The sequence below is a fragment of the Pseudoalteromonas sp. JC28 genome, from assembly GCF_013319255.1.
Classification (GTDB): domain Bacteria; phylum Pseudomonadota; class Gammaproteobacteria; order Enterobacterales; family Alteromonadaceae; genus Pseudoalteromonas.
In genome coordinates, this window is the sequence record NZ_QOKX01000004.1 from 233,187 (window position 1) to 290,857 (window position 57,671).

49 protein-coding genes, 5 tRNA genes, 1 other RNA gene and 1 pseudogene (2 of these 56 cut by a window edge) are annotated in these 57,671 nt (G+C 41.8%); 36 read left to right on the forward strand and 20 right to left on the reverse strand.

The features are described from left to right. Together hppD and DS891_RS10860 are read right to left on the reverse strand one after the other, a co-directional pair. Nucleotides 1–67 carry the 5' end (the start) of a 4-hydroxyphenylpyruvate dioxygenase gene (gene hppD / locus DS891_RS10855; protein ID WP_010606040.1) on the reverse strand. Its footprint begins 980 nt before the window's first position, so 67 of the gene's 1,047 nt are visible here — the first part of the coding sequence; the start codon lies at nt 65–67; its stop codon lies off the left edge, out of view. Nucleotides 68–486: 419 nt separating this feature from the next. Further along, nucleotides 487–1,923, reverse strand: a complete 1,437-nt coding sequence (locus DS891_RS10860) for a peptide MFS transporter (RefSeq protein WP_095726716.1) — start codon at nt 1,921–1,923, stop codon at nt 487–489. A gap of 372 nt (nt 1,924–2,295) precedes the next feature. Here DS891_RS10860 and DS891_RS10865 point away from each other — a divergent pair, with 372 nt between their 5' ends. Next, complete coding sequence (locus DS891_RS10865; RefSeq protein WP_029215839.1) at nt 2,296–2,556, forward strand: hypothetical protein; 261 nt, start codon at nt 2,296–2,298, stop codon at nt 2,554–2,556. Here DS891_RS10865 and DS891_RS10870 read toward each other — a convergent pair. Further along, nucleotides 2,525–5,407 (reverse strand): ATP-binding protein, encoded by a 2,883-nt coding sequence (locus DS891_RS10870; protein WP_174169800.1) that lies wholly within the window; start codon nt 5,405–5,407, stop codon nt 2,525–2,527. The genes DS891_RS10865 and DS891_RS10870 overlap by 32 nt on opposite strands. Nucleotides 5,408–6,281: 874 nt before the next feature. Between DS891_RS10870 and DS891_RS10875 the strand changes: the two genes are divergently transcribed. From DS891_RS10875 to DS891_RS10905, 7 genes are all read left to right on the forward strand, one after another. Next, nucleotides 6,282–6,357, forward strand: a tRNA-Phe gene (locus DS891_RS10875). A gap of 63 nt (nt 6,358–6,420) precedes the next feature. Then, a tRNA-Thr gene (locus DS891_RS10880) sits at nt 6,421–6,496 on the forward strand. 80 nt (nt 6,497–6,576) lie between these two features. Beyond that, nucleotides 6,577–6,652 (forward strand) — tRNA-Phe (locus tag DS891_RS10885). Between the two features lie 12 nt (nt 6,653–6,664). Next, nucleotides 6,665–6,740: transfer RNA gene (locus tag DS891_RS10890), tRNA-Thr, on the forward strand. 71 nt (nt 6,741–6,811) lie between these two features. Further along, nucleotides 6,812–6,887: transfer RNA gene (locus DS891_RS10895), tRNA-Phe, on the forward strand. 281 nt (nt 6,888–7,168) lie between these two features. Continuing rightward, the gene (locus DS891_RS10900) at nt 7,169–7,966 is read left to right on the forward strand and encodes a helix-turn-helix domain-containing protein (protein ID WP_174169801.1); all 798 of its coding nucleotides are present in this window, start codon (nt 7,169–7,171) and stop codon (nt 7,964–7,966) included. 369 nt (nt 7,967–8,335) lie between these two features. Next, nucleotides 8,336–8,569, forward strand: a complete 234-nt coding sequence (locus DS891_RS10905; RefSeq protein ID WP_174169802.1) for a hypothetical protein — start codon at nt 8,336–8,338, stop codon at nt 8,567–8,569. Between the two features lie 66 nt (nt 8,570–8,635). Here the strand turns inward: DS891_RS10905 and DS891_RS10910 are convergent, their stop codons facing one another. After that, the gene (locus DS891_RS10910; RefSeq protein ID WP_174169803.1) at nt 8,636–9,331 is read right to left on the reverse strand and encodes an NYN domain-containing protein; all 696 of its coding nucleotides are present in this window, start codon (nt 9,329–9,331) and stop codon (nt 8,636–8,638) included. 679 nt (nt 9,332–10,010) lie between these two features. Between DS891_RS10910 and DS891_RS10915 the strand changes: the two genes are divergently transcribed. Then, nucleotides 10,011–10,268: a hypothetical protein gene (locus tag DS891_RS10915; protein WP_174169804.1), complete on the forward strand. Its 258-nt coding sequence runs from the start codon at nt 10,011–10,013 to the stop codon at nt 10,266–10,268. Nucleotides 10,269–10,661: 393 nt separating this feature from the next. Here the strand turns inward: DS891_RS10915 and DS891_RS10920 are convergent, their stop codons facing one another. Further along, on the reverse strand, nt 10,662–10,952 hold the full coding sequence (locus DS891_RS10920) for a hypothetical protein (protein ID WP_174169805.1): 291 nt from the start codon (nt 10,950–10,952) through the stop codon (nt 10,662–10,664). Nucleotides 10,953–10,955: 3 nt separating this feature from the next. Further along, on the reverse strand, nt 10,956–11,921 hold the full coding sequence (locus tag DS891_RS10925) for an integrase domain-containing protein (RefSeq protein ID WP_174169806.1): 966 nt from the start codon (nt 11,919–11,921) through the stop codon (nt 10,956–10,958). An 889-nt stretch (nt 11,922–12,810) separates the two neighbouring features. On the opposite strand from DS891_RS10925, the gene DS891_RS10930 reads away from it, so the two are divergent. From DS891_RS10930 to DS891_RS24830, 11 genes and pseudogenes are all read left to right on the forward strand, one after another. Beyond that, complete coding sequence (locus DS891_RS10930; RefSeq protein ID WP_174169807.1) at nt 12,811–15,288, forward strand: P-loop NTPase fold protein; 2,478 nt, start codon at nt 12,811–12,813, stop codon at nt 15,286–15,288. A 208-nt stretch (nt 15,289–15,496) separates the two neighbouring features. Then, nucleotides 15,497–15,733 carry a DUF4224 domain-containing protein gene (locus DS891_RS10935; protein ID WP_302480147.1) on the forward strand — a complete coding sequence of 79 codons (237 nt, stop codon included), beginning with the start codon at nt 15,497–15,499 and terminating at the stop codon, nt 15,731–15,733. A 5-nt stretch (nt 15,734–15,738) separates the two neighbouring features. Further along, nucleotides 15,739–15,999, forward strand: a complete 261-nt coding sequence (locus DS891_RS10940; protein ID WP_174169809.1) for a hypothetical protein — start codon at nt 15,739–15,741, stop codon at nt 15,997–15,999. A gap of 49 nt (nt 16,000–16,048) precedes the next feature. Beyond that, nucleotides 16,049–17,128, forward strand: a pseudogene (locus DS891_RS10945) (IS3 family transposase). Nucleotides 17,129–17,223: 95 nt separating this feature from the next. Next, nucleotides 17,224–18,012: a tyrosine-type recombinase/integrase gene (locus DS891_RS10950; RefSeq protein ID WP_174169810.1), complete on the forward strand. Its 789-nt coding sequence runs from the start codon at nt 17,224–17,226 to the stop codon at nt 18,010–18,012. A gap of 396 nt (nt 18,013–18,408) precedes the next feature. Beyond that, on the forward strand, nt 18,409–19,095 hold the full coding sequence (locus DS891_RS10955) for a response regulator transcription factor (protein WP_174169811.1): 687 nt from the start codon (nt 18,409–18,411) through the stop codon (nt 19,093–19,095). Then, nucleotides 19,092–20,429, forward strand: coding sequence for a histidine kinase sensor domain-containing protein (locus DS891_RS10960; protein WP_174169812.1), 1,338 nt, complete (start codon nt 19,092–19,094; stop codon nt 20,427–20,429). Before DS891_RS10955 ends, DS891_RS10960 begins: the two co-directional genes overlap by 4 nt. An 89-nt stretch (nt 20,430–20,518) precedes the next feature. Further along, nucleotides 20,519–22,669, forward strand: a complete 2,151-nt coding sequence (locus DS891_RS10965; protein ID WP_174169813.1) for a TonB-dependent receptor — start codon at nt 20,519–20,521, stop codon at nt 22,667–22,669. A gap of 59 nt (nt 22,670–22,728) precedes the next feature. Beyond that, on the forward strand, nt 22,729–23,019 hold the full coding sequence (locus DS891_RS10970) for a DUF3649 domain-containing protein (protein ID WP_174169814.1): 291 nt from the start codon (nt 22,729–22,731) through the stop codon (nt 23,017–23,019). A gap of 2 nt (nt 23,020–23,021) precedes the next feature. After that, nucleotides 23,022–24,575 (forward strand): PepSY domain-containing protein, encoded by a 1,554-nt coding sequence (locus DS891_RS10975; protein WP_254605829.1) that lies wholly within the window; start codon nt 23,022–23,024, stop codon nt 24,573–24,575. Continuing rightward, a complete protein-coding gene (locus DS891_RS24830) occupies nt 24,575–24,877 on the forward strand; it encodes a DUF3325 domain-containing protein (protein ID WP_102057402.1) in 303 nt (100 codons plus the stop codon). The genes DS891_RS10975 and DS891_RS24830 overlap by 1 nt, the downstream gene beginning before the upstream one ends. Nucleotides 24,878–24,913: 36 nt before the next feature. Here DS891_RS24830 and DS891_RS10985 read toward each other — a convergent pair whose 3' ends face one another. Both DS891_RS10985 and cysZ read right to left on the reverse strand, forming a co-directional pair. After that, nucleotides 24,914–26,113: a glycerophosphodiester phosphodiesterase family protein gene (locus DS891_RS10985; protein ID WP_254605839.1), complete on the reverse strand. Its 1,200-nt coding sequence runs from the start codon at nt 26,111–26,113 to the stop codon at nt 24,914–24,916. A gap of 98 nt (nt 26,114–26,211) precedes the next feature. Further along, entirely contained in the window at nt 26,212–26,937 is a 726-nt protein-coding gene (gene cysZ, locus DS891_RS10990; RefSeq protein ID WP_010606045.1) for a sulfate transporter CysZ, read from the reverse strand. A gap of 418 nt (nt 26,938–27,355) precedes the next feature. On the opposite strand from cysZ, the gene DS891_RS10995 reads away from it, so the two are divergent. After that, nucleotides 27,356–27,631, forward strand: a complete 276-nt coding sequence (locus DS891_RS10995; RefSeq protein ID WP_010606046.1) for a hypothetical protein — start codon at nt 27,356–27,358, stop codon at nt 27,629–27,631. 47 nt (nt 27,632–27,678) lie between these two features. Beyond that, the gene (locus DS891_RS11000; RefSeq protein WP_010606047.1) at nt 27,679–28,272 is read left to right on the forward strand and encodes a CBS domain-containing protein; all 594 of its coding nucleotides are present in this window, start codon (nt 27,679–27,681) and stop codon (nt 28,270–28,272) included. A 103-nt stretch (nt 28,273–28,375) separates the two neighbouring features. On the opposite strand, the gene trmL is transcribed toward DS891_RS11000, so the two are convergent. Beyond that, entirely contained in the window at nt 28,376–28,840 is a 465-nt protein-coding gene (trmL, locus tag DS891_RS11005) for a tRNA (uridine(34)/cytosine(34)/5-carboxymethylaminomethyluridine(34)-2'-O)-methyltransferase TrmL (RefSeq protein WP_010606048.1), read from the reverse strand. Between the two features lie 323 nt (nt 28,841–29,163). On the opposite strand from trmL, the gene DS891_RS11010 reads away from it, so the two are divergent. After that, nucleotides 29,164–30,009, forward strand: a complete 846-nt coding sequence (locus DS891_RS11010) for a cation diffusion facilitator family transporter (RefSeq protein ID WP_174169892.1) — start codon at nt 29,164–29,166, stop codon at nt 30,007–30,009. On the opposite strand, the gene DS891_RS11015 is transcribed toward DS891_RS11010, so the two are convergent. The 3 genes from DS891_RS11015 to DS891_RS11025 are packed head-to-tail and all read right to left on the reverse strand — an operon-like array spanning nt 29,961 to nt 32,977. Beyond that, nucleotides 29,961–30,923: an alpha/beta fold hydrolase gene (locus DS891_RS11015; RefSeq protein WP_010606050.1), complete on the reverse strand. Its 963-nt coding sequence runs from the start codon at nt 30,921–30,923 to the stop codon at nt 29,961–29,963. The two genes, DS891_RS11010 and DS891_RS11015, sit on opposite strands and share 49 nt — an antisense overlap. Before the next feature lie 2 nt (nt 30,924–30,925). Further along, the gene (locus tag DS891_RS11020; protein WP_174169816.1) at nt 30,926–32,287 is read right to left on the reverse strand and encodes an ATP-binding protein; all 1,362 of its coding nucleotides are present in this window, start codon (nt 32,285–32,287) and stop codon (nt 30,926–30,928) included. Between the two features lie 3 nt (nt 32,288–32,290). After that, complete coding sequence (locus tag DS891_RS11025; protein ID WP_174169817.1) at nt 32,291–32,977, reverse strand: response regulator; 687 nt, start codon at nt 32,975–32,977, stop codon at nt 32,291–32,293. Nucleotides 32,978–33,184: 207 nt separating this feature from the next. On the opposite strand from DS891_RS11025, the gene DS891_RS11030 reads away from it, so the two are divergent. Beyond that, on the forward strand, nt 33,185–33,646 hold the full coding sequence (locus DS891_RS11030) for a Spy/CpxP family protein refolding chaperone (protein WP_102057397.1): 462 nt from the start codon (nt 33,185–33,187) through the stop codon (nt 33,644–33,646). Nucleotides 33,647–34,012: 366 nt separating this feature from the next. Then, a complete protein-coding gene (locus tag DS891_RS11035; RefSeq protein ID WP_010606054.1) occupies nt 34,013–34,321 on the forward strand; it encodes a helix-turn-helix transcriptional regulator in 309 nt (102 codons plus the stop codon). A gap of 78 nt (nt 34,322–34,399) precedes the next feature. Here DS891_RS11035 and yacG read toward each other — a convergent pair whose 3' ends face one another. Next, nucleotides 34,400–34,642, reverse strand: a complete 243-nt coding sequence (gene yacG, locus DS891_RS11040) for a DNA gyrase inhibitor YacG (RefSeq protein ID WP_174169818.1) — start codon at nt 34,640–34,642, stop codon at nt 34,400–34,402. A 153-nt stretch (nt 34,643–34,795) separates the two neighbouring features. On the opposite strand from yacG, the gene DS891_RS24835 reads away from it, so the two are divergent. Beyond that, nucleotides 34,796–37,126, forward strand: coding sequence for an ATP-binding protein (locus DS891_RS24835; protein WP_102057396.1), 2,331 nt, complete (start codon nt 34,796–34,798; stop codon nt 37,124–37,126). Between the two features lie 78 nt (nt 37,127–37,204). Further along, nucleotides 37,205–37,654, forward strand: coding sequence for a response regulator (locus DS891_RS11050; protein WP_010372351.1), 450 nt, complete (start codon nt 37,205–37,207; stop codon nt 37,652–37,654). A gap of 46 nt (nt 37,655–37,700) precedes the next feature. Here the strand turns inward: DS891_RS11050 and DS891_RS11055 are convergent, their stop codons facing one another. The 4 genes from DS891_RS11055 to rapA form a co-directional block, all read right to left on the reverse strand. Then, nucleotides 37,701–39,059 carry an L-cystine transporter gene (locus DS891_RS11055; protein WP_102057395.1) on the reverse strand — a complete coding sequence of 453 codons (1,359 nt, stop codon included), beginning with the start codon at nt 39,057–39,059 and terminating at the stop codon, nt 37,701–37,703. Between the two features lie 416 nt (nt 39,060–39,475). Next, nucleotides 39,476–39,658: non-coding RNA, 6S RNA (gene ssrS, locus DS891_RS11060), on the reverse strand. A 197-nt stretch (nt 39,659–39,855) separates the two neighbouring features. Further along, the gene (rluA, locus tag DS891_RS11065; protein WP_174169819.1) at nt 39,856–40,509 is read right to left on the reverse strand and encodes a bifunctional tRNA pseudouridine(32) synthase/23S rRNA pseudouridine(746) synthase RluA; all 654 of its coding nucleotides are present in this window, start codon (nt 40,507–40,509) and stop codon (nt 39,856–39,858) included. Between the two features lie 103 nt (nt 40,510–40,612). Further along, nucleotides 40,613–43,510, reverse strand: coding sequence for an RNA polymerase-associated protein RapA (rapA, locus tag DS891_RS11070; protein WP_174169820.1), 2,898 nt, complete (start codon nt 43,508–43,510; stop codon nt 40,613–40,615). Here rapA and DS891_RS11075 point away from each other — a divergent pair. The 4 genes from DS891_RS11075 (at nt 43,509) to DS891_RS11090 (ending at nt 49,881) form a co-directional block, all read left to right on the forward strand. Next, nucleotides 43,509–43,646, forward strand: a complete 138-nt coding sequence (locus tag DS891_RS11075) for a hypothetical protein (protein WP_227386905.1) — start codon at nt 43,509–43,511, stop codon at nt 43,644–43,646. The genes rapA and DS891_RS11075 overlap by 2 nt on opposite strands. A 158-nt stretch (nt 43,647–43,804) precedes the next feature. Further along, nucleotides 43,805–45,205 (forward strand): PhoH family protein, encoded by a 1,401-nt coding sequence (locus DS891_RS11080; protein ID WP_174169821.1) that lies wholly within the window; start codon nt 43,805–43,807, stop codon nt 45,203–45,205. Nucleotides 45,206–45,327: 122 nt separating this feature from the next. Beyond that, nucleotides 45,328–48,969 (forward strand): response regulator, encoded by a 3,642-nt coding sequence (locus tag DS891_RS11085; protein ID WP_368032193.1) that lies wholly within the window; start codon nt 45,328–45,330, stop codon nt 48,967–48,969. A gap of 9 nt (nt 48,970–48,978) precedes the next feature. Then, on the forward strand, nt 48,979–49,881 hold the full coding sequence (locus DS891_RS11090) for a diguanylate cyclase (RefSeq protein ID WP_174169823.1): 903 nt from the start codon (nt 48,979–48,981) through the stop codon (nt 49,879–49,881). Between the two features lie 68 nt (nt 49,882–49,949). Here DS891_RS11090 and DS891_RS11095 read toward each other — a convergent pair whose 3' ends face one another. Continuing rightward, complete coding sequence (locus tag DS891_RS11095) at nt 49,950–50,330, reverse strand: DUF3192 domain-containing protein (RefSeq protein ID WP_010606064.1); 381 nt, start codon at nt 50,328–50,330, stop codon at nt 49,950–49,952. Nucleotides 50,331–50,528: 198 nt separating this feature from the next. Then, complete coding sequence (locus DS891_RS11100; protein WP_174169824.1) at nt 50,529–51,476, reverse strand: D-2-hydroxyacid dehydrogenase; 948 nt, start codon at nt 51,474–51,476, stop codon at nt 50,529–50,531. A gap of 91 nt (nt 51,477–51,567) precedes the next feature. Here DS891_RS11100 and zntR point away from each other — a divergent pair, with 91 nt between their 5' ends. From zntR to DS891_RS11115, 3 genes are all read left to right on the forward strand, one after another. Beyond that, entirely contained in the window at nt 51,568–51,975 is a 408-nt protein-coding gene (gene zntR, locus DS891_RS11105) for a Zn(2+)-responsive transcriptional regulator (RefSeq protein ID WP_174169825.1), read from the forward strand. Further along, a complete protein-coding gene (locus DS891_RS11110; RefSeq protein WP_174169826.1) occupies nt 51,968–53,242 on the forward strand; it encodes an SO_0444 family Cu/Zn efflux transporter in 1,275 nt (424 codons plus the stop codon). The genes zntR and DS891_RS11110 overlap by 8 nt, the downstream gene beginning before the upstream one ends. A 167-nt stretch (nt 53,243–53,409) precedes the next feature. Beyond that, complete coding sequence (locus DS891_RS11115) at nt 53,410–54,504, forward strand: 1-acyl-sn-glycerol-3-phosphate acyltransferase (protein ID WP_039493796.1); 1,095 nt, start codon at nt 53,410–53,412, stop codon at nt 54,502–54,504. Between the two features lie 51 nt (nt 54,505–54,555). On the opposite strand, the gene DS891_RS11120 is transcribed toward DS891_RS11115, so the two are convergent. Next, on the reverse strand, nt 54,556–55,098 hold the full coding sequence (locus tag DS891_RS11120) for a GNAT family N-acetyltransferase (protein ID WP_174169827.1): 543 nt from the start codon (nt 55,096–55,098) through the stop codon (nt 54,556–54,558). A gap of 137 nt (nt 55,099–55,235) precedes the next feature. Between DS891_RS11120 and DS891_RS11125 the strand changes: the two genes are divergently transcribed. Both DS891_RS11125 and DS891_RS11130 read left to right on the forward strand, forming a co-directional pair. Beyond that, nucleotides 55,236–55,901: a tRNA-uridine aminocarboxypropyltransferase gene (locus DS891_RS11125; protein WP_174169828.1), complete on the forward strand. Its 666-nt coding sequence runs from the start codon at nt 55,236–55,238 to the stop codon at nt 55,899–55,901. A 1,045-nt stretch (nt 55,902–56,946) separates the two neighbouring features. After that, nucleotides 56,947–57,671: the 5' portion of a Fe(3+) ABC transporter substrate-binding protein gene (locus DS891_RS11130; RefSeq protein ID WP_227387669.1), read on the forward strand. It continues 229 nt past the right edge of the window; only the first 725 of its 954 coding nucleotides appear in the window; it begins with the start codon at nt 56,947–56,949; the stop codon falls past the right edge of the window.

Genomic DNA, 57,671 nt, shown 5'->3' on the forward strand with positions numbered 1-57,671 from the left:
CGTCTGGTGTTGCATATTCTGTAAACTCGATGCCGACTAGGCCTAGTGGATTATTTACTTCACTCATTGTTTTACTCCCGTATTAAGCACTGGGTGACTTGTTAGTATTTATGACTGGATGATTAATCAAATTACTGCAAAGGGGAAGCTAGAGGCAGTAAATAGCAGTATGAGACTTTGTAAATTTAGTTGCACAATTGCCATGTAAAAGACACAAAATTGACACAGGCGTGACGATAATTATTTTTGCTTGAATTTTGACTAAAAACAGCAAGGAGTTTTGTGGGGTATTTTGTAACTTTGTTTTTGTATTATTTTGATTTTATTTGCTTTTTATGTTTTTGATTGGTGAGTTATATGAGAGGGAGGATTTTTATCACACGACTAAATTGAGAGGGGAAATGATGCTAAGTGTATTCAAGGCTTTACATTTGGCTGTTGTGGGAGAGGTAAACCACGCTAAATCAGCGTGGTTTACGGCAAATATTATTGCTTCTCAGCGGATACTTCTAGTTCTTCCGCTAGGTAATGCTCTTGCGTATGAGGCTCGTGCTTGCCCTCAGCGCCGTGCATCCAATCTACAAGCTTGTTGCTTAATAGATACATTAACACAGCAGACAGCAAGGCTACGCCGCCTAAACCAATGAAGATGCTCATCGCATTTTCCATTGCTTCTTGGCCTTCACCGATGAAAGAGCCAACAAGACCTGCAAGCTTGTTTGCAACAGCCGTACATAGGAACCAAATACCCATTAGCAGTGATGCTAAACGTAGCGGTGCCAGTTTACTTACCATAGAAAGACCGATTGGTGATAAACATAGTTCACCAAGTGTGTGGAACATGTAGAACAACACTAACCAAATCATGCTGATCTGAAGTGTGCCACCCGCTTCACCACCTTCTGTTGCAAGCGCAAGCATCATGGTTAAGAAACCAAGTGCTAAGAACACCAGACCAATTGCGAATTTCACTGGAGAGTTCGGTTCTTTGTTATCTAGCTTTAACCAGATCATCGCTACTAATGGCGCAAATACAATGATGAAGATAGAGTTAAGCGACTGGAACCAAGAAGCCGGGATCTCAAAGCCCATAAACATACGGTTGGTATAGTCGTTTGCGAATAGGTTCATCAGACCACCAGCCTGCTCGAAACCCATCCAGAAGATAATTGAGAAAACACTCATGGTGAAAATAACACGGATACGATCTTTTTCTTTCTTCGTAAGCGGTTCTTTAGTCTGTGAGTCAGACATCTGTTGAGAAAGTTTAGCCGAAGGTACTTTACCGATATCGCCAAGGTATTTCTGGCTTAAGATAAGCTGCATAACCACAGAAATGATCATACCAACACCGGCTGCGATAAAGCCTGCCTGCCAGTTAACGACTGCTGCTACATAACCCGCAACAAGTGGACCTAATGCACCGCCTAAGTTGATACCCATATAGAAGATAGTAAATGCACCGTCACGGCGCTTATCACCTTCTTGATATAGATCACCAACCATTGTTGAGATGTTTGGCTTGAATAAGCCATTACCTAAACACAGCAGTGCTAAACCAAGGTAGAAGACATTTACTTCTTGTCCTGCCACAACGCTGTGAGGAATACCCATAATAAAATGGCCTGTAGCCATTAAAATACCACCAATAATGATGGCTTTGCGCTGACCTAATACGTTATCTGCAAGCCAACCACCAAACAGTGGGGTGAGATAAACGGCCATCGTAAATGTGCCGTAAAGGCTTAGTGCGTCGGCATTGCTCCAACCGAAGCCACCATTTTGAACTTGTGCTACAAGATAAAGAACTAAGATGGCACGCATACCGTAGTAGCCAAAGCGCTCCCACATTTCGGTACCAAATAATAAGAAGAGGCCTTTAGGGTGACCCAGAAATTCTCCGGCCTTCGGAACTGAATTCATATGTACTTCCTAATCTAATCAATGTGTTGTATCTGGCCATTTTTATAAAGGATGCGTTATTGCATCTAATGTTTTTCAATCAACACTGAATAATGAGCCATGTACTTAACATGCAACGTTTGAAGCGATGCGCGGTAAATAGAACACTTTTCAATGCAGATTGGCATTGCTCATCTGAGTCACCGAGTAAAAATCTTAATCAGATATTTGCTTGTATGAACTCAGGCATGCCTGTACTTTTTTTGAACGGGTGACCAGTACCTATTTCAACTAGCGTTTGTTGTATGTAACGACTAACTAATTTAAAAAAGTGCGTCAGTATACTCAGTGAGAATTAATAGGGGAAGTGTTTGGAGTCAGAAAGCGCATAAAATGCGGTCAGTGATTCAGGGAAGGATCATTCTTTTAGGTGGCGGTTATATCTCAATGAATGGCGTAACCATTAAGGTTATGTATCTTTTTATCGCTGATATTTACCATTTATTGCAGGTGTGGGAGCAGGTTGTCCCTGCGATCCATTTATCTTTACCTAGTCGAGAAAAACGCTTCCAACCAATTAGCGATAAGATTTGTGGGGGCAGTGCTACCCACCCCCATATCATTACGCTTCTTGACTCAAATATTGTTGAATAAACTCGGTTGCAGCTAAAAAGTCCTGCTCCAATTTATCACGCATTTGGATCAGCTGATCGGTGGTCAGCGTGCCTTCCTTACATAAAGTCTCAAACTCTATGGCAGTTTCTGCTACTTTTTCGGCACCGATAGTTTTGGAGATGGACTTAAGTTGATGACAAGCTTCAATGATTTCCTCTTGGCTCATCGTGATCACCGCACCATTTACATCTCGTGTTAACTGGCTACTTTGTTCTAAGTACATTCGGAAAAAGCGATTTCGTTTCGCTTCATCATGGTTCACATACTTGTTGAGCATGTCCATATTGATAGCGGGAGCTGGTTCGCTGGCCTCAGCTTCAATAATTTCAGACTCTACAACTATAGCCTCATCAACAACTGGCTCTAACTCAGCCGCTTGCTCTGATCCTACTGGTACTTGGCTAACGGCTACTGGTGCGACAGTTGATGGCTCAGTACTTTGTCGTGGTTGCTGTGTTTTTGGTAAGCTTTCAATACATTTATTGAGCGTTGCTTCTAGTACATTTAACTCTACTGGTTTGGTGATATAGTCATTCATACCACCCGCCTCACAACGTTCTCGTTCACCTTTTAGTGCATTAGCTGTCACGGCAATGATGTATGGTTGCTCAATGGTATCGGTTGCGATTTCTACATAGTCTCTAATATGTTTTACCATGTCGTAGCCTGACATCTTAGGCATATGTAAATCAGTTAGTACGATTGGGAAGTGCTCTTTTTTCCAAAGTTCTAAGCCTTCCTCACCATTTTCTGCAACCTCGACACCATAGCCTAACAGGTGTAATTGGTCGGTCAGCACTTGCTGATTTAATACGTTATCTTCAACTAACAACACCAGCTTGTTGGTTGCTCTGGCTTCATCAACGCTTAAAAAGTCGTTGATGGTGCGAGAAGGTTTAATTTCCTTTGGTTTATGCAAACCGGCAGCGACCAAGATAGCCGTCATAAAGCTAGACTTACACAACGGTGATGCATTGAGATAGAAAATATTTTTGTGATTAAGCGCTGCTTCGTCCATTTTACTTAAGACAACAACTTGCTGTTCGTTTTTCTCAAGCGAGTAGACTACGGTTCTTAGCTCTTCATTGACTTTATCCATGCCGTCTAAACCGTCTAACACCCAAATCAATTTGTCCTCGTGTTGGTGTTCGGCTATCTCGCTTTCATCAATAGTAATCACGTTCGCACCCATAAATGAAAGGTAGCGATTTAAAATGGTGCGTCTCTCATTATTTGGGGTGAGCAGAGCAACAGTGCGACCGTTTAACATTTGTTTGTTTACGTAATTAACTTTGCCATCCACACTAAATGGTAATTCCACAACAAACTCGCTTCCCATGCCAATATCTGAGTTAACATGGATACTACCTAGCATGAGTTCGATTAAACTTTTACAAATAGAAAGGCCAAGTCCTGTACCGCCAAATTCTCGGGTGATAGAGCCTTCAGCTTGAATAAACGGATTAAAAATTTCTCTCAACTGAGCTTTTGTCATGCCTTTACCATTGTCAGTGACGGTAAAGCGTAGGGTGTAATGCTCCGAGGTGTTTTGTGCAACTTCAACGGAGATTTTTACATAACCTTGGGTTGAGTCGTCTGTAGTCGTGAATTTAATGGCATTACTGCAAAGGTTATAAAGTACTTGTCTAACGCGAACTGTGTCACCAACTAAATTTGTTGGAATGTCAGGAGCAACAAACAGCTGTAAGTCTAATTTACGCTTTTTCGCTACTGATGAAAGCACACGTGCGACTTCCTCTGTGGTTTCAGCCACCGAGAAAGCACTATTGTCTATGCGTAATTTACCTGCCTCAATTTTAGAAAAGTCGAGAATATCATCAAGAATACCAAGTAAAGAAAATGCCGAGTCGCGAATAATCGTGGTGAGGCGGTGTTGAGCACCGTCAAGATCGGTTTGGCGCAGTAAATCAATGGTACCAATGACGCCGTTCATTGGTGTGCGGATCTCATGGCTCATAGTGGCTAAGAAAGTGGTTTTGGCATCACTTGCACGCTCCGCATTTAAAATCGCTTTTTCCAGCGCCAGCGTGCGGGCTTGAACTTCGGTTTCGAGACTTTCTTGAAGCTGTTTTAACTCGTTTTGCGTTGCTTGATCGGACTCTATGGATGACTGTACTTGCTTTAACAGTGCATTTATTGCTTCAGCAACCTCAGCCAGACCGCCACTATAATAAGTACCAACCGTCGACTTGTAGTTTTTATCCATCGTTAGGTGATTGATTTCTGCGATGAGTTCTTCAGTATCGTTGCTTGATGCGCCAGAAAGCCGACGTGCTGCAATCACAACGATCATCAAGGCACTAATAATAGCAGCAGCGAGTAATACATAAGCAATGAATGGGTCGCTTGATGGCGCAGCTGCAACGGGTGGCGTATAGGTCAAAATGAGTTCACCGACGTTTTGCTCATCTAGTAGCAGTGGCATGTGGTAAACCTGCATTGTGTCTTTGTTATAAGACTCTTCACGATTCAATGCTGTGATTTGCTCACTTGCACTTTGTTGAAATACCAGGTTTGGTTGCCCCATCCCTGTATTGACATACAAATAGGCGCCCAAATGCTCGTTAGAAGCTAATAATGCGGATACAATTTGCTTGGCACTGTCAAAACCGTGTTGTGTGACCACCTTAGCAAGGGGAGTTGCAACTGTTGTTGCTTGCTGCTGCAGATTCACGGTTGGTGCGGTAGGGACGTCAGCCTGCTTTGGCAGTAGGTAAGCACCTACGGCGCTGCATAGTCCAACAATCAATATTGCGATAAATAAAAAAAATATCCGTCCATTTGCATTGGTGTTCGCGCTATTTGGCATGCTTAATCCCGAAAGAATTATTTATACTTATTAGTTGTAGCAATCCTATCACCTTCGGCAAGTTTTTACCTCTCGTTTTTCAATCAATAGTGGCAATAGCCTAAGATTATCTGATTGTTTTAAATCTTAAAATAATCAGGTTGTTATCTCGATAATTTTCACTAAGCCTGCGATGTGCAAAGCAGTAAACTTTAATAAAAATTAAATTCTACTTAATGCTTTTGTTAAATGATAAGTGTCCATGACGGTAATTACGCAGGCTAATATTAACTTTAGTTCCGAGACAATATTGCTCGCCAAGTGAGGTATAGGTAATTTAGGTGAATTAGAGCTGCGGTAAACGAATGGCTTACATGTTACCTTGCTATATTGCCGTGTAAATTCGTTTTGCAATCAGGGGGTAGTCCTTGGGGATTGATAAGATAAGACTCTGTAGCTTCGGTTTTCTTGAGAGACAGTCTCGTTAGTTGCTTCAAATTTGGTATGAATAAGGTGTTCGTAATGAAACTTTCGCGACATTAAAACGAAGCGCGGCGTGAAACAGGAGACGTGCTATAAAGACGAGAATCAAAAAGAGTGAATAAGTGTCGTCTAACTGTGGTATCAGAACAGCAAAAGCACATACCTTCTTGTTTGTTTCACTCCTTTATAGGTATATAAGCCTCAAGAGCTGGCTTTCTCTTTATTATAGGTCTAGAGTCGTTTGCCTTACTCAAAGATAAAAGTCGTTAAATACCGTAAAACATAGCTAGTCGAGTGTTTTTCCATCGAAAAAGCGGTATTTTAACCGCTTTGTCTGAAAACTGTGCAAACGATAAATGTATTTAAAAAAAGGGTTGACTTAGAACCGCAAAACCCGTTTAATACGCCGCACGCCCAGATAGCTCAGTCGGTAGAGCAGAGGATTGAAAATCCTCGTGTCGGTGGTTCGATTCCGCCTCTGGGCACCAAATTAAAATCATTGCATTAGCAATGTGGTGCATGCAGAAACTGCATGGTACACGAATTAGTGTGCCGACTTAGCTCAGTTGGTAGAGCAACTGACTTGTAATCAGTAGGTCATCCGTTCGACTCGGATAGTCGGCACCATTTAATTTAGGCGTCAGCCTGTATTTTCTAGAACGCTCAGTTGATTGAGTTTTTTAGGATTTAGATACTAAAAAAGATTTGCCCAGATAGCTCAGTCGGTAGAGCAGAGGATTGAAAATCCTCGTGTCGGTGGTTCGATTCCGCCTCTGGGCACCAATAATTTAGTGTGCCGACTTAGCTCAGTTGGTAGAGCAACTGACTTGTAATCAGTAGGTCATCCGTTCGACTCGGATAGTCGGCACCACTTTATTTAGGCGAAAGCCTGTATTTTTAGATAGCTTAGGTATTAAGTTATTTAGATACTAAAAAAGATTTGCCCAGATAGCTCAGTCGGTAGAGCAGAGGATTGAAAATCCTCGTGTCGGTGGTTCGATTCCGCCTCTGGGCACCATCCCCTCTCGCTTAGCGCGCATTTTAAAAATACCGTTTCCTACAAAAACACCCATTTCCTACAAAATCTATAGCTTCGTCGCGCATGACGGAGGCGATTTAGCGAACGCCAGAAAGCAAAAAACCGCGATAAAGAAACTCAGATTAAGTTTGGCGACTTAAGTTTCCAACGCGGCTTTCATAAACATTCGAAAGTGTTTATATGGCTATCTTAGCCGTAGGGTAATCCTGTGTCTAGTAGGTAGTTAAAAATTTGCTGACGACGTTCCTGTCGAAAATGAGTTGAGTCACAACCAAAAAAATAAATTTGCACCAAGTGCAAAGCAAAACTTGTGCAACCAAGGTAAAAAGAAGCAAGTTTTCTTCTCGTTAGAAGTGCTGCATGAAACTAAATCTGATACCCAGACATTAGTTTTGGGCCATATTGCGTATCACCATGCTAAACACGGAAAATTTAACTCCAGCGTTTCATCTATTGCAAAACACCTTTGCTATTCCATCAACGCGGTAAAAAGTGCGCTGACACAGCTTCTCAGCGCTGAAAAAGAAGAAAAACAGCCTCTGCTGCTTGAAGAATGTACAAAAGGCTATAGCCGTACATTGAGGCTTAATTTAAAACACCCGCTAGGCTACCGACTACTTCAAAGCTACACGCAAATCATTCATGGCCAACAAGCAGCGAATACACTTCCCCTCTTTGGTCTTCAGTTACATTTATTCGACTCGAAAAGCCGATATGACTCTCGTCATCAACACAAAATGTTGATGCTACATGCGTTGATCAGCAGTAAAATCAAAGCCAGCAAACTATCTACACGTAATAAACGAGATACCTACCAACAAAGCATTTCTCAATTATCTAAAAAGCTGGGGTGGGCGTATATGACGGTAAAGTCTCTAATTGAAACCATGCGACCACTTGGTTTGTTGTCTGTGCTCAAAGAGCAAGTAAGTCGTGTAGCAAAGTTTGTGTTTGGTGAAGTGAAGGCAAGTAAAGCCAAAGTGCGCCGAACGATAATTCCCATCAAAGAGTGCGAAGCACCTCCAATTGAGCGGTATCGCGATGTTCGCATAGTTTAATAAAACTTTCGCCAAGATAAATTAGAACTGCCTCGATGCAGGGCTTTGTCGTGCCTGAAATTCAAAAAATAAATCACACAGCTTCTCCGTTGGCTTCTCCAGATGAATGAAAACCAGAGTTTTCCTAGTTTAAGCAACTTAAGGGCCTAAATGCGCTCTTTGCAAAGCCATGAGAGTACCGTGTTGGTAAATTAGTGATAGGTGTTTTACGTTCAGTCTAAATCAGTGATCAAAGCTGAAAACTTCGTGATCTATCACTTTTAACTGGTGATGCCTTTAAATATAGTGTTTAAATATAAATAGATAGATTTTTACCAAAACGCTGTTTGGCCAAAATCACTTTTAAGTTTTTTAAAGGTAGCCGTTGTAATGGAAAAGATTGAGCTTGGAGTTGAGCCAGTAACGTTTCAGCATGATCTGAATGGTGAAAATGTATTTTTCTGTGTTGGTCAAACTGACTTTGAGCGATTTGGTGTCGAGTGCGTTTCAAAACGAGCTGTGTTGAAAGGTGTATCAGATGACGAAAGTGAAGCGATTCAAGACTATATGATGCAGGTTATTTTGAGCATGTCTGAGGCAGGAAGTTCTAAATATATTAATTAGTTACCGACATATTATATTTATTGATGGTAATTGGAACAACTTGGATTTGTGACTTTTGCGTTTAAATCAGTCTTGTTTCTTTGGCTTAGCTAGCGAATGCACAAAAGTTTTTAGGCCGTCAATATGCTCAGCTAAGTCACCATTTACTTTCCTTCCCATAGCATCCAATATGAAGTGGGCGCCTTCAATTCGGGCTAATTTAGCCGCTGGTACAAAGTCACTATCTCCAGAGATTAAAACGATTTTGTTGGCTAATTTTTTTAATACGACGCTTGTTATATCGACACCAAGTTTCATATCTACACCTTTTTGACGAGGTCTTAAAGAAACATTGTCAGGGTTAATATCTTTTGGATCTACATCACCTCTAATTAGTTTTTTAAAGCTGTGAACTTTATCTTTTCTAATAAACCCCCACTCTTGGTCGCTATTACTTAACTGTCCCATACGACACGCAACATACGGTTGTCGTAACAGTGCCTCATGTAGTTCCGTTTTATATTTTGTGATATCACTCTTGGAAAAGTCTATGAGTTTATTTGTAATAGGGTGGTGTACTTTATGGTTTAAAGGTGGGCAATCGTAAAAATAGATTCGGTATAACTGTTCGCCATTTTTTCTATCTACATGCTTAATCCAGTAATGCCACATTTCTTTAGCTAGTCTGCTTGGCTCAGAAGTCATATCTGGGTCAACAACGCTAGTAAAAAGCCTATTGAAAAAGCCTGCATCTACAAAGATTGCAACTGTTCTATTCATCATATTCCATGACCCTGAAATGAAAAAGCCCCCGGGTCGTCACTTCTCGTATCGTGAGAGGAGTCGCCGAAGGCTGTATGTTCTTTTAAAGCAATATTGATAACAATAGCTTTTTATGTGGCTTATTATAACGCAAAAGTTACTAAACGCAATATGAAATAAAGGATTAAAGAGCGGCAACTCTACAAGGGCGTTGTATCGTGAGTCAAATTTTCTCTGGCAGCTTTTTGCTGACAATAACTTTATTTAGCAGCTTTAGTTACTTTGCTAGTCTCAGCGTAGCATTAAACATACTATTACACACCGTAAACTAACTATTCTTGCCAGATTTATCACTGATACTAACCGCGTCACTCCCCTTTTCAAGGGGTAGTGACGCGGTGGCAAACCCCACGCTAAACAAAGCAGAACAAAGAGGGGAAATTATTTGTTGAACTTATGTGCGAGTTATGACACTCTAAAAACGATTCCAGCAAAAGCGAGACGAATGTCATCGCGTCAAGAAATAAAGCCTTTGGCTTTATCATACCAGTGAGATCTACTCACAACTAAAAACCAAGCTTTCGGGCTTTTTAACTTACAAATTAGTTCATCTGATTTAGGCACTTTTATGCCTTGAATTTGGCTATTTGTACCTGCATGTAATTAACTTAAACACAAATCACTTTATAGCGAGGCTGTTATGAATTTAAAAGAAAATGCGAGAGAACATCTATTAGACGCGGCGATTAACGATATTGAAGAGAATGGGATCTACTGGAATGGGTCAATTTCCAGAAGCCAAAGAGGGCATTTGCTCACATTGTTAGAAGAGCATGGATACGAGATCTCCATGAATGAAGTTCCATCTCATTGGGAGCACGCTTTTTATACCTCAGCTTACTCATATGATGATGTACTAGAGCTAGCACAGAAGCGAGCTGAAGAAAGTGACTGGTAATTGAACGTTTTAGTACGCTCATGTGGACAACTGGGGACGCAAGCTGCCCCCACGTTGCCACACAATCGCTATATTTGCATATGAGTTGTTTGAGAGTTGGCTCCGCCTTAATAAATATTTTTATTTGTTAAGCTTAAAATGAGTTTGTAGATAAAAAAACGAGTATTTTGACTCCGCAATCAAGATGGAACTGTATTTTTGAATAAACAATGGGATTATTAAGGGGCGTGCCCCTTGATGATTAGCCTTTTCAACGATGGTGCTATAGCGCAATAAGCTTGGGCTGACACATATCGATAGTAATACCGATAATGCTGCTAGCCCCCTGATAAACCAACCAGTCTAACAAGCAACTTTTTAGCTACGCTCGAGCTCAATGGTGACTATTCCGTTCTAGATAAGAGGGAAAGGTGGTTTGTTGGTTCTATTCTGCAGCTCCCAAAGCAGTTCTAATGCCAGCCGGTGATCGCGCAGTGTCGTTGAGCTTAGATGGGAGTGCCTAGCATAATATCGATGAATATGTGCTCGGCCGACTTGAGGCGGAGATTTAACACCTTTTTCGTTTTGCGCGATATTTTCAAGGATGTTGATTAACCTTTTCACCATTGCTCGCCGTGCGGTTTTGCCGCCGTGTCGAACGTAGACATGGGTTCTTTCTTTTATCCACTTTTCCATTTGACTCATAACTTAACCTAGGTAGCTGTTTGTTACATCGATACGACCGTGGCCAAGCTCTTGCGATACCTGCATTCTTGCATGATGGTCTAAATCTTTGGCTTCTTTGAGAGAAATGTTTAGAGTGTTAGCTATGTAGCGGTAGTGTTCAAAGCTGTGCTTAATGCCGCTAGCGGCAGGGCAAGCAATATTGCTCAATGTTTGATAACGCGTTTGTGCATAGTGATGGCGTTCTGCATGGAATGTTATATCAAGTGATTTTAATTCGTTGTATGCGTCTTGCTTGAATTGTTTATAGCTTTGACCTGGTGCGATCATACTTCTTCCATTTTGAAATGTTGTAGCAAGTCTTAACGCTTTAAATTGAGCATCATTTTGAACTGGTACCGTTCGCAGCCTTCCGCCTTTAGTGCCATCTTTTATATTTATATATCCATGCTGCAAGGCTTCATGCAGCGCTTTTTGAGCATCTAGCTTCGCAGATTCTTCAAACCGTAAACCTAGCTCTCGTTGTAACTCTAACAAGGCTGCGGTTCTTGGGGTTAGAGCAATCAGCGACTTTGCATGAACATCGTGAGAAACACTTTTATTGGTTTTTGCAATCCCCGATCTTTTAGGAAGATTACCTTCTACAACTGGCGCAACGTGGACTGTTCTATCACCTCTAGCTATTTCCATCACTCGATTTACAGCGCTCATGTAGTTCTGCGCGGTTGAAGCTGATAAGTTTTGCTGGTTACATCGCTCACTCAGATGAGATGAGTATTCCTGTAAATGCTCGTGTGTTATATCTCGCATATCTTTTATTTGATGTTCAGTCTTGAGCCAAGAACAAAAGCGGTTCCAGCGACCATGCATAGTCGATATAGAAGAAAATGACTTAATATCTTCTTTAAGCGCATTGAGGCCTGCTTTGCTTATGTCTCTCGACCTTAGCCCAAAATTCCTTGAATTTGGGTTTTGCCGTTCGTGTCTCAAAATATATCTCCAATCATTTTATTCACTCCGATCAACCCTCTTTAACTTGGTAAGTGTTACGCAATTTTTTAAAAGCTTTGCTTGCTTTTGATCGGTACTAGTTCTTGCCAGCGCAAAGGGTAGATAAACCGTTACCCACGGGAATTTGTTAATTATTCGAAATACTGCCTTGGAGAAGGGAACTCGTTCGCTTACCTAGCTCCATTCAAGGCTGGTATTTGAGCCAGGCTCATATTTCAAAGAGTCGCAGCGCTAGTTTCGTGCGATTTCGTGAATACTGATTTAGTTGGCATAGCCTATAAATAAAGGGCTGTAGCAGGTTTTTGTCGGCTGTCTCTTTTTCAGTAGAAAAAGAGACAGCGACTTATAAACTCTGTTACATAGTAAAGGGCGGCTGAGCCAATCAGTTTGGCTCTCGATGCTACAAGCATGAGAGCGATATTTTGAAGATAGTTACGCCGGAAAAATCCTGTAACTTAGGCAAGGGACCGAGCTTTACTTGCGTCGGTTAAGGGCTGCTTTCAAAGCAGAACATAGGGAAAATATTATCTTTAGCACGGTAATGCAAGCTAATTATTTATGTTATTGGCTCTAAGAAACAATGAATGGTGAATGTGTTCATTGATTATTATCTTATTTGCTTCTGTAGTTAACTAAAGTTCGTTATTGTAAGTCGAATATGAATGCAAAAGCGATATCACACGGATAGCGACAATTTATGAACCTTACACTCCCATCCTTCAGGCAGGTAAAAAGTATATTTTTATATTCTGCAATAACGATAACTTTATACAGTTTCATTTTTTCTATTGAGTTTTTTAGTAAACAAGCAAGTAGTTGGAGTGCGTTATATTTGCAGATGCCTGGATGGTTACAAGGCGCGTTAATCGTGATTGCAGGCGCAGTGATTACATGTTTGTTGAAAAGCATCGGGTCATATCACTTAGAGATAGATAGCAAGAAGTTAGAGAAGAAAGGCCAACAAGGTTGGTCTGTGGTACGACACTCAATCTTGCTTGTTGTAATTATTTCGTTTACGAATTTTATCTATAAAGAGCCAATTGCAGGCAATTGGGTATTAAGATATTTATGTTTTGTAGCGCCGCTTCTTTATTTAGGTAAAGTGTTGGTTTACGCTGAAGAATACAGTCTTTTTGTTTTCAATTACTTTAAAGCGCTCAGTCTTTATCCAAACTATCCTTCAAAACAAAGAAGGGTTTGTATGTCAGATTGCTCCTTTCTAGAAGAGCCAATAAAATCTGCCAGCCAAGATAGGTTTGGACGTGTTTATACTGCGAATACTTTAAGAGATAAGTTACTCGGTTATGATGGGAAGGAAAATGTAGCTCAGTTTAAGCGTATTGCTTTAGTTGGCAATTTTGGAATGGGCAAGTCAAGTGTATTAAACCTGCTTGAAGAGCAAATGACTAGCACAGAAATGAATGCCAACTCATATGAGAACTGGGTATTTGTGCACTTTGATGCTTGGGGGAAAGTAGACAATTTAACCAATAGCATTCAAGGCTTGTTGCTTCAGTCTATTGTCGCTGAGTTAGGCAAGCATATTGAAACATCTTCTATTCAAAGCTTGCCAAAAAAATACATATCATCTTTGAGAGAGGTACATAGTGTTGCTAAAATTTTTAGTCACTTTATGGAACAAGAAGAAATGCCAATTGGCTTACTTGAAAAACTAAATCGATTACTGAGCGAATCTGGTTGTAAAGTATGTGTTTTTATAGAGGATATTGACCGAAATGAGGATGTACACAAAGGATTGAATCAACTAGCGCCTCTATTAGATAATTTAAAGTGCATAGAAAATGTGAGTTTTATATTTAGCTTAGGCTACAACGAAGGCGCTTCAGCAGTAATATCTAGAGTTACAGATTATCGAGAGGACTTACCTGTTTGTGTTTTTGAATCGGAAATAACTAGACTGATATCAAGTTTAAAGCAAGAGTCTTCAATCCAAGGTATAGAGCTGTTTTATGAAACAAGCAACTCTGAATGGTTGCTAAGACAGCGTATGTATCTTAGCCAAAATGGTATAAAAACTGTTTTTATTCCAAAAGTTCTTGAACTAATTAACAACTTAATTGGTTCTGTTCGAGAATATTCGGCAATCCAAAGAGAAGTTAGAAGTAAATGGAGTTTACTCCAAGGCGAGTTTAACATTGATGATCTCTTAATCTTAACCACTCTAAAAGTTTCTGCTCCACTTGTATTTGACTTTATACACCGAAATTTTCAGCTCTTACATTCAGGAAAAATAGAGGCTATAGAAAAGGCCTGGGGGAGCATTTCTCTTTCTGATACATCTTTAAACTCCGCTGAAATTGCATTGCAATTAGTGAAGTTCTTGTTCCCTAATTTTTGTGACAAAGAGCAAAAAGAACAGAAGGTTATTCGTACTCAGTCAATTTCTGATCACATAGTGAAGGATTATTGGAATGTCTATTTAGGAACAAGCTCACAGTCAAAGCTTGAGTTTTATGACCAAGCCATCTACCGTGAAATGTTGGACTTTGATGTTTCTGATATGGGGTTAAAAAAATATGGATTTTTAGACCTGATGGTAGAGAGAAACATGTTTGTTGAGTTCGCTCACAGGATTTACTCTGCACGGCGTACTTGTTTTTCTCAACAATTCTGGCAAAAAGTGTTGACCGCTCTCCAAGTCAAATCAACCTTCATCAAAGGAATGACCGAAAAAGAGTGGCAAAGTAATAGTGTAAAGACGCAAGCTTCTGAAGTTTTATTAAAGGTTGCACGATATGTTGATCAAGGTGACCCCTTATTTGAGAAGCACCTCACCTGGGCTTTAAAAGAGTCACCCTTGTATGCCAAAATTATTGTTAATCATAAGAATTTTAGTGGATATAAATTAAAAGAGGTGTTTAACAAAGTCTTTTTGCACGAGGTAAAAGGTATTGATTGCCTGCTCAAATTTTATAGAGAAGGCGAGCTAAATATATTAATGAATACTCTTGAACTGTCTTGCATAAAGGCAAAAGATGTTGAGAATCAAGAGCAGGTAATTTCTGATGAGGAAGTTAATTACAAACTTCATGAACGCTTTGCTGAACTCTTGCCGAGAATTCATGATAGCAAAGACATCAATATGATTTATCGTATATTAACAATTAAGAGTGTATCTCGCTTGATACTTGGTATGGGTGGTGAAAGGGAGGATGGCTTTTTTACATGTGTGCAAACTGTAGATTTTGGTTTTCTAGAATTGTTAAGCGAAGAAAACATTAAACAGGTTAGGGAACTCGTAAAGCTCGGTGTCGCAGATACATTTTGGCTTGATAATTACAAAGAATCCTTACCATTTTTTGATTTGGAAAACTCAACTACATAGAGTTTGTAAAAAGTAACTTAAATGCAATCTGTATATAGTTGATAAGTGGGGAAATTTAGTATAGCAATAAAAATTTTAGTTTCTAAATCAGATTTAAAAATTAACTTTCAAAAAAAGCCGTCGATAGCTCCACGGCTTTTTCTCTCCTATAAAATTTTTAAGTTTACAATCAGTTCCACGTTATTCATCTAGTTTTGAGGTTTTTTGAATGAGCCCCTTGTTATTCTTGAATAAGCAGGAAATGAGCGAACTAACAGGCCGAAAACAAAAGAAAAGACAAATTGAGCAGCTGATCCAATTACAGCTTCCATTTACTCTCGATGCCTTTGGCTGGCCTAAAGTTTTGCGTAAAACGATTGAAACAGAGCTTGGCGCTGGTGATAGCTGTCAAATTAAGCGTGGTGGGGCTACGCTTAGTGATGACGAGCTGTATACGGGGCAATAGCAGTCATGGGAAGAAAACGTTCTGCAGAAAATGCAAACCTGCCCAAGGGCATGATCTTTAATAAAAAAGGGAATACCTATTACTTAAGGGCAAGCGGTCAGAAAGATATCCGCCTTGGCAAAACGCTGAGTGAAGCTTTTCGTAATTACTACGCTTACGCATCGATTAATTTTGAGTGTCAAACGATGCATGACTTGATTGACCGCTATCTCAAAGAGATTTCACCCACTAAGGCAGAATCGACATGTAACTCCCCCAAAAAATGAAACAGTTCATAAGTAGAATTTTCCATTAACTAAAATAGGAAAGTTTACGATGAGAAAAAGCAAGTTCACCGAAACCCAAATTGTCAGCATGATCAAGGAAGCTGAATCAGGTATTCCTGTGCCAGAAATCTGCCGCAAACATGGTATCGGCCAAAGTACGTTTTATAAATGGCGCTCAAAATATGGCGGGATGGAAGCTTCAGACGTTAAGCGACTTAAAGAGCTTGAAGAAGAAAACCGTAAGCTAAAAGATATGTTTGCAACGCTTAGCCTAAAGCACTCGATGCTTGAGGATATCATCGCAAAAAAGCTGTAAAAACAAGTAGGCGCAGAGCTTGGGTAGAGCATTTAAGAGCTCAATTTAACGTCAGCGTCGCATTTGCTTGTGAAGTAGCAGGGCTAAGCCGCTCAGTTTTTTTATTACAAACATAAACGGCCGTTAGATGATGAAGTTATCGATGCATTACTTGCGCTGGTAGAGCGCTATCCTAGGTGGGGGCTGCCTAAGCTATTCAAAAGGCTTCGCAATAAAGGTAAGCCGTGGAATAAAAAGCGTGTTGAACGCGTTTACAACATGCTAAAACTAAACTTGAGACGTAAGGGGAAGCGCCGTGTTCCAACAAGAACACCTGAACCATTAAGTGCACCGACACAACATAATGAATCGTGGTCAATGGACTTTATGAGTGACGCATTAAGCTATGGACACCGTTTTAGAACACTGAATGTGCTGGATGATTTCAACCGACAAGCACTGGCGATTGAGGTCGATACAAGCTTAACTTCTGAACGAGTTATTAGAACGCTACAACAAATTATTGCTTGGCGAGGAAAACCAAAGCAGATTAGAGTGGATAATGGTCCAGAATTTACTTCAACGGCACTCGAAGATTGGGCAATGAAAAATGACATCAAGTTGGAATTTATAGAGCCAGGCAGTCCTTACCAAAATGGTTTTGTGGAAAGGTTTAATCGGAGTTACCGTGAAGAAGTGCTAGATTTATACTTGTTTGAGTCACTGCAAGAAGTACGTGAAATTACTGATGAGTGGTTAGATATTTATAATTATGAGCGACCTCATGATTCACTCGGTGATATGACACCGGTTGGTTACCTTGAGGCTGCATAAAATTCTACGAAATAGCTGTACTAAATTGGGTGGAGTTACAGACACACAAGAGTAATATTAGTGCGTCAAAGCATTTGATAAAGCGTTTTGGTCATATGAACCCAAGAGTGCTTAGAGCCAGGCATGCCTATCAATATCTCGATCTTAGAAATCGAGAGGGGGCACCGGTAAGAGGCAATCGTGAGTTTGCGTTACTGAGCACCATTATGTCTCATGCTGTGCGTTGGGGCGTAATTGACGACACACCATTTCATGGAATTATACGTAACCCAGAACAACCAAGAGATCGGCTAGTCACAGATGATGAATTGGCAGTGTTTGTTAAGTATTGCCCTCGATGGCTGCAATTATATGTGGCGCTAAAGCTGGCAACCGGCTTAAGGCAAACCGATATGCTTAAACTTAGCAGCAAAGATTGGGATGACGAAAAAGGACTAAAAGTTCAAGCTTCAAAAACAGGTAGCCGGTTGCAGTTTGAGGCCGTGGACCACCTTAGCTTTATCATCAGCGAGCTTAAACAAATTAATGGTTATCGTACCACTAGAAAGCACAGAACGCCTTTATTGCATTGGTATTTCTTTGCATCAAGCGCTAATGCACGAAAGGAACAAGCATTGACTCCCGACGGTTTTAGAACTGCGTGGAACAAAGCGATGCGTGCAGCAATCGAAAGTGGTGATTTACAACCTGAGCAGCGTTTTCAGGATAGAGATTTACGAGCTAAGACAGCAAGTGAGTGTGAGACGATTACTCAGGCATTTGAGCTATTGGGCCACTCAAGTGTGGCAACAACAAAGCGTGTTTATCGGCGAGGTTACTCACAAGTAACGCCAGTCACGCCTAAATCGCCAGATGATAAGAAAAAACAAAGCATTGAAAAGTAGTCATAAAAAAGGCATTATTTTTAAATTAAGAATTGTATGTTTAGCTAAAACTTCTAAGCTATTAAAAACAAAGTAATTTTAGCTAAATTAACCATAAATATTAAACCAGACGAAAGTTATAGGAAATATTTTGTGGGTTTGTGTAGTAAAAACAGTATGTTAGATGCACAAGCGTTAAGGGTTGAAAATCCTCGTGTCGGTGGTTCGATTCCGCCTCTGGGCACCATCCTTTAAAAAACCTCGCAATCGCGAGGTTTTTTGCTTTCTGATACTTTATATTTCTTTTTTTTGCAAAAAATAGATTCATCTGGTTACAACTGAGATTTACTTTTCAAAATACAGTGCTTAATATGCAAAAATGAAACTAGTTATCATTTGCATTTTAAAAGGTTTGACGTGAGAGAGATCAAGGTCTTGCTAATTGAAGATGACTGTACTTTAGGTACCTACTTAGTAGATTTGTTGCAAAAGTCAGGATATCAAGTTGAGCAGTGCTTTGATGGTGAGTCGGGACTACAAGTCGCTCAGTTGCAGCAGCATGATTTGATCCTTCTGGATAATATGTTGCCAAAATTAGATGGCGTATCCTTGTTGAGAAAGCTGCGATCTACGAGTCAGATCCCTGTTGTAATGGTGTCTGCAAAAGGGGCTGAGGAAGAACGCATTATAGGTTTAGCGCATGGGGCTGATGACTATATTGCTAAACCTTTTAACTCCACTGAGTTGCTCTTGAGAATGGAAAGTATCCTTAGGCGAAGCCAAAATATAATTCAACTCTCTATACCGTCAGAGATTTCCATTGATGGCTTAACACTAAACTCACAGACTCAATCCGTTTATGTCCATGGTGAAATATTAGAGTTCACACCAATCCAGTTCAAGTTGCTTTGGGAGCTTGCTTCACGGCCACATACAATCATAACTAAACCTGATTTATATCTGTCTGTGCTTAATAAAAAACTAGGAGCATATGATAGGAGTTTAGATATGCACTTAAGTCGAGTACGCAGAAAGCTTAATGAAGCAAACTGGCATGGTGAGCGTTTACAAACTGTGCATGGAAAAGGTTATTGTTTTAAATGAAACGAAATATTTTGTGGAAATTGAGCTTAATCTTAGCTGCTGGTTTGGTCGCTTTTTTCTATTTACTGCATGCATTAACACTTAAAACAGAAGAAAGCATGAGTATGATAGCAGTAAGCGATAGAATCCAAATGAAGAATTGGAAATCTGAAGCCGAAAGACTCTATTTGGCTAACAACCAAGAAGCGCTAGAGGCTTGGATAAAAAACCTAATGAAAGAAGAATCTACATGGGTATCAATCGCGAGTTTTGACGCTATTCATTTAGCCGGAGAGTCAATAGATCAGAATATCGTTGGCAGCTATCACTTTGGTCGGAGCATTGAATGGAAAATACATTTATATTTTGAATCAAATCCAATAATGGAGCTTCCATTCGAGTCTTCTAATGCAAGCTTACTAATAAAGTTACCAGAGCGAATGCGGCCTGGGATCTACTGGAATACGACTAAATTTATGCTTCAGGTACTCATTCCTATGGCAGTGTTGGCCGTATTATCCATCTTTCTTTATCGACATATCATTATTCCATTGCGACAGCTGGATAGTGCAACAAGTGCTTTTAGTAAGGGCAATTTTAAAGTAAGACTTGGAAAGTATCTTGGCAAGCGCAATGACGAGTTTTCACATTTAGCCTCTACGTTCGATCAGATGGCATCAAGGATCGGGGAGCTAATTGCAAGTCAACGTCAGCTAATCGCTGATCTGTCACATGAACTTAGAACTCCGCTAACTCGACTAGATATTGCGGTTAGTAACTTTGAAGAGAATGATAGCCAACGACACTTAGAACGTATTGCACGGGAATCTCAACAGATTAGAAAGTTGGTCGAAGATTCACTCACTTTGGCTTGGTTAGATAATGAAAACCCAATGTTACAGAAGGAAAGCGTAGATTTAGTAGACCTTTTGGATGTGTTGATCGATGACGCCAAGTTTGAGTTTCCAGATCGAACGCTGTTATTTGAGCCGCCAAAAAGTGCCGTTGTTGTAAATAGTTGCCATAGAGCACTGTGTCCAGCAATCGAGAATATCATTCGTAATGCCTTACGTTTTACGCCTGAAGGTAAAAAAGTCGAGATAAAACTACAGCGAATAAGCAACGATTATTTAGTTGAAGTGCTTGATCAGGGGCCTGGGATCCCCGAAGAGTTTATTGAGAAAGTATTTGAGCCATTTTTCCGTGTGGACAATGCTCGTCTCGCACAAAGTGATAGTTTTGGTCTTGGTTTAGCACTTGCTAAGCGACACTTGAGGAGTGTTAGAGCGCGCGTGTCAGCACGTAATTTAGCCAGTGGAGGGTTGGTTGTACAAGTAATAATTCCGGTTTCGTAAAATGTAACAATTGTAAAAGTGATTGCTTGATAAAACTAAATGGTAATAATTCTGATTCAGCCTTTTAACTGTTGTTTGAGACATGAATCATGCCATTTTTATCCCAAAAAAGTCATTTCTTTAGAAAAACTACCATAGCGTCAGCCGTTTCTCTTGCTTGCTTTAGCCTTAGCTTTGGCGTACTTGCAGAGCAATCCGATACAGAAAATGAACTAAAAAAAGTCGAAAGAATTACCGTTGTTGGGGCAACAACAAACTCCGAAATTACACCTGCAGTATTAGCTAACTACCAAGCAAATGACCTAGAAGATATTTTCCGCCATACCCCCTCAGTTACTGTTGGTGGATCGCTGGGGATTGCACAAAAAATCTTTGTTCGTGGAGTGGAAGACTCAATGGTGAATGTCACGGTAGATGGTGCTCCGCAAACGAGTACACTATTTCATCACATAGGTCGTGTTGCCATTGAACCTGAGTTATTGAAAAGTGTAGAGGTACAAGCAGGTGCTGGTGAAGCAACAGCAGGAAGCGGTGCAGTTGGTGGCGCAATACGTTTTAAAACGAAAAGTGCGGCGGATCTATTGGATGAAAATGAAAGGTTCGGTGGAACTGCCAAAGTAAGTTATTTTACCAATGACGGGCATAAAGAGAGTCTATCTTTGTATGGTAAGGCAACTGATTCAATCGGCATTTTAGCTTCGTATGTAACAGTTAGCCGCAAAAATACGGAAGATGGTGACGGTAATACGCTTCCAGGAACCGCAGCAGATCAAACATTAGGATTTATTAAGCTGAATGCCAAGCTGACAGAATTTCAAGATATTACAGTTAGCTACGAGCAAAGAAAAGAGGACGGTGAGTTTGGCAAGCAAACAAACTGGGCACCTCTGGAAAGCGACCCACTGTTTGCATCTTGGGGTGAGCGCGAAACTTTAGTGCTTAACCACAACTGGTTTTTAAATTCTCTGGTGAATTTAGAGACAACAGTGTATCAAACAAAATCATCATTCAAGCGTGAGTTATATACCTGGGATGCGTCAATTGAAACGATAGGTTTTGATATTCGCAATACCAGTGATATCGGTACTCACTCTATTACTTATGGAATTGAGCACAAAAACGATAAGGTACATTCGCAGTCCTATGAAGACTTTGGTGGGATTTTTGACGAAGATGGTACTGTGTTAGGAGCTTATGTCCAAGATCATTGGCAAGTTTTTCCTGATCTGCGTTTAAGTTTCGGTCTACGTTTTGATTCCTATGAGTTGGATCATCAAGGTATAGAAGCAAACTGGGTAAAGGTTGATGGTGTTTGGGTTGTTGAGACTGATGCAGCTGGTGCACCAGTTACATCAACCAGTGAGTTCTCAGCCAAAAAACAGGATGGTTTTAGTAAAAATGTTGGATTGCTATACAACCTTGCTGATAACTTGACGTTGTCACTTGGCTATGCGGAAGCGCTGCGAGGCAGACAAATCGCAGATGCGTTCACAGTCGGTGAGCTAACGCCGAATGCAAACTTGGTTCCTGAAGAAGTAGAAAATGTTGAACTCGGTATTCAATATAATGATGGCGCTTGGATGTTTGAAGCATCTGTATACTCTAGCACAATTAATGGTGTTGTCTTCGACAAGTTTAAAGGGCGTGAAGGGGTTTTCTACGAAAATATCGGTGACTTAGGTAGTGAAGGCTTTGAACTGGTTGGTGGTTATCAAGCGGACAATTTTGATGTAATTGTCAGCTTTAACCATAATAACGTTGAATTGGATAATGTGATATTTAATTGGCCAGATCCCACAGACGCGACATCCACAAACCGCATCGAAGTTGACAACATTGACTTGGCTGCCTACGAATACGGTGGTCTAGGTAATGTGGTTGGAGACTCATTGAACGTAAACTTTAACTATCACTTAAACGATCAGATTAAACTTGGCTGGAATTACAAGTATGTGGCGAGCTTAAATGATATTGAAGTATTTCACCGTTCAATTGAGCTAGGTTGGGTTGAAAAGCTTGAGACAATTGACAAACCAAGCTACCAGTTAGTCGATGCTTATGTTAGCTACGAGCCATTCGACTCTTTGAGAGTCGACCTTTCAATACAAAATCTATTAGATGAGTCTTACCGCAGCCATGGTAGTGTTGCCGATTACGGTCATATTCCTGGTTATGAAGGTGTTGTCGGGATCAAAGAAGCAGGTCGCGATATTAGGCTGACAGTTGCCTATCAGTTCTAGTGTTATTGTCAAAAGAGCTAACTTAAAGAGTTAGCTCTTTTCATTTGGTTATTATGCTAATGAAACCTGTATTTAAGCCAACGCCAGCTGCGCATATTACTTGCCGAGTTTTACTTAGCGTGATTGGTGGTTATGTTATCGCTAACTTGAGTGCCATGCTTATTTCGTACTTACCATCAGACAATAAAGTCGATGGTATTGTCGCGGGAATGATGTCCAGTTTTATTATTTACACTTTGATTGTGATCGTTGTGTTTGCTGTTAAAAGCACTACTAGAGCAATATTTTTTATTGCGCTTTTAGTTGTTTTGCTAAGCGTTTTAGTCATGTATCTAGAAAAGGCTATTTGAGAATGAAAGCGAGATTTCGACAGTCTATGAGCTGGCTACATACGTGGACCGGCGTTGTTTTTGCGTGGATGTTGTACTTCATTTTTGTGACTGGCAGTGTCGGATATTTTGAAAACGAAATTGATCGCTGGATGAAACCTGAAATCATGGTTTCGAAAGGACTTGAGGATAGCGCAATAACGAATATCGCGATCAGACAACTCAGCATACATGGTGATAATGCATCTCAGTGGTACATAAGCTTTCCCACATCAAGAGATCCATTTATTGAAATCTCTTGGTTAGAACCTGATAACACCGAAAGCAAAACACCCAAACAATGGCACGAAAGCAGCCTCGATCCAGTGATGGAAACGCTTATCCGTAATAGACAAACTAGCGGAGGTGAGGCGCTTTACCGTTTGCATTACAATCTACATTATGTACCGCAACTTGTAGGCTATATATTAACCAGTATTGCTGCAATGCTAATGCTTATAGGGTTAGTTACTGGTCTAATTATTCACAAGAAAATTTTTGCTGAGTTCTTTACGTTTCGAGCTCAAAAAGGGTTGCGTTCTTGGCTAGATATTCACAATATTTTTAGTGTGCTACCACTACCGTTCCACTTGATGATCACCTATAGCGGGTTATTGCTGCTGATGGGGATCACTATGTCTCCAGTTATTGACCTGCGCTATGGAGAAGGTCAGCAAAATCATCGCCAATTTTATGCGCAATCACAGATAGAGCAAAAGTCACAGCAAATAATCGAGATGCTCCCCACAGAGTTAAGCGTTCAATCTGCTTTGGCTGATGCTAAACGTCGCTTCAAATCACATAAAGTTAGTTATGTTGGCGTCGTTGAAAGAAATACAGAAAAAGAACACATTGAGATCTGGTTTGAATCGAAAAGTGGAGTCGAATTCGCCTCGTTGCTTGAGTATCGTGCTATTGAAGATAAAGTTATGCTCGAAACCTCCCTCGGAAAAGCAGGGGGAGCTGCAAGTGTTTATGATTTCTTAGAGCATTTACATGAGGGGCTATTTGCTGATATTTACCTTAGATGGATTTACTTTTTATCAGGTTTATTTGGCGCAGCGATGGTTGCTACTGGTCTTATGATATGGTTGAAAAAGCGCAAGGCAGTGACTAGTACTAATAAGATCCTGACGAGTATTATAGAGCGTATAAATATTGCGATAATCCTTGGGGTTCCTATAGCGATAGCGTCTTACTTTGCTGGTAATCGGTTATTGCCAATAGACTTTCCAAGCCGAGCAGCTTGGGAAATGCATATACTTTTTATAACGTTAGGTCTATGCACACTCTATTGTGGATTAGCCTCAAAAAAATGGCTTTGGCAGCGAATGTTATGCTGTGCTGCTTTGGTATATGGGCTACTACCTATACTTAACGCACTAACAACGGAGCATAATATATGGCTTAGTTGGATAAATAGTGATTGGCTGATGGTTGGATTTGATTTAACGGTGTTATTTATCTCTATATGCTTTGTAGCAGCTTTTTGGGTTGTACGTTGCCGACAAGAAGGCATCAGTGTTAAGGCGGCCTAATGAAGTTAATTGTTGTTTTGTTTGTGTTACTTTTCTTAGCCTTTGCATTGTTGAATTTATCCTTGTCACGACATAGGGTGAAGCTCTCTAACAGAGCCGGAGCATTCGATGTGGGTCAACAACGACGATTTAGGATACTCGGATACTTACTTTTATTCATTACGGTGGCTTTTGTTACAGCGATGTGGGGTGTCTCTTTAGGGCTAGTTTATTGGTTCGCCACAGCAACACTTACATCAATTTTGGTGGTTTTGTTGTGGACTTACAAACCTAAATTTTTCAGTTTTTTAAATAGGTGCTAATGACTTTCTAATGGGCCTTAGTCTAATGCAACTGATTTACTCAATTTCCATGCAGCTGGCGTAAAAGCTGGTGGTGGCAGGCCAGTCACTAAATACAGCAACTACGCCAACTTGTTTTGCCAATATGTCCAACACCCTAAGTATATCGCCATCATGCTTAACTGCGTTTTTTACAGATTGATAATACCAACCGCCGCCGTTCGTTAAAGGGCCTGAGCGCTCTAAAGACCAAGCAACTATCTTTAATCCTGCACGTTTAGCGGCTAGGGCGTACTGCGACGGAATGATATCGCCGTTTTTATCTTCGCTAATTAACATCCAAATTGGTGGGGCGATAATTTTTACCTTATTTTTGGCTAAGTCTTCCATTGACGGTTGCCAAGTACTTGGTTTGTTAATATCAAAATGTTCGCCAGCTTCTCTACCATCAAGAAATACGGCATGGTTTGCAAACTCTGGTGCATGCTTTATCCAGTACTGAATATCTTGGTAAGAAAAGGATTGTGGAAAAACTTGAGATGGGGGGACATTGTGCTCAGTATATTCGTCTAACATTTTTTGTGCGAGCTGGTTTTGGCTTAACCCATTAAATGGCATTGGCACTTCTGGTGTTTTTAACTCAGGAGTCATATTTACACCAAGTTGCTTAAATAAAGCAATGCTTTCACTGTGGGTCATTAAGGTTCCAGAACTGGCATAAAGATCTGTACGCCAATTGGGAGTGCCTTTGACAAACTCTGCTACTGTGGTTGCTTGAGTATTCACACCATCCATTTTTCCTTTTAGTTGCTTGAATTCTGCTAAGGTAATGTCTGAGGTGCAGCATTGAGCAGACGCAAGTTTACCAGAGTCTGGATCCGCTGGTGTGAAGGGTTGTCTACACGTGCTAGCAAGCTTAGGTTGTAACAAGATATCGGTTGTCGCATGAAGGTCACATTGTGCATGGCGGCAAACGAGAGTCTTGTCTTTCGTAAAAGTAACATCACATTCGAGCGTGCCTGCTCCCATTTTTGCGGCGGCAATGTATGATTCTTTGGTGTGCTCAGGGTAGAAAAGTGGTGCACCGCGATGTCCAATGGAAAAACGTGTGCGCTTGATTGGTTTATCTAAACAGCTTGCAAGCTTTTCCTTAAGCTCACCGTCTGGAAGTTGCGAGACTAAAAATTGAGTCCGTGTACCGACATCAAACTGCTTTGTTGCCTGGCATCCCGTTAGCGTAACCACCAACCACGTCATCCATATTATTTGGCGCATACCTGCCTCATTCTAACAAAGCGTAAAAGGCGTAAGTAAATCATGGAATTTTTACAGTCCGATGTCATACCTCAATTTGTTTAACGATATTGTTGACGATAGTTCTCTACCCACAATTTAGTGGCGCCACAAACGGCAACGGGCATCACTATGAGGTTAACAAATGGGATTGAGGTTAGTACAAACACCGCAAAGCCAAAGCCATAAGACAGCCCTTGTTTACTCTTCAAATCATCTTTCATTTGCTTGAAATGAATTTTATGGTTATCAAACGGATAATCATTGTATTGCACGCTGTACATCCAACACGTAAACATAATCCATAAAATTTGCCCAACGATAGGCAGCATCCAAAGTAAGATGAAAAAGCCGAGTGCACGTGGAAGGTAGTAGCAGAGTTTGGTCCATTCTCGACCTAACATTCGCGGCACATCTTTTATGGTATCAATTAACTTATCATCATTGATATGTTGGTTGGTCAGGTAAAGTTCTACTTTTTCGGAGAGTAAGCCATTGAAAGGTGCAGCAATAAAGTTGGTTATCACCGTGAAAATCATACTATAACTGAAAAGTATCACTAAGATAGCAATGGGCCACATTAGCCATTCCAGCCAACTGAGCCAATCTGGTAATAATCCGTTGAGATAAGTAAATCCTTGAGTCAGCCAGTCATAAAGAAAAAAGAGTGATGCACCAAATAGCAGTACATTGATTGTTAAAGGAATAAATACAAAGCGTTTTAATCCTTTTTGGGTGATTAAAGAAAAACCAGCAATAAAGTACTCGATACCGCGTGATAGTTGCACTGTACACCTCGTGTTGTAATACCAATTAGTCTTAATACTTGCTCAATTTGAAGGAGCAAATCTGACGCTAACTGCGTTAAAAATTTCTCATTTAAAACAAATAAATAGTAAAGTTTTCGCCTGGTTATCGACAAGGTTTTCTCGCCCCAAAATAGCTCACTTAATTAAGCAAATTGGTATGATTTAATTCTTTTGATTTAAGGCACATATCAAAAATGTCAGCGTTAGTATAACGCTAAACAGCGCGCCACAAACAGGAGATTAGTAACAATTCATCTCAGCTCACACAGTGCCTGAGTGTGCGTATGAAAATTAACCTTAGTATATTTAGAAGCTTAGTAAATAGATTAGAAATAATACTTGTAAACGCAAGAAACTGCCCATACACTCAAAGTAAGGCAGTAGAAGTGAGAATACTATGCGGTTAATTCGTTGGATGATTACATTTTGTATGTTGAGTCTGTTGACAGTGTCAACGGCCGATGCTGCTAAATGTGATACCACGCTTTCAATCGCGCCTATCGTTGTTGACCTAGACAATTCGAACTCCAGCCCTGATTTAGATGATTGCGTTGTATCAACAACCCATCGTTTCGTGGTTGCTAGTAGCTTTATCATAGCGCAATCGCAACCCACCTATTCTTATTCAAACTCAGTATGTGAGTCTATTAGAGCACCACCTGTCGCAAATTAATTTAGTCCTTTTCCGTGCTTAATTAATTTTAAAGATAGAGGTGATCTATGAACACTTACACAGTATTGAAAACTCAACCTGTTGCAAATTATGAACTTGCTGAAAATAACTTCCCAGCTTGTAACACTGACAACCTAGAGCAAGCGCCAGCACATTGCCTAATGCACAATCTACATTTAGCACCTATGCAGCATATTGATGAAAACAGTAGCATAGATGAAGCTACGTTAGTGCTGGATAAAACGCACCGCAGAGCAAGCTTTGTCGTTGATAGCAAAGAAAAGCTTGTTGGTATGATCTCTAATGCAAGAATTGGCAGTCGCTACGTGTTGAGTATTGCAGAAAGACGCGGTTGTACAAGACGTGATTTAAACGTCAATGATGTCATGATCCCACTATCAGATCTTCGTCAAATCACCTTAAAACAAACTAGCCAAACTGTGGTTGGCAATGTGCTTAAAACAATGGAAGAAGGTGGCTTCGAGTTTTTACTTGTTATTGATGAAGTGACTCAGCATCCAGTCGGTTATTTTGACCTAATCGATATGATGAAAGCCTGTGGACGTGCAGTAAACTCAATGAAACCAGCAAATAAATTCAGTGATATTGTTGGTACGATTTTGCACCACGCAGAAATTTAAAAGAATCCCTATAGTTAATGTAAATTAAAGTTAGCAAGGCGTCGTAAGGCGCCTTTTTTGTGCCTCAAGTTTGCTCCTGTGCAGCAGAGGCTAGGCGCTATTTTTACTTTGCGCCAGCAAACCCAAGTTGTCGCCAAGACTCATAGACAAAAACGGAAACAGCATTAGATAGGTTCATACTGCGACTATCGGGGCGCATTGGAATGCGGACTCGCTGAGGCTCAGGCAGTGAAAAAATAATGTCTTCTGGCAAACCACGAGTTTCAGGGCCAAACAATAGGCAGTCACCTGCTTCATAGGCTACTTCATGATGGTATTTGCTACCTTTTGTCGTGCAAGCAAATACTCGCTTTGGATTTCGTTTGGCTAAGTATGCTTCAAAGTTTGGGTGGCGCTCTACTTCGCTAAATTCATGATAATCAAGGCCTGCACGTCTTACCCGTTTATCATCCCATTCAAATCCTAGCGGCTCTATCAGGTGTAGTGAATATCCTGTATTGGCACACAAACGAATAATATTGCCGGTATTAGGCGGGATCTCGGGTTGGTATAAAACGATATCTAACATGATAGGCCTCAATTAAATTTTGCCCGGCAGTATAGCTGATACTTGTCGACATTTATATGTGCTGCGTTCGATAGAGCGAAATCCATTACCCAGTTTTTAAAGTACGACTGTTGAGAAAAACTATACAACCGTAATCTGTTTTTCATTTCAAAGCATTACCCTGTAATATAACAGCATCGCGATGCCGTGGCATTTTGCGAGTGGTTTGACGACTAATCATTTCAGTTAGCCAAACGTCAGATTAAATAATATGAAGAAATGAGGTGCCAGTGGATCGCAGCTATGAGTTTTGGGTTAGGTTTTCAAGTGTCTTTACCATCATAATGGTGGGATTGATGATCGCAGCTAAGTGTTGGGCTTGGCTGTCTTCAGGTAGTGCCGCTATGCTCGGTTCTTTAACTGATTCACTGCTTGATATTAGCGCCTCTTTAATGAATTTCTTTGTACTGAGCTACGCACTGCGTCCTGCGGACGATGATCATCGATTTGGTCATGGAAAGGCAGAAGCATTAGCTGGGCTTGGACAAGCGGCCTTTATCGCGGGCTCTGCGAGTTTATTGGCTTTTCATGGCGTAGAGCGCATTATCAATCCAACCCAAATTCCACATTCGTTGTTTGGTGTGTGGGTGAGTTTATTTGCGATAGTTTGTACTTTGTTGGTGGTTGCGGTGCAGTATCAAGTCGTTAAACGCACGCAGTCCATCGCCATTAAGGCTGACTCGTTACATTATAAGGGCGATATTTTATTAAACCTCGCGGTGCTCCTAGCGGTATTGCTTAACTTTTATGGTGTAGGTTACGCCGATCCGATTTTTGGTATTTTGGTGGCGATGTATTTACTTTATAACAGTTGGGATATTGCCAAGGAAAGTGCTGCGCACTTAATGGATAAAGAGCTGCCAGATGAAGAAAAAGCACAGATCATACTTATCGCGTCGAGTCATGAGGACGTTTATGGAGTACATGATTTGCGTACCAGGCAAGGTGGCAAAATCAAGTTTATTCAACTGCATCTAGAGCTTGATGACGATATGCCGCTGATGCGAGCGCATCAGGTTGCGGATGAGGTGGTTGCTAGCATTAAAGAAGAGTTTGATTGTGAGATGGACGTGCTTATCCATCAAGACCCAGTTTCTTTAGCACTAAGTAGCTCGTCTGTAAACGCATAAAAATCATCTAACACGGCTTTGCGGGTATTATCTTGCTCGCAAAGTAGTTCATGTTTCCCGATAAACTCTGTAACTGTCACATTATCCCTGTGCGCGGCAAATTGACTTTGCGCCTGATTATCAACAATGCTGTCTTCACTGGCTGTCGCGATACGGATTGGCAGAGCTAGCTTAATATCTTGAAACGAGCGGCATTTATGTAGAGCCGTGTATAACCAAGCAAAGCTAACACCACCGAGTTGTAGCTCGGGAAATTGATCGTACAAACCTCTAAATAGCGCATATCTAATTGGACAATCAGTAAGGTCATTATCTTGAAAAGGTTTGTTGTGGTAGTGCACCTGTCCCAATGCATAATGCTTACCTAGCCCAAATAAACAAGCTGCGCCCGCAAGTCCCTCGGCAAACCAAGTCGGGTAGGGAGTCGTATTGATCCCAAGCATCGGGGCTGATAAATAGACTCCCTCTATGTTATGAGGCGCAAATAATGTTAAATAATCGCAGGTAATGGCACCGCCCATTGAATGTGCCAATATAAAAAGTGGCAAGGTGTTCTGCTTGGCAACGATTTGATCCATAAAGCAGTGCAGCGTTGCAGCATAATCTTCAAAGCGTCTAACATAGCCGATTTGCTTATCTTTAAGTAATCGCGGCGAGTAGCCTTGTCCTGGATGGTCATAGGTAAATACCGCTATGTTGTTTTGCGCAAACTCCCACAGCAATTCTCTGTATTTATGAGCAGACTCAATACGGCCATTAACCAACACCAGGCTGAACGTTGCCCTTTCTGGAATGTGGTAGGCGTAAAATAGCCTACCATGAGGGGTATCAAAAAAGCCTTTTTGGCAGCCTTGCCAGTGCTCATCAATTTCCGGAAGGTGTGATTCAAGTTGCTGACTTTGGCTATAAAACATGGCTACCTGTGTAATGGAATTCGAATGCTGACTTGCAAACCAACATTATTACTAAATTCGATATGGGCATCATGTACTTTTAACGCGTGCTGCGCAATGGCAAGACCCAGCCCAAACCCGCCCATTTGATTTTTGCTTGGCGTACGTGCGCTCGACACTCTGAAAAATGGAATGCAAAGCTTGTCGAGCATGTCTTCACTTACGCCTTTACCATCATCACTGATAGTGCATAGCAACTGATTACCGTCACTCTCAATATCGACATTAATAAGGCTAGTCGCATACTTAATTGCGTTACGAATAATGTTTTCGAATGCGCGGTTAAGTAGCATTGGGTCGCCATAAAGTGTTGCCTCGGGTAGTGCTGTGACGACAAGGTCCTTCCCTAATTGTTGTGCCTCAAACAGTGCATCTTCCAATATCGGGTCGAGCAGCTCATTGAACTTAATTATCTGCTTATCGATTGGCACTTGATCCGCTTCGAGCTTAGATAAATGCAAAATATCTCTGAGCATATTTTCAACTAACTGAGCTTCACGTTCAATGCGCTCGATATAACTTTGGCTTTGCGCTGTGGCATGGCCTGCAGCGAGGCCTGTGGCCATTTGTAAGCGGGTGAGCGGTGAGCGTAGTTCATGGGATATATCAGCAAGCAAGCGTTTTTGATTGTTAACTAAAGACTCTAATTTATCAGCCATTAAGTTAAAATCATGACCCAGTTGACCGAGCTCGTCTTGGCGCTTGGTATTTATATCGGCTCTGCTCGACAATTCTCCACGGGAAAGTTTTGCAGCGGCTTTTTGTAGCTCTTTAATTGGCGACAATAGATCTCGAGTAAACCAAAAACACAGTAATAAGCTTGCGCCTAGCACGACCGCGATTTTTACCCAAAGCGGTAGGGTTCTTAATTTGATGAGTGCACTTGGGGTATGGTTTTCAAAAATTAAATAAAGACGATAACTTTCACCTTGAAGTGTAAGTTCTAGGGGGCCAAAAGCCTTGTACTCTGGGGTAAAAATAGCGACCGGTTTGGCATCTTCGGTAAAGCTGAGTAAATCTAAATTCAGCGTTTTTATATTGGGATCGGCGGCAACGCTTTTTTCTGCATCGCGGTGGCTCAAGTAGATATTTCGAGCCTTTCTTTTACGCAGTTTGGCAACCTTATTCAACTCAAAGTTGGGGCGCTCGCTTGCGCGTATTAACGCTTGTTCTAATTGTTTTAGATTTTGCAGCATGGGTTTTGAGATGCGGTGAGTTTCTACAACATCAGGTTGTAGCATGCTGATCCCAAGCAACAACAACATAGTGGCAATGATAGTGAGCCAAAACCAGGCAAAAACCTTAACAAGTAAGTACCGCTTCATTCATTACGCCTTTAGGAAAATATAGCCAGCGCCGCGGATCGTTTTGATATAAGTGTGTTCACTTAATGCGGCAATTTTCTTGCGAACGTTAGAGACATGCATATCGATAGAGCGATCATAAGGCACGAGTGGCCGGCCTAATACTTGTCGTGAAATTGTCTGCTTGTCGACCACTTCTCCTGCAGTTCTGACTAGCAAGTGTAACACCTCGTATTCGGTGCCCGTCAGCGACAGCACCTCGCTATTAACAGTAGCACTTCTCGAAGCCACATCTAAACGCAGCTGGTGGATAGTAAAGGTATCGTCCGGACTGTGTTGTTTATAATGATCGACGCGTCGGGTAATAGCTTTAACGCGTGCGAGTAGTTCGCGGTGGTTAAACGGTTTTGGAATATAATCGTCAGCACCTAGCTCCAAACCAAAGATGCGGTCAAAGTCATCGCCTTTTGCCGTTAGCATAATAACAGGTGTCATCTTCTGGACACGTAACGCCTTTAGTACTTCAAAACCATCCATTTCGGGAAGCATTACGTCTAACAATATCAGGTCGAAATTTTGCTTTAATGCCAGCTGTAGACCTTCTGTTCCTGTGTGGGCCATCGCCACTTCAAAGCCTTCTGCAGTAAAGTATTCTTTTAACAGGCTGCAAAGTTCTTGGTCGTCATCAATAAGTAAAATGGAATGTTTCATTGTCATACTTAGTCCAGCATTGTTGATTGGCGTTGGCCTGAATAGTTCGGCTCTAGCATATTACATCTTACTTCAACGCCTTATGTAAATTGCCTTTGCTTTTTTTTGCAAAGCACTGACAAAACTTTACCTCTGTCTGACGTTCCTTTTCTTTGTGCTTGCTAAATTTGGAAGCGACAAAGCAATGGCGAACAAGGAGCCAATACCATGAAATTACTATCTACTTTAGCATTAGTTACAGCACTTGGTGTATCGACTTTTAGCTTCACTGCAAACGCGGGACCTATGGGCGGGCAGCTTGAGCACTCAGCAAGGTTGCTACTATCTGATAAAGGCCAGAAGTTATTAGAGCTAACAGAAGCGCAGCAAGACCAACTAAAGACGATTTATGCGGATTACAAAACTGCAAAAAAAGCGTTAAAAGAAAGCGGGAAAGAAGCACATTCAACTTATCGTGAAGAAATGAAAGCACTTATGGCAGCCCCAGCCTTTGATAAGGTTCAAGCGCAACTTTTACTGGAAAAAGGCCAAGATAAAAAACAAGCGTGGGCGCTACTTTCAATGGAAACTCGTCACAAAGTATTCCATGTATTGAATGAAGAGCAGCGCGATAAGCTCCAAGCACTTAAATCACGTCGTAGCCACAAAGGCCATAAAAAAGCAAATTAAGTCTTTCTAACTTAGTCCTTACCTTCCCAGTAAGGACCTTATCATTTTCAAGCCTTTGTCACCTTCCTATAAAATGAGAGCTTGTATTCCAGATTGATGTAGAGAACTGACCCCTTGGAATCAGTGTATAAAATATTACAACGGTTTGTACTGGTTTAAGTTACATGTTGATAACATGTTTGCGTTGTGATATTTTTCGATTAAGAGTACATCTAGCAAGTCTGCGGACAACTCTTTGAAATAGTGTCGAATTGAAAAATTCTTAATTTACGCGCACAAACTTTCCAATAACTTTTGCTTTCTTCTGAGTAACTAAGGGTATTCTTTGTTGTTGGCTGTTTGTTACTAGGTATCACTGAGGGAGACATGCAGACACCTGAAGAATACGAGGTGACACTTAGGATCCGAGAACTGCTAAAAGAACTCAAAAAGCGTAAAGGCTATACTAAAAAAACCATTAGCCAGAAGCTCGGAATAGGTCTCACCACACTAGACGACTATCTTAACGGAACAAGCTCATTTCGCTTAGGTACCTTAATTAAATTGTCGGAAATTTGTCGGATCCAATTAAGTGATATTTTGGAAGGAGCAGGGCATATTGCTAAAACTTACCAAAATGAAGTGAGAAGTTCAGAGTCAAAGACGGAAGAAGAGCAAGTAGAACAAGGTGACTAGTGATTTTACTGTGCTTGGTTTTTGCTTTTCTAAGCAAGTAGTTATGAGTGAGTAAAGGCCGAGACTCGGCCTATAGATTTATTCTTTAAAAAAGCTTTCGTTGTTTTTTGCCAGCATCGCTTCTATATCTTCAATCAAACTTTCCGCATCTTGAGGCGTAAGTTCACCACTTTTCATCGGTGTAGAAATCGTATTTGATTCGTCAGACCAATCACCTAAATCAATTAATTGACAGCGTTTTGAGCAGAACGGACGAAATGGACTTTTATCCGACCATTCAACAGCCTGTTGGCAGGTTGGACACTTTACTGTGGTTGTCATAATACACTTACTTTTTACTTCGTGATTGTGTAAGTCTAATCGCATTTTATCGCTTTGTGAACTGAACGTATATCTACTCTGAACAGCTTGCATGCTAGGTGGGGATCCGTGATAGGATGGTAAAGCTAGGTAAAAGGAGAGGATGTATAAAAGGTGGAGAAGTTCGAAGCAACACTAGACAATTGTCATAAAGAGCCAATTCATATTCCAGGTTCAATTCAGCCGCATGGCTATTTATTGCTATTCGACACCAACACATTAACACTACGCTACTTTAGCGAAAATTTTGCCGAACTTGTAGGGCTTGAGCCTAGCGCTTTAGTCAATACTCATGCTGAAACGATTTTTGAGTCTCCTTTTTTTGAGTTGTTAGCCAGTAATGCTAACTCCTCTGAAATCCATCGTTTGAATCCGATGACGGCCACCATAAAAACCAAGGATGCAAAGTGGGTTGAACTTTCTGTAGTTGCAAGTCAAAACGAAGCTGGTCTCATTTTAGAGCTTGAGCAAAACACGGCGCAAGGCGTTGAAATCAATCATTCAATGCAACACCTTATGAAGCACTCACTGTCTAGTATGGTTGACTCTCAATCTTTACAAGCCTCGTTCGAGATGGCTGTGGAAGAAATTAGAGAGTTAACGCAATTTGACAGGGTGATGCTGTATAAATTTGATCACGAGTATAATGGTGAGGTGGTCGCAGAATCGAAGCGTAATGATCTTAATTCCTTTTTAAACCAACATTTTCCTGAGTCTGACATTCCAAAGCAAGCAAGAGCGCTATATTTAAGAAACCCTATTCGTTTGCTTGCTGATGTTGACAGTGAAAATTCACTGCTTTATCCGCAAGATAAGCCAATTGACTTAAGTGCCTGTATTTTACGTAGTGTTTCGCCAATTCACTGCCAATATTTACGTAATATGGGCGTTCAGGCAACCATGTCTATCAGCATTATCGTTGCTGGTAAGCTTTGGGGGCTGATTGCTTGCCACCACTACGAAAAGCACGTAGTGCCATTTAACATCCGTGAAGTCGCTCAGTATATGGGGCTGATGCTATCTTACTTAATTTCTCTTAAAATTTCGTCTTTAGAAGCAATGGCAGAAGCCAAAGCCCTGACATTGAGCTCGTCTGTTACTGAGCGTATGGCAAAAGAGATCTTTTTTGTAGATGGCTTGCGCTATGAATCCGCGGCATTGCAAGAAATGATGAAATCCAGCGGTGTTGCGTGGCGTGTTGAAAGTGATTTGGAGTGCTATGGGCAAACTCCTGCAAAGGCGGATATTGAGAGTATCTACCGCTGGCTTGCGGAGCATCAACTTGGTGATGACTCCATTTTTTATTGTCATAGCTTAGGTGAACTTAACGAAACATTTAAAGTCTTTGCTAAAACCGCGAGTGGCGTGCTATTGATGCCACTTTCTGCGGATGCTAATCACTTTATTATGTGGTTTAGAAAGGAAGTTATTCAAACCAAAAACTGGGGAGGGAAGCCTGAAAAATCCATTGAGTTTTTGGATGATGGTAGCCACCGTTTAATGCCGCGTAGTTCGTTTAAGTTGTGGGTCGAGAATGTTAAGTGCAAATCTCACCCTTGGACGGAAGCTGAAGTAAGTTGTGCATTGAAGTTTCGTAATACCTTGGTTAATTATGTGTTGGCTAAATCAGAGCGATATAAAAAGCTCAATGCAATTCTAGAGCAAAAAGTTACTAAGCGTACCGAAGCGTTGGAAAATGAGATCACTTCGCGTCGTACTGCTGAGCAATTACTGACGATAGCACTTGAAAAAGCACATGAGTCGAATCAAGAGCTGGAGCGTTTTGCCTTTTTAGCATCCCATGATCTACAAGAGCCGCTTAGAAAAATCCAAATGTTCGGTGATCGGATCCAATGCTCTGCAGAGGGACTAAATGAAAGACATGCGTCCTACCTTAAGCGTATGATGGATTCTGCGGAGCGAATGCAAAAGTTGATCAAAGGGCTACTAAGTTTTTCACGGATTGACCGTAAAGGTGAGTCATTTAAATCATTTGATGGCGATAATGCGTTAGCTGAAACCTTACTGGATCTTGAGTTAGTGATTAAAGAGTCAAACGCTCAAGTGGATACCACAGGGCTTGGTGATGTTTTTGGAGACCGTAGGCAGTTGCAACGCGTGCTGCTAAACTTAATCAATAATGGGATTAAATTTAGTGCGCCAGAAAGAACGCCGCGGGTCTCGATTAGCAGCGAACGTAAAGCAAATGAACTGATCGTTGCCGTTAAGGATAACGGGATTGGTTTTGATCCTGAATTTAGTGAGCAGATCTTCAATCTTTTTGAAAGATTACATGGTCGTAGCGCATATGCCGGTACAGGACTTGGACTTGCTATTTGTAAAAAAATCGTCGAAAGACACCATGGTCGCATATGGGTCGAAACGGAAGTAGGGCAAGGCTCTACTTTCTATTTTAGCTTGCCGATTTCAGCGCAAGAGAGTTAACTTAGCTGTAGAACCATTGATGCGGTTCTGATATCAGCATACAAACTCGAGGTTAATGCGAGTTTAAGGAGAGTGTGTATGGTTCATCATCATGATTTAATTAAACAGCTTCACTCTGTAAACTATATCTTGGTTGCGGATGATGATTTCGACGACCAAGAATTAATCCGTGATGCATTTGAAGACAACGGCGTGATGGAGGCTAAGTTACAATTCGTAAGTGATGGCGTTGAGTTGATTGAGAAACTCAATAGTACTGAGCTATTACCTAGCCTTATTATTCTTGATTTAAATATGCCACGAAAAAGCGGTAAAGATGTATTGGCTGAGATGCGCGGGGCTGCAAACCTTAAGCATATTCCGGTTATTATGTTCAGTACATCGGATTCTGAGCTAGATATAAAACAGTGTTACTTGCTTGGGGCAAATTCTTATATGACCAAACCGTCTCAATATCATGAGCTGGTTGATTCAATGAAGTCCTTGCTGTCCTTTTGGCTTGGCACTGCAAAGCTCGTGATCGATTAGAAGTGAAGGGCCAGAATAACTAGCTGGCCCTTAAGCTGTTATAGCACTAAATAGCTTCGTTGGTATGCTTTTGCTTTAACAAGCGACTTGTCACTGTACCTGCGGTCATTGAGCCCGATACATTGAGTGCCGTTCTTGCCATATCAATTAGTGGCTCAATAGAAATAAGCAGCGCTGCAATTGTCACTGGTAGTCCCATCGCAGGAAGTACCACCAACGCCGCGAAAGTGGCACCACCTCCAACACCCGCAATACCAAACGAACTAATTGCAACCATAGCCACTAATGAGACAATAAAGTCGAGTGCGAACGGGTCAATTCCTACAGTCGGCGCAACCATTACAGCAAGCATTGCAGGATAAATGCCAGCGCAGCCATTTTGTCCGATTGTCGCACCAAACGATGCAGAAAGGTTTGCAATCGCAGGGGGAACATTAAGCTTGTGGATCTGCGCTTCAACATTCAATGGGATGGTTGCCGCGGAGCTTCTAGAGGTGAAAGCAAAAGTTAAAACAGGCCAAATTTTTTGGAAGAAATGCTTTGGGTTTTCACCAACCAAAGTAACTAGTAAGCCATGCACCACAAACATCAGTAAAATGGCAACGTAAGAGGCAATAATAAAACCGAGTAAGCTAATAATGTCAGCCATGCTTGATGTGGCGATCACCTTGGCCATCAAACCAGCTACACCATAAGGTGTAAGGGCGATGATCATACGTACTAATCTCAACACAACTGCCTGTGCGCCTTCAACTGCATTTTTTATTGGACTACTTAAATCTGACTCTTCCATGATGGCTCTACGAGCAGCAATACCAGTTAACACACCAAAAATCACCACTGCGATAATCGAGGTCGAGCGCTCGCCAGTCAAGTCAGCAAACGGATTGGTTGGTACAAAGCTAAGCAACATTTGTGGAATGGTTAAATCGGCAACGGTTGTTGCACGTTCTTCAAGTACCGCTATTCTGGCCGTTTCGCGTGCACCTTCAACCAAGCCTTGTGCGCTTAAACCAAATGCTTGAGTGATAAAAATACCAATGAGCGCTGCAATGGCCGTGGTAAAAACTAAAATTGCGATGGTGACAAACGAGATCTTTCCAAGAGAGCCTTGATTATCTAATTTTACGACCGCGGCAATCATAGAAACTAAGACCAATGGCATAATCACCATTTTGAGAAGATTGACATAGCCGCTACCAACAATCGCAACCCAATCTAGTACGGTCTGTTTGGTGGTTAAATCACCTGAGAAAACAAATTGTAAGGCGAGTCCAAATAGGCTACCCGCAACTAAGCCTAGTAATACCGTTCGTGACAGGGTTTCGGAGCGCTGTTGAAAGCGATAAAGACCGAAAAGTATGGCAATAAAAACCGCAAACGCGGCGATAACAGCAAAAGACATCAGAATACCTTTCGAAATATATGAAAATAACGCGCTACTATAGAGGTTTTGTTGATTTGGCTAAAATATTCTTTGACTATGGAATAGAACAAAAGGTTATCAATAAAAATGAAAGTTTTTAATGGTTTTTCCTTTCATATAAAGATGTTTTGTAGTGAGTTGGTACTAACTCATAGTAATTAAAAAACACTGAGATATGCGCTTAGCTTACAATAATCTTTCGTAGCAGCGAGTTTATCTCGCGACTCTTTTCTAGCGTTATCTCGCGACTCTTTTCTAGCGTTATCTCGCAATTTCTTTTGCTTTACGACGTTAACCGTGTAGCTGTTTTTAGTATGAAGTTGAACATGTGGTTTATTGAGTATATGTAAAAGCGAGTTAGCTTTGAGGCGATGACATGCGTAGAGTGGGAAAGGTTGTTCCCCGGCTTCGCGGATGCCGATGTCAGCCCTTGAACCCTGAGGTTCAAGGCGGAGAGCAACAGCCTACCGTAGGCTTCTCGGTACATGCCGAGCATGCTCAATAGTAAACAAACTGCTATCCTAAACGAAATTTATCGGCTCAGGGACTTAATCAGCTGTCCTACGAGCTAGGGAACAATTACAGTATATAAAACATCTGCCGATCACGAAACCATAGTAATGCAATTTATGTGTTAACCGCGTGCTTTTTACTCGCTTTGTTTAGTGACTAAGCAAACGTTAATCTGAGCGTTTGCTGGCAACGCTAAATTTGCTTAATTTTTCGAAGGCCACAGTTTCTGGACCGTTTCTAACTAACAGAGTAAACAGGTTACTTAGAAAGGAACCGGTGCGGTAAAGGCCATCATCTCAGCAGTTGTTGGATGCGAAATTTGCAGCATCTCTGCATGCAACTGTAGACGTGAAGCCGCCGCTAACGCCTCTCCCGTAGCGTATAGCCTATCACCTAGGATAACGTGCCCAAGCGAAAGCATATGTACTCTGAGTTGATGAGAACGTCCTGTGATGGGGGTTAGCTTTACGCGTGTTGCTTGTGCTTCATATTCCATGACTTCAAAATACGTTAATGAAGGTTTTCCGGTCTCATGACAAACCATTTGCTTTGGGCGGTTAGGCCAATCACACACCAGCGGTAAATCAACAGAACCCGTTTGCTGTTGTAATTTACCATGAACTCGGGCGATGTAGTGTTTGCGGGTTAAGCGGTCTTGAAATTGAATGCTCAGATGGCGATGCGCTGCTTTATTCATAGCAAGGCACAGCACGCCGGATGTTGCCATATCAAGGCGATGCACAATTCTTGCCGTAGGGTAGACAAAATTCACTCTGGCGATAGCGCTGTCCCAATGCTTTGGATCTTTACCAGGTACGGTGAGTAACCCGCTTGGTTTGTTGATCACCAGCATATCTTCATCTTGGTACAAAATATCAAGATAGGGAGAAAGGGGGGGAGCGTAATTTAGTAACACCAGCTGCCTCAGCATGAACAGAACGAAGCCGGGTATTATATATGAGTTGCTAAGTGAGCGGTAGCGAGAAAGAGAGCCGCAGCTCTCTTTCGGTATAGGAGGTTTACTGGTTTGCAACCACAATTAAACGAATCGCATCCAACTTAAGCTGCGCTTTTTCAATGTGTGTGCTCAGCTCAGCCCTTTGTTTATCAAATACTTGAACTTCTTCATCACGGATGTTCGGATTGATAGCCTTAAGTGCTTGTAAACGACCTTGCTCATCACCTAATTGCTTTTGCATTTTATCCATCGCGTTGGCTTGAATGCTTTCAAGTTGAGCTTGTGCAATATCGCCAGCTTGAGTAATAAGCGGGTGAATAGCACTTTGTAGCGCATTAACTAGCTTACTGCCGGTTTGTCTGCCAACGGCAGAAAGCTGTTGATTGAATGCATCAAACGCCACGTTTTGGGCTAAGTCATTGCCACCTTTATCCATTAGAACACGAATTGGTGTTGGCGGTAAAAAGCGGCCTACCTGGAGAGACTTAGGCGCAGAAGCTTCTGCAACGAAGATCATTTCAACAAAGAAAGTACCGACAGGTAACTTGTTGTTTTTAAGCAGTGCTACCGACGCACAACCAAAGTCATCGTTACAGATCATATCCATTACGCCGCTGACCATGGGGTGATCCCAGCTGATGAAATGCGCGTCTTCTTGTGACAGTGAGGTGTTACGGTCAAAAGTCACTGTGATGCCATCGTCTTTCAAACAAGGGAAAGAAGGATTTAGCATGTGCTCGGTTGGTTTGAGAATAATCGTATTCTCGCCTTTGTCTTCTTGGTTAACACCAAAAGTATCAAACACATTAATCATAAACGCAGGCAAAATTACGTCGTTATCAAGAGCTTCAAGTTCAGCAACGATATTATCTGTTTTACCTTGACCACTTGAGTGAAGCTCAAGTAGGCGGTCTCGACCTTGCTCCATCTTTGTGCGCAGCTGTGCGTTTTCTTTTGCGGCTTGCTCCAATAGAGGATCTAATTCGTCTTCGTCACAGTTGTGCTCAGCGATCAGCGCTAACAAATCATCAGAGAAAGACTTATACAGCATTTGCCCCGTGGTGCTGGTGGTTTCAAACGCATCTAAGCCCTCGTGATACCAACGTAGTAATACTTCTTGTGCGGTACTTTCAAAGTAAGGCACGTGAATATTGATGTCGTGCTTTTGACCAATGCGGTCAAGACGACCAATACGTTGCTCAAGTAAGTCAGGGTTAAGCGGTAGATCAAATAGCACCAAATGATGTGAGAACTGGAAGTTACGACCTTCAGAGCCAATTTCAGAGCAGAGCAAAACTTGCGCGCTATCATATTCATCAGCAAAAAACGCTGCTGCGCGGTCGCGCTCGATGATAGACATGCCTTCGTGGAACACCGCCGCTTTAATCGCTTCGCGCTCACGTAATACTTGTTCAAGGCTAATTGCGGTTTCCGCTTTGGCACAAATAAGCAGTACTTTTTCGTGCTTTAACTCTTTTAATTTAGCAATCAACCACTCGACGCGCGGGTCAAACTGCGCCCAGCTGCTTCCTTCACCTTCAAACTCTTGGAAGATTTTTTCAGGGAACAAAGCACGCATCGCGTTAAATTCAGGACTTTGAATACCACCAATGTTACCCATTACCGACATTGCTGTTTTGTATTGCTTTGGTAAAGGTACTGGGTATTGATGTAGCAAACGACTTGGGTAGCCATCAATGCCACTGCGGCTATTTCTAAATAGAATACGGCCAGTACCATGACGGTCTAGTAACATAGACAAGATTTCAGCTTTGGCGTCGCTATCGCCACTTTGTGCCTCTGCAAGTAGCTCAGAAATATCGGTTTCTTTTAGCAGTGTACAAAGTGTTTGTTCTTCTTTTGCATCTAACTTTTTGTCTTGCAGTAAGTTGTTCGCGGCTTCTGCGACTTCTTTATAATGACTTTCTTCTTCAACGAACACGTCGTAGTCGTAGAAGCGGTCTGGATCGAGTAGCTGTAAACGCGCAAAGTGACTGCGGTGACCCAGTTGGTCAGGTGTTGCAGTCAACAAGATAAGTCCAGGAATGTCCTGAGAAAGCTCAGCAATACGTTGATATTCAGTGCTTGGCTTTTCCTTTGTGACCGTCAGATGGTGTGCTTCATCAACAATCAGTAGATCCCAATCAGCGAGTGTGGCTTGTTCAAACCAGCGGCGCTTTTTGGTAATAAACTCTAGGCTAACCAGTACTAGTTGTTCTGTTTCGAATACATTCGGTGCATCTGCATAAGCTTCGCTACAACGCTCTTCGTCAAAAATAGAGAAGTGTAGGTTAAAGCGGCGTAGCATCTCAACTAACCATTGGTGTTGTAAGTTTTCTGGAACCACAATCAACACGCGGTTGGCACGACCAGAGAGAATTTGCTGGTGTAAAATCATGCCTGCTTCAATGGTTTTACCTAGGCCCACTTCATCAGATAGAAGTACGCGAGGTGCAAAGCGCTTACCGACTTCATCGGCAATATAGAGCTGGTGTGGAATCAGGCTAGCGCGCTGACCTATCAATCCTTTAAGGTGAGATTGTTCTTTATCAAACTGGTGTTGCCAAGTTTGATAGCGCAGTGTGTAGCGATCAAAACGGTCGATTTGGCCTGCAAATAGACGATCTTGAGGTTTATTGAATTTGAGGAAGTGATCAAGAAAGGTCTCTTTGAATGAAGTCTCTTCTTCATTATCAACTCGAGTACCATGATAGCAAAATAGTCCATCTTGCTCTTCCACGCTGTCAACACGTAGTTCCCACTCTTCAACATGGCGGATCACATCGCCTGGGTTGAATACAACTCGAGTTACAGGCGCTTCCTGTACTGAGTAAACACGGTTTTCTCCGCTAGCGGGAAATAAAATAGTCACTTGACGCCCCTCAAGTGCCACTATTGTACCTAATCCCAAATCTGATTCCGTATCACTGATCCAGCGCTGACCTAAGGAAAAATTCATGGTTATCTCGTCTATGCAGAAAAAAGGCGGCTATGTTACCTATTCATGTCGGTTTGTTCAATACACAACAGTGACTCAAGCCTTTATTTATCAGGCACTGACGCCTTTTCTATTTAGTTGGCATGGCAATCGCTAACTAGTTGTTTTTTATAAATATGCAAGTTGGATTTTCTACTGTCATAAAAGCGACTTTTGCGACAAATAGACTAAACTTGAACTATACCCAGAACATAATTAACCGCAGTGTTGTGTATTGGGTATAGCATAATAATCTGTAAACAACAGGAATGCGCTATGGTAAAACAAGACAAAGACCATAAAGTGTACGTGCTCGATACCAACGTACTTCTCCATGAACCACTCGCTTACCTTTCCTTCCAAGAACACGATGTTGTGATTCCCATGACTGTCCTTGAAGAGCTCGATCACATTAAAGATCGAAAGAGTGACGTGAGCCGAGACGCAAGAGTTGCCATTCGTGGGTTAGATGATGTGCTTCGCGATGCAACACCAGAGCAAATGCTAGAGGGGGTAGCGCTACCAACATTGAGGATAGAAAGTCACCGAACGCCTTGTTCAGGTAAGTTGATTATTGTAAACGATCACCTGTTTCCTGATTCCATCTCCGGGTTACCCGGCAACGAAAATGATCACCGCATTATTAATTGTGCGGTACATTTGCAAACTCAGTACAGCGACAAAAAAGTGGTGCTGGTTACCAAAGACATCAATATGAGACTGAAAGCGAAAGGCGCTGGACTCAAGTATGTTGAAGACTATCGTACCGACCAGCTGATTGACGACATTGCGCTGTTAACCAGTGGTTTTAAAAAGGTTGAAGGTGATTTTTGGCAAAATGTTGGTGAGTGTCAAACGCAGCAGGAAGGGCGATACACGGTTCATGATGTGCCAAAATCACTCGTACCTGATGTGTTCTGTAATGAGTATCTGATAGACAATACTAATCACTTCGCGGCTCGGGTTGTGGGTTACGACTCTGAGCACATTCGATTAAAAGACTTAGGCGTTGAACGTTTGATGCACCGTCAAGCATGGGGAGTGAAACCGAAGAATATCAACCAAGGTATGGCGCTGGATGCATTACTTGATACTGACATTGAACTGGTGATACTAACAGGACCTGCGGGGTGCGGAAAAACCTTATTGGCGCTTGCCAGTGCGCTTGAAATGATCATCGAAAAAGGGATTTACGATAAGGTAATTGTGACGCGAAATACGCCTGAAATTGCGGAGAGCATCGGCTTTTTACCGGGTACGGAAGAAGAGAAAATGGCCCCTTGGCTTGCGGCCATCACAGATACCTTAGAAGTGCTCCACAAACACGATGAAAGCCCCGTGACTAGCCGTAACTACATTATGGAAAAGGCGAACATTCAGTTCAAATCGGTGAATTTTATGCGTGGCCGAAGTATTCAAAATGCGGTCGTTATTTTAGATGAGAGCCAAAACTTAACGGCATCACAGTTAAAAACCATCATCACTCGCTGCGGTGAAGGGACTAAATTGATTTGTACGGGAAACCTCGCCCAAATTGATAGTAATTATCTCACCCCTGTGACATCAGGGTTAACCTATATTGTCGAGCGCTTTAAAGACTTTGAAGGTAGCGCTACCATTAACTTAAACGGTGTAGTACGAAGCCGCTTGGCAAGTTTTGCTGAAGAAAATTTATAACTTGCCTTGAGCCGACTGGCTCGTTACTCTTTTGCTAACACTGTGTGCAAACGGGAACGAGCCAGTAAATGGATGCGACAAAAGAATTTTTACCACTAAAAAGTTACCGAAAGGGAATTTTAGTGGCGGTAATAATACCCATCCTACTTGTCCTCGTCTTAGCTTACCATCTCTATCAAATTAAACTCGAACGCCAGTACAAAGTACGTTTTGGTCAGTATGAATATGTTTCTCAGCAGCTGAAACAAGAGTTTTATGCTGCACATGTCGTTCTTGATAGTATCGCCGTTAACCTAGCGCAGCCCATTTCTTTTCAAAAGCCACCAGAGTGGTTAGAAGATATAGAGCAACACCCTGAACATTATTATCATGCGTTACCAAACAATGGTGGAGAGATTGTTGGTCGTGGGCAAGTCAGTGAAGCGCTTTTTGCAACTAAACGATGGCAAACCGTATTGTCGCTTAATACCGCTTTTGATGCTGCGCTCGCGTTGCAAGGTGGATTGTATGCGGTCGCATACATAGAAGATGACGGCTTTGCGTATGTTAAGCGTCGAGAAGCCTCAAGTAGCCATTTTATCACGCGGCTAGTTCAAGGTAAGTTCGAACCCGACTTTAGCTTGGGCAATATAGTCGTTGGTCCACCCGTGAAGTTTTTCGATAGACAAATGTTTGCGCTCGGCAAGAAACTATCAACGGTGGATAACGCTCATGTATTGATGATCTATGATAGCGATATTATTGATAGGTGGTTGTTAAACATCGGCTCCTTAGACGGTACGATGGAATTTAAAAACCAAAGTGATGAGATTATCGCGGGGGAACGCTATGATCACGACCACGATGGGCTTGTAAACTCATCAGCACCTTGGCAGTACGGACTGCACTTTATTGCAAAACCCGCCAAAGAGCCTATTAGTTTAAACTATCATGAAAGCTATGAGCAGTTTGCCGCTCCGCTACAGCGGGAGATCTTGCTCGAACTTGCACTATTACTGTTTTTTATTCTTTTTACCTTTGTGACTATTGTATGGTTAAGCGGACAAGTATTTGTCCGACCTCTAAAGCATTTTGTGAATTATCTATCTTTGCAAGAGCATACACCACAAGCCACTTTAAACTATCCTATCCCCTCAGAATGGCAACCTTGGTTTATACAAATCAAACAGGTGGTGGAGCAAAAATCGCGCTTAATGCATGCCCTTAAGCAACATAATCAAGAACTAGACGACGAAATTAAGCGTAAACAACAGGCATTAAAGCAAAGCTTTGAGGCAAAAGAGCGTCAAGCTGCTTTGCTAAATGCAGTGCTTGACTCTGTGCCCGATATTATCTATTTCAAAAATATCGACGGTTCATTCATAGGCTGTAATCGCGCGTTTGAAGAGTTTATGGGGGTTGATAAGTCGGATTTGGTTGCGAAAACACAACCTGAAGTGACATCTGGATTAACCATATTACTTGAACAAGAAGTGGCGATGGAGCGCTCGCAAGAACAAGTGGCAACGAACTTTGTCCTTGGAGCAAATACCTACTTTTTGACAATCACGCCATTAAAATCAGAAACTGGAAAGCTCATCGGTTGTTTGGGGGTTGCGAGAGATATTACTGCCGCACAAGAGGCATATAATGCCCTAAGAGACTCTGAAGAAAACTTTAGGGCTGCGACTGAGTTTGCACCTAATGGCGTCATTTTGGCTGCGATCAGCGGTAAAATTTTGGAGATGAACAAGGCTGCCAAACGTTACTTGTCACTTGATAAGAATACGGGAGAAAAGCAGCTGGAACGCTTGTTTGACGAACAAAACTGGCAAGAGCTAAAGCCTGTCTTAGCTGGGCTATTAAAAGAGCAAAAGAAAGTCGTTGAACACTTGATTTCACAGTCGGGTAAGCACCGCTGGTTACAATTGAGTATTTCGTTAGTTTGGGATAAAAATAAGCGCCCTAAGTATTACGTTATCCATATTCAAAATATAACCGGTTTGTTGTTAGCGAAGCAAGATGCTGAGCGCGCAACGCTTGCCAAAAGTCGCTTTATCGCGAATATCAGCCATGAAATTAGAACGCCGATAAATGCCATATTAGGTCTGGCGGATATGATCAAAAGTGAGACGCTGACTCGAGTTCAAAATAAAAAACTGCAGCAGCTTTCTGGGGCTGCAAATGAGCTGCTTACCATGCTCAACAGTATTTTAGAGTTTGCCAAAGTTGAAAGCCACCAAGGTACAATTCAATACGAGACATTTCAAACCTGTCATGTATTTACCACGATAGAATCACTAATTAAGCCTTTATGTATACAAAAAGGTTTGGAATTTGAGTTACAAGTCGCCCCTCAAGTTTGGCCTTACCTGTACAGTGATGAAGATAAGGTAAAGCAAATCTTGGTAAACCTGCTTGGCAATGCGGTAAAGTATACCAATCAAGGGAAGGTTGGTTTGAAGGTGGCGTTAGTTAATGATAGAGCTGCAAAACAAACCATAAAGTTTGCTGTTTGGGACACTGGAGTTGGGATCAAATCGCAAGAAATTGAACACCTTTTTGATGCATTTACCCAAGGTGATGAAAGCTTCACACGTCGTCACGAAGGCATTGGTTTGGGGCTTGCGATTGTGAAGCAAGAAGTTGCACTCTTAGGTGGCGATATTGCGGTTAACTCAACCCCGAACGAAGGAAGCTGCTTTTTCTTTGAATTGGTGCTAGATAAAGGCGCTTGTCCAGTTGTGGATAGTCACAAAGAAGTTTACTGTCTCACCACCGAAGCACATAGCTTACCAAGCTATTTTGCTGGTCTTGCGGAATCTTTATCTGTTGAGCGATTGCACGCGATGCATGCTCAGCTCGACAAGTCTATTGTTGTTATTCCGCCGGAAACCTCGCTTGACCCCACTTATGCGCTACCAGAAAATACCGCATTACTACTACATTGTGAAGGGGTATTCCCTGAGCAAAGTAACCATATTGCGCTTAATCAAAGTGTGTTTTACCAATCAGCTTATACTTGGCTTGCTGAGTTTGCCCATATGACGCAAACCGTCGACAACGTGTGTATGCAAGTTGCTGGTGCGCTTTGCTTGGTGGTCGACGATAACAACTTAAATTTGGATATTACTGAAAATATGTTGAAGCAGAATGGTATTTCTACCGTAGGGCTACAAAGCGCGGAACATATTGAGGAAGTTTGCCGCTCACTGCAACCAGATATCATCCTGATGGATATCCATATGCCAAACATTGATGGCTATCAAGCGACCAAGCAGATCAGAGCCGTATGGTCTGAAACTGAGCTGCCCGTTATCGCCTTGACCGCCAATGCAAGTAAAGAAGAGCGGGCGAAAGCCACAGCCGTTGGCATGAATGATTATTTGGTAAAGCCGATCAATAGCACACAGGCGTGCAAGGCATTGGCAAGTAATATTTTCCAGTCAGATAAAACAGAAGAAGCCTTTTTTGATTATGAGTTTGCTTTATCACAAATGATGCAAAATGAAACGTTTTTGCAAACAATGTTAGATAAATTTGCTAAACTTTGCCATGATTACCTAGAACAGGTTGCTGAAATAGAGCAAGGTTCAGCATTATTTGAGTTAGCACACGGAATTAAGGGCGCTGCTGCAGGTCTGGGCTTTAAGCGACTAGCGAAAGTTGCAAAAGACCTTGAAACGCAAAGCAAAACGATCACAACAATAACAAATCGCACTGACTTGGATGTGTTAACAAATGCACTTTCACAGGTGGTGTGCTTTATCGAGCTAAAAAGGTAGCGTCATAAGATGCAGCAAGCTGAGCACATTTTTATTATTGATGATGACCCAATAAATAAGATGGTCCTAAGCAATACATTAGGTGACGGCCATCGGTTATCCCATAGCACAGACACTAAGTTATGTATTGATGAACTAAAAGCAAGTAAACCAGACCTTATTATTTTAGATGTGTTAATGGCTGACGGCGCTGGATTTTCTGTTTTAGAGTGCCTAAAAAAGGATGCGAGCACTTACGGTATTCCCGTTGTCGTGATCTCTGGTAGTGTGAGCTTTAAAGATGAAGCACGAGGTTTGGAGTTAGGGGCTGTGGATTATATTACTAAACCCTTTAACCCTTTGATTGTAAAAGCCAGAATCAAAAACCATTTAGCAATAAAAAAGAAAAATGACCTGCTAGAAAAGCTAGCCTCTATCGATGGTTTAACGGAGTTGCCCAATCGTAGATATCTAGATGAAGCGATGAAATCAGCATTAGAAAGCGCAAAAGCTGATGGCAGTGCGTTTACCGTTATGCTGGTTGAGGTGGACTATTTTAAAACGTTTAATGAGCATTATGGCTACATGCACGGTGATGATTGTTTATTTAAGGTCGCCAAAGCGCTAGAAGAAGGCGCTACCCGACGTTCTTTATTTATTGGCCGTTTTGATGGTACTCGTTTTGCGTTGGTACTAACTCAGCATAATATCGACGTAATTAATGAGATAGCAGAAGCGCTGCACGACTCGGTTAATGCGTTAAAAATCCCCCATATTGCTTCACCGATATGTGCGCATGTGAGCGTTAGCATTGGTGCAGTTCATATTGAAAATCACTGTAGTAGTGAGCTTAGTGAGCTGATAAAAATGGCCGATAGCGCACTTGCCGTTGCACAAAAACAGCAAAGTACGGTTTTTATTAAAGTGTTATAAATATCTAAAGCCATATGCGGGGGCTAAAGCATATCCGCATTATTCACCATCCTTGGTGCGATAAAGTCTTACTGAATTTGCTTTAGTGCGTTGTCGCCAAAGCCAACCAGTTGGTTGTTTTTGAATACCAATGGCGTGCACTCATCTTTTGTTACTTTGCCGTCTGAGTGTTTGCTGTTGGTTGCATAGTACAGCACTTGATAGTTGTCGCCGTCTTTTGACACCAACTCGCTAAAGTCAGGAGTTGCAAACATGTCTTTTACTGATGAGTAAGACGCGCCCATTTCAAGGTTAGCAATCTTTTCACGATTTTTACGCTGTTTATGTTCCCAGTTAGACGAGTTGTATTCAGAAGCCCAACCGTGTTCTACTTCACCGTCGGATACAGCAACGATACAGCCTGATAATAGAGTAGAGCTAAGCGCAGCCACTAACATTAATTTTTTCATTGTTGTTTTCCTTTTTAATTTTGTTGCTGAGCAAGTAATGCAAACAGCCATTTATTTTTTGCTTGAATTATCACAAGAGTTGCAAACTCTTTGCCAACTAATAAAGTTTATAAATATCAGTTTGTTGTTGTTTTTTAATCAGTTTGTGGTTGATGGTTTTCACTAACTTTTAGCGATATCACTCACTAAAACAATAATCTAGACCACTCGGTTTCTCGTTGTGCCTGCCACAAAACTTTCAATATTAATGGCAATTTCGCCGACTAAACGTTCGATGGCTTCTTTACTTGCCCATGCCGTATGCGGTGTTAAAAGCAAGTTTTCCCCTTGGTATTGAACAAGTGGGTTGCTTGCTTGGGCCGGCTCTTGAGTGAGGACATCCACAGCAGCACCAGCTATTTGCTTGTTAGTTAGCGCATCCACCAGCGCTTGCTCATTGACTATTCCGCCTCTCGCGGTGTTGATAAGATAAGCATGATTTGGAAGTAGAGCGAATTCAGCTCTCGAAATCAGGTTTTCTGTTTCAGCGGTAAGCGGGCAGTGAATCGATACAATATCCGCAATCTGCAGTGCTTCTTCAAAAGCCATTCGTCCTGCTCTAACCTCAGTTACGCCCCTACGTTCGGCAACAATTACCTGAGCTCCAAATGCTTGTGCGACTTTTGCAACGGCTTCTCCTAACGTTCCATAGCCTACGATCACAAAGTTTTTGCCTGCAATTTCGTTGATGCTGTAGTCCAAGCGACAAAACATATCACTTTGCTGCCAAAGCCCTGCACGGCAGTCTTGCTGGTAACGATGAATATTTGTCATTAAGTTACCAAGCATAGTAAAGGTGTGCTGCACGACAGAAGGGGTCGAATAACCAGCCACATTAGCCACCGCAATTTGATGGGCTTTTGCGGCTGCCAAATCGATGTTGTTGACGCCTGTGGCCGCAACACAAATCAGGCGTAATTGCGGTAACGCCGCGATTGTTTGTTCAGTTAACTGTACTTTATTGGTGATGATGACTGCTGCATCTTTACAGCGTGTGATGATGTCCTCACTGGGTGTGGTGTCGTAAGACGTTAATGTGCCTAGTTTGGCAATGGGGGAAAGATCGGTTCCTGCAAGGGTTTTAGCGTCTAATACCACGATTTGCATTATTTTTATCCTTTTCTTGACTTTGGAGTTAACTCTAAGGTTTATACTTGTGATGTCGACTAGGATAATCTTCAGGACTTGGGAGTGTAAAGTGGTAAAGATTGGTGAGCTGGCAAAGCGGCTTAACGTATCAACTGACACGTTAAGGTATTATGAAGCAAACGATCTTCTACACCCTTGCACAAGGAGCGAGGGTGGGTATCGGTTGTTTGATGAGCAAAGTGAAAAGCAAATGCGCTTTATTCTTCGCGCGAAGGAAGTAGGGTTTAGCCTCAAAGAAGTGCAAGACTTGCTAAAGATAAAGTTTGAAAAGTATCAGCACAGTTGTGAAGAAGTGAAAGCGCTGACTATCACTAAACGGGATTTAGTGAGAGCGCGGATCGCTGAGTTACAAAAATTTGAACAATCGTTATCGACGCTAGCAGAGCAATGCTGCGGCGGTAAGGAAGCGGCAGTGAGCTGCTCGATTTTAACGGCCTTGGAGGCTATCGATGAATGAACTGATAGTAAATTTTTGGCAGCTATTTTTAGTATCTGCCCCGTGGTTACTGCTTGGCCTAATATTGGCTGGGTTACTTAATGTATTTATTCCAAAAGATTTGTTGCAAAAGCACTTAGGAAAAGAAGGATTTTGGACAACGATAAAGGCTGCGCTGATTGGGGCGCCTATGCCACTGTGCTCTTGCGGCGTTATTCCTGCTGCGGTGGGACTGAGAAGAGCGGGGGGCTCGAAAAGTGCGACAACCGCATTTTTAGTCTCAACGCCTGAAACTGGAGTGGACTCTATCTCAGTTTCTTATGTACTACTTGGTCCTTTTATGGCGATAATTAGGCCAATTGCGGCTGTGGTTAGCGCAATTGCGGCTGGGTTACTCGTTGGCAGTGAGAAAGATGATAAGCCTGTGCCACTAAAGCACCTTAATACCTCAGAGGAACCAAGCGCGACTAGCGGTTGTTGTGACGCTAATCATCACTCAGAGCCAAAGCCTGCTGAAAAGCATCACAGCCATGATAGCTGTTGCGCCAGCGCTAAAGTGGAAACCGCAAAAGTAAGCTCAAGCTGCTGTGCGCCTGCAAGCCCGCAATTAGCAATGGTAGGGACGAATATGTCTTGTTGTGATACTACGGAGCCTACCGTAACCAGTTGTTGCGATGCTTCATCAGCCACGACAAGCTGTTGTGAGCCAGCTCCTAAGCCTAAAAATCAAGGGGCTTTTGGCAAAATTATGGAAGCTGTTAAGTTCAGCTGTAATCAATTACTGTCCGACACCGCAGTTTGGCTACTTATCGGTTTATTCTTTGCAGCGTTAGTGCAAACCTTTGTGCCTGAGTCTTTCTTATCTCAGTGGGGCGACGGTATTATCGCCATGCTAGTGGTTATTCTTATCAGTATCCCAATGTATATTTGTGCGACCGCTTCAACTCCAATCGCTGCGGGTTTATTAATGGCAGGTGTGTCACCCGGTGCAGTATTGGTGTTTATGCTCGCAGGCCCTGCAACTAACATCGCCACAATTGGGGTAGTTGGTAAAGAGTTAGGGCGTCGTGCCGTGTTTGCCTACTTGGGCGGTGTCATCGGGGTTGCACTTATCTTTGGCTATTTAACTGATTACTTAGTCAATACTTATGGTTTTGTTGTAACGCCGATGATAGGTGAAGAACACGAAGTGCTACCACATTGGTTAACAGTATCGATGGGCGCATTATTAGCAGCACTCTTACTAAGATTAGCTATACTCAAATTAGGTAAAGTTGTTAGAAGATAAACTATTGTGGTACTTTTTACCGTATTACAATTGCATGACGCTTAAGCATTTAATGTTCCAACTTGGTATATCGCCTTGGTGGTCAGACATGAAATGCTTAGCGTCTGTTTATTTGACACGATAGAATGCGTTCCAGTATTCGTTAATCCGACAATTTGAGAAGTAGAGTGGATAAATACGCTGACATTAGACCGTATAATGATGATGAAGTAGTGCCAGCACTGGCACGTCTACTAGGTGATGATCAATTCATTGATGTGATCGCCAAATATAACCTGCCAGCTTGGTTAAATGCTTGGCCAGCAATTGCACGCCCACTCGTAAGAATGAAACTAAAAAAGAAGTGGGGAGATTTTTGTACGATTGAACAAGTACAAGATGAAGTGGCGTACTATCTGCAAATTTTAATCAATAAAACGACGTCTAAAGTGACTTATTCTGGCCTTGAAACATTAGACTCGAATACCTCGTATTTATTTATTTCAAATCACCGTGACATCGTATTAGACCCTGCACTTGTTAACTGGGGTTTGCATCAGCAAGATATGCGTACGGTGCGTATCGCTATTGGTGATAACTTACTGCAAGTACCTTATATCACTGAGCTTATGCGTCTTAATAAGAGTTTTATTGTAAAACGTTCGGCAAAGGCGCCGAAAGAAATGCTAAAAGCATTAACCCAGCTTTCAGCCTATATTTCTGACTCATTAAGTGAAGGTAACTCCATTTGGATTGCGCAAAAAGAGGGGCGTGCGAAGGATGGGGTGGATCAAACCGATCCGGCACTGTTAAAAATGCTACAGCTCAATGGTCGCAAACAGAAGCTAGATTTTTCAGATTATGTAAAGCAGCTCAGAATTGTGCCCGTTGCTATCTCCTATCAATATGAGCCATGTGCGGTTGCTAAGGCTAAAGAGCTATACCATAAAAAGCAGTTTGGCCAATATGTGAAAGCACAAGGCGAAGACATTGCTAGCATTGTCGAGGGCTTTAGTTCAGATAAAGGCCATGTGCATATCGCATTTGGCGACCCTATCACTGCGGATGTTGAAAACCCAGATGAGCTGGCGAATGTCATTGATAAACAGATTTTAGATTTATACTATCTGCATTCAACCAATCATCTAGCAGCAGGCGATGATGCGCAAGTGAGTCCAGAAGATAAAGAGGACTTTATCTCTAAACTAGAGTCTGTACCGGAAGAGCTGAAGCAATTGGTGTTGAGCATGTATGCCGAACCACTGCGTCGCAAAGGCATTTAATAGTAGTGAGCATGCGCAACCGTGGTGTTAAGTGGTTGCGCTTTTGTTCGGTTAATTAAGAACTTTATGATAATAAACGACTTCCATATCTCCTAAAATATCTTTGTGAAGCCCTTTTTTCACATAGCTCATCCCAAGTTTTTTCATAATATTGATGGAGCCAAGGTTCTCTTCTTCAGCGATAGCGCTCAAGTGTGTCAAAGTAGGATTTACTGCTATTAGGTCTGGAATAAGATGTTGTGCGGCCTCTGTTGCAAACCCTTTGCCCCAAGACACTTTTTTAAAACGCCAACCGAGCTCTAAATCCTGATCGTTTCTTTGTTCTGAAAAGAAGTTAGCAGGGCGAACCAAAATCCAACCAATAAATGCCTTGTTTGGCAGCTCGAAACAGCCCCAAAGCCCCCAACCTTTGATCTCGTCCGTATACTCGGTTAAACGTGGAATATATACGGCTTTTACTTCTTCAAGTGAGTTAGTCTGACCGCCTGTGATGTATTTCATTACTTCAGGATCGCTATCAAGATCGGCGAGTAGCTGTGCATCTTGTGGGGTGAGTAGGCGATAACTCAGTCTTGCAGAATCCTTTACTTGCATTTTTTACTCCTAATGAAACCCAATAAAACTTTAGAGTACAAAAGCTTATGTCATGAGTAAAGATGTTACATAAGTTTGCGTAGACGCCAGCCGAGCGCTTTACTAAAATACGCCGGCATTTTTAGAGGGGGAACAGAGTGAATAATTCAGTACTAGCGCTTAGACAGCGTCAAATCGCTGCGGCTCAACGCGAATATAAGGCAAGGGGATCAAAGCTTGCGCGTTGTGAATGCTGCTTATTAGCCACGACTCTATGTATTTGCGATAAAGTCGAAATGGCCAAAGCAGACTGTGCAGTGTGTTTGCTTATGTATCATAATGAAAGCTTTAAGCCCTCTAACACTGGACGCTTAATTGCCGATGTGATCCCTGATAATCATGCCTTTCGTTGGGACAGAACTGAGCCTGACGCTGCGTTATTAGCGCTTCTTTCGGACGAGCAATATGCACCAATAGTCGTTTTCCCAGAGCTGGGCGTAGAGCCTGAACGAGTAATTACTAAGGTGACTCGCACTGAAAGTAAAACACCACTATTTATCTTTTTGGATGGCACATGGCGTGAAGCTAAGAAAATGTTCAGAAAGAGCCCCTACCTCGATAATTTACCTGTGTTATCCATCGCCCCTGAAAAGCTCTCGGATTACAAGCTTCGAGTAGCGCCGCATGAACATCAACTTGGTACGGCAGAAGTCGCGTGTGTATTGTTTGCCGAATGCGGCGAGCAGGATGCGGCAGATAAATTAACCGCGCATTTTATCGATTTTAGAGATGCCTACTTAAAAGGTAAGCGCAGCAAACTGTAGGTCGAAATTTATCTCGACAACACAAGCGCAATATCACGCGACAGATAGGAATAAAAATAAAATAAGAAGCGCGCGACTCATTGCTGAGTCGCGCTTACGGAATCTTCTAAATGCATCCTGCAAAGTTGAGTAGTTCAACGTCCTGAATCTTTCCTCTTCCATGGCATCGCTTGGTGTTCTCGTTTTGCGAATAAAGGCATCTTGCCCTGTGTCCATCTTCCTTTTACACGTCCGTTGTCTTATCCATTGCCATCCACTTGCTAAGAACAAGCCCTTGTTCTAATTGTCCTTGTTTGCTACTTTCCAAAATAGCAGTGCCAATCATCACCTTGTTTTACCTTGGCACTTGGTAGCCTGAACGTGTTGCTTCAAGCTAGGTGTTGCACTGTTAATTGCAACAATTGGCATCTCCTAAGCCACATTTTACCAGTACATCCAATGTACCTTCCTTCCTCATCCTTAACCACCTGCATATCCAATGCAGTAACGTTATCCCTCAACGTTTAGCCTCTCCCCTGAAGCAATCCTTAGGTTCATCATGAACCTTTAATCCCTGTCCTTTAATGTAATCACACCATGTGACATACAATCTCGCTCGCTTTTCCCTATATTCCTTTAAGTGGGTGCTTATCCATTAGCAAATCCTGCCCTGAGCGTATCCTGTGTATCCTCTATCTCTCTTCCTGAGATGTTGTTAAGTATAAGCAGACTAAAAAAAATCGGGAGCAGTGAAATTCAATCTTTTTTGCGTCTTTTTCTGGTAATAATGAATAACTCTTTATTTTTTAATTGGTTACTTTAATTCCGAGTGTTATTTCAGCATGTCTTTACTCAATTTCTGGTAGTTAAGTGAGATATATCTCACAGGTAATTCTCCCGTTTTCTACAACGCTAATTTTATCTTGAGCGTAGTTTCAAATATTCAGGGTGTAAAACGGCACAATTACAGGTAGAATTAGTTGATAATAATTATTGTTTACCTAATGGAGTCTTTATGAAAAAAGCACTTGTTACTATACTGGCAACGCTTACTTGCCTACCAGCAATGGCTGCAGAGGAAGTTAATATCTACTCGTTTAGACAACCTTTTCTGATCCAACCTATTTTGGATGACTTCACCAAGCAAACCGGTATCAAGACCAATGTGGTTTTTGCAAAAAAAGGCTTAATCGAGCGTGTTAAGCGTGAAGGCAAGCATAGCCGTGCCGATCTTGTACTCACTTCAAACTTCAGTGCGCTAATTCAACTTGAAGACGAAAACCTAACACAAGCAATTAACAGCGAAACCGTCACTAAGAATATCCCAGCGAACTTCAGAGATCCTGAAGGCCAGTGGGTTGCGCTTACTAAGCGTGTACGCAATATATATTCTGCAAAAGACCGTGTAGGCAAGTTAGATGCGCTTACGTATGAAGCGCTAGCAGATGAACAATACCGCGGAAAAATATGTACGCGCTCAGGTAAACATCCCTATAACCTTGGTTTAGTGGCCTCTATGATTGCCCATCATGGCGAAGCAAAAACCAAAGAGTGGCTTGAAGGCGTGAAGAAAAACTTAGCTCGTAAGCCTCAAGGTAATGACCGTGCACAAGTCAAAGCGGTAAAAGAAGGACTGTGTGATTTAGCCATCGGAAACAGCTATTATTTCGGTAAGATGATGGAAGATGAGAAACAAAAAGCCTGGGCTGAAGCGGTATATATTAACTTCCCAAATCAACAAGATCGTGGTTCACATATCAACGTTTCTGGTGTTGTCTTGACCAAGCACGC

Excerpts from the sequence above, each read along its gene's own strand:
- DS891_RS10860 (WP_095726716.1), bottom strand. The coding sequence starts at position 1,923 with ATGAATTCAGTTCCGAAGGCCGGAGAATTTCTGGGTCACCCTAAAGGC.
- DS891_RS10865 (WP_029215839.1), top strand. The coding sequence starts at position 2,296 with ATGCGGTCAGTGATTCAGGGAAGGATCATTCTTTTAGGTGGCGGTTAT.
- DS891_RS10870 (WP_174169800.1), bottom strand. The coding sequence starts at position 5,407 with ATGCCAAATAGCGCGAACACCAATGCAAATGGACGGATATTTTTTTTA.
- DS891_RS10905 (WP_174169802.1), top strand. The coding sequence starts at position 8,336 with ATGGAAAAGATTGAGCTTGGAGTTGAGCCAGTAACGTTTCAGCATGAT.
- DS891_RS10910 (WP_174169803.1), bottom strand. The coding sequence starts at position 9,331 with ATGATGAATAGAACAGTTGCAATCTTTGTAGATGCAGGCTTTTTCAAT.
- DS891_RS10915 (WP_174169804.1), top strand. The coding sequence starts at position 10,011 with ATGAATTTAAAAGAAAATGCGAGAGAACATCTATTAGACGCGGCGATT.
- DS891_RS10920 (WP_174169805.1), bottom strand. The coding sequence starts at position 10,952 with ATGAGTCAAATGGAAAAGTGGATAAAAGAAAGAACCCATGTCTACGTT.
- DS891_RS10935 (WP_302480147.1), top strand. The coding sequence starts at position 15,497 with ATGAGCCCCTTGTTATTCTTGAATAAGCAGGAAATGAGCGAACTAACA.
- DS891_RS10940 (WP_174169809.1), top strand. The coding sequence starts at position 15,739 with ATGGGAAGAAAACGTTCTGCAGAAAATGCAAACCTGCCCAAGGGCATG.
- DS891_RS10950 (WP_174169810.1), top strand. The coding sequence starts at position 17,224 with ATGAACCCAAGAGTGCTTAGAGCCAGGCATGCCTATCAATATCTCGAT.
- DS891_RS10960 (WP_174169812.1), top strand. The coding sequence starts at position 19,092 with ATGAAACGAAATATTTTGTGGAAATTGAGCTTAATCTTAGCTGCTGGT.
- DS891_RS10965 (WP_174169813.1), top strand. The coding sequence starts at position 20,519 with ATGCCATTTTTATCCCAAAAAAGTCATTTCTTTAGAAAAACTACCATA.
- DS891_RS10970 (WP_174169814.1), top strand. The coding sequence starts at position 22,729 with ATGAAACCTGTATTTAAGCCAACGCCAGCTGCGCATATTACTTGCCGA.
- DS891_RS10975 (WP_254605829.1), top strand. The coding sequence starts at position 23,022 with ATGAAAGCGAGATTTCGACAGTCTATGAGCTGGCTACATACGTGGACC.
- DS891_RS24830 (WP_102057402.1), top strand. The coding sequence starts at position 24,575 with ATGAAGTTAATTGTTGTTTTGTTTGTGTTACTTTTCTTAGCCTTTGCA.
- DS891_RS10985 (WP_254605839.1), bottom strand. The coding sequence starts at position 26,113 with ATGACGTGGTTGGTGGTTACGCTAACGGGATGCCAGGCAACAAAGCAG.
- DS891_RS10995 (WP_010606046.1), top strand. The coding sequence starts at position 27,356 with ATGCGGTTAATTCGTTGGATGATTACATTTTGTATGTTGAGTCTGTTG.
- DS891_RS11000 (WP_010606047.1), top strand. The coding sequence starts at position 27,679 with ATGAACACTTACACAGTATTGAAAACTCAACCTGTTGCAAATTATGAA.
- trmL (WP_010606048.1), bottom strand. The coding sequence starts at position 28,840 with ATGTTAGATATCGTTTTATACCAACCCGAGATCCCGCCTAATACCGGC.
- DS891_RS11010 (WP_174169892.1), top strand. The coding sequence starts at position 29,164 with ATGGTGGGATTGATGATCGCAGCTAAGTGTTGGGCTTGGCTGTCTTCA.
- DS891_RS11015 (WP_010606050.1), bottom strand. The coding sequence starts at position 30,923 with ATGTTTTATAGCCAAAGTCAGCAACTTGAATCACACCTTCCGGAAATT.
- DS891_RS11020 (WP_174169816.1), bottom strand. The coding sequence starts at position 32,287 with ATGAAGCGGTACTTACTTGTTAAGGTTTTTGCCTGGTTTTGGCTCACT.
- DS891_RS11025 (WP_174169817.1), bottom strand. The coding sequence starts at position 32,977 with ATGAAACATTCCATTTTACTTATTGATGACGACCAAGAACTTTGCAGC.
- DS891_RS11030 (WP_102057397.1), top strand. The coding sequence starts at position 33,185 with ATGAAATTACTATCTACTTTAGCATTAGTTACAGCACTTGGTGTATCG.
- DS891_RS11035 (WP_010606054.1), top strand. The coding sequence starts at position 34,013 with ATGCAGACACCTGAAGAATACGAGGTGACACTTAGGATCCGAGAACTG.
- yacG (WP_174169818.1), bottom strand. The coding sequence starts at position 34,642 with ATGACAACCACAGTAAAGTGTCCAACCTGCCAACAGGCTGTTGAATGG.
- DS891_RS11050 (WP_010372351.1), top strand. The coding sequence starts at position 37,205 with ATGGTTCATCATCATGATTTAATTAAACAGCTTCACTCTGTAAACTAT.
- DS891_RS11055 (WP_102057395.1), bottom strand. The coding sequence starts at position 39,059 with ATGTCTTTTGCTGTTATCGCCGCGTTTGCGGTTTTTATTGCCATACTT.
- DS891_RS11075 (WP_227386905.1), top strand. The coding sequence starts at position 43,509 with ATGGTTATCTCGTCTATGCAGAAAAAAGGCGGCTATGTTACCTATTCA.
- rapA (WP_174169820.1), bottom strand. The coding sequence starts at position 43,510 with ATGAATTTTTCCTTAGGTCAGCGCTGGATCAGTGATACGGAATCAGAT.
- DS891_RS11080 (WP_174169821.1), top strand. The coding sequence starts at position 43,805 with ATGGTAAAACAAGACAAAGACCATAAAGTGTACGTGCTCGATACCAAC.
- DS891_RS11090 (WP_174169823.1), top strand. The coding sequence starts at position 48,979 with ATGCAGCAAGCTGAGCACATTTTTATTATTGATGATGACCCAATAAAT.
- DS891_RS11095 (WP_010606064.1), bottom strand. The coding sequence starts at position 50,330 with ATGAAAAAATTAATGTTAGTGGCTGCGCTTAGCTCTACTCTATTATCA.
- DS891_RS11100 (WP_174169824.1), bottom strand. The coding sequence starts at position 51,476 with ATGCAAATCGTGGTATTAGACGCTAAAACCCTTGCAGGAACCGATCTT.
- DS891_RS11110 (WP_174169826.1), top strand. The coding sequence starts at position 51,968 with ATGAATGAACTGATAGTAAATTTTTGGCAGCTATTTTTAGTATCTGCC.
- DS891_RS11120 (WP_174169827.1), bottom strand. The coding sequence starts at position 55,098 with ATGCAAGTAAAGGATTCTGCAAGACTGAGTTATCGCCTACTCACCCCA.